Origin of the sequence: Burkholderia sp. AU33423, assembly GCF_002223135.1 — a bacterium.
In the GTDB taxonomy this organism is placed as follows: domain Bacteria; phylum Pseudomonadota; class Gammaproteobacteria; order Burkholderiales; family Burkholderiaceae; genus Burkholderia; species Burkholderia lata_D.
The window spans coordinates 1,370,878-1,427,570 of record NZ_NKFH01000004.1 but is presented as its reverse complement, the minus strand read 5'-3'; the positions used below and the strand labels follow the sequence as shown (position 1 = coordinate 1,427,570).

Sequence of the window (56,693 nt, the reverse complement as noted above, 5' to 3'; positions counted from 1 at the left end):
GCGCGTCCCAGCCGAGCCCCCAGCCCTCGAGCGTGCCGGGCCGGAAGTTCTCGATCAGCACGTCGGTCTCGGCCACGAGGCGGCGCACGACGTCCTGCCCTTCGGGCGTGCGCAGGTCGAGCGTGAGCGAGGTCTTGTTGCGCGACTGCGCGGCCCACCAGACCGACGTGCCTTCATGCAGCAGCCGCCATTTGCGCAGCGGATCGCCGAGCCCGGGCGGCTCGACCTTGAGCACGTCGGCGCCGAATTCGGCGAGCATCCGGCCCGCGAACGGCCCGGCGATCAGTTGGCCGAGTTCCAGCACGCGGATGCCGTCCAGGGGGCGTGTCATGGCTGTCTCCGATGAAATCGTGTTGTCGATGAAGGTGATCATGACGACCTTCGCGCCCGGCGAAAATCGATCGATGCTCAACCAGCCTTTCCGTTTTGGAAAGGCGCGCGTCACGCCCTTCGCGCGGGCGTTGCGTCAGCCTTTCCATCCGGGAAAGCGCGCTCGCGCAACGGTCAAACGACGCCACGCGCGCCGCCGGCAGAATCGAACCCGTTCCGCGCCCGCCGGGCGCCTGTCAGCGAGACTCGCCATGTTTTCTGTTTCCTCCCCCGCGACGATCGTGTTTCTCGATCGCGCCACGCTGTCGCCGCACACCGTGCTGAAGCCGTTTCCGTTCCCGCACGCGTTGCGCACGTTCGACCGGACGGCCGCGCACGAGATTGCCGCGCGCATCGGCGACGCGGACATCGTCGTGACCAACAAGGTGCGGCTCGACGCGGCAACGCTCGCCGATGCACGGCGCCTGCGGATGATCGCGATCGCCGCGACGGGCACCGACATCGTCGATCTCGACGCGTGCGCGGCGCGGGGCATCGTCGTGAGCAATATTCGTGGGTATGCGGTCCGCACGGTGCCCGAGCACACGTTCGCGCTGATCTTCGCGCTGCGCCGCAGCCTCGTCGCGTACCGCGACGCGGTGCGTGCGGGGCGCTGGCTCGACAGCGGGCAGTTCTGCTTTTTCGATCATCCGATTCGCGACCTGGCCGGCTCGACGATCGGGATCGTCGGCGACGGCGTGCTCGGGCGCGCGGTGGCCGGCATCGCCCGCGCGCTCGACATGCGGGTGCGGTTCGCGGCGCACGGCGATGCGGCAGGAGACGACTACGCGCCGCTCGACACGCTGCTGCGAGACAGCGACGTGATCACGCTGCACTGCCCGCTCACGCCGGCGACGTGGCACGTGATCGATGCGGCCGCGTTCGCGCGGATGACGCGCCGGCCGCTGCTGATCAATACCGCGCGCGGCGGGCTCGTGGATGAAAGCGCGCTCGTCGATGCGTTGCAGTCGGGGCAGATCGCAGGCGCGGGGTTCGACGTGGTCACGCAGGAGCCGCTGCCGGCCGCTCATCCGTTCCACGCGATCCTGTCGCATCCGGCATTCATCCTGACGCCGCACGTCGCGTGGGCGAGCGACGAAGCGATGCAGGCGCTCGCCGATCAGCTCGTGGAAAACGTCGCCGCGTTCGTGGGTGGCGCGCCGCGGCACGTGGTGTGACGCGCGTGGCGCATGGCGTAACGGAAGGTGATTTGAACCGCGCAAACAGAACGGCCCCGCTCGATGGCTCGAAGCGGGGCCGGCTGAATTCGGGGGCTGCTTACGCCAGCGACTCGGCACGTTACGGGTTCGTGCATCCGCCCTATCTTGCGGCCGGTTTCTGAATGCCTGAAGGGCTCTACTTTAAGGAATCCAGACGGCCAACGGTATAGGACGAGTCCGAAACTGAATGGGACGAATTCTGGAAACGTCCGTTTCGATAGCAGCGCACCGCTATCGACGCGAATTTCAGTAAGCAGACATCTCGACGCAAGGATCGACCTTGGACGGCGAGCAGATGACCGAGTACTTGGCGCTCTCGCGCATCAGCGCTTCGCCTTCGTGCAGTGCGATCTTGATCTCGGGGTGACGCTCGTACGCGAGGAATGCCGAGCACACGACCGCGGACATCACGACGAGGGAAAACACAAATTTTTCAAGGGTTTGGAAACGTTCAGGCATGGTTCGACCTATCTCTCAGGCCGTGATTATATCTCGAAATAAGGGTTTTCCCTATAACCCGGGCCGCATACCGTTTATCAGCCTGGTCGTACCCTTTATGACGGCCGTCCACCCCCGCCGTTTCGCGTGGCCCTTGCTCAGGCCCGGTCGCGCGGTTCCGGCGCGCCGACGGGCCGGAGCGGCGATCGGTGCGCGCCGAGGCGCCCCGCGCCGATGCCGAGCCCGTTGTGCAGCGAGTCGTGCTCGAATCGCTGGAACGACTCGACGATGTGCTTGCGCAGCAGCGCGACATCCCACGGCTTGATCAGGAGCTTCTGGACCGATCCGTCGCCGGATGCGCTGGCGATCGATTGCCCGTCGCCGTAACCCGACAGCAGGATACGCACGATGTCCGGGTACAACGCCTTGACGCGCTGCAGCAGGTCGATTCCCGACGCGCTCGGCAAGTGGAAGTCGGACACGATGACGCCGACGCGATGCCGGGCGAGCAGGCCGAGCGCCTCGTCGGGGTCGGTCGTATCGAGGATCTCGTAGCCGTCGCGGCCCAGCGCCTGCCTGAGCATCTGCAGGGTGGCGCGATCGTCGTCCACCAGCAGCAGCGTCCGGTGCAGCAGTTCGCGCTGCCGGCAGTGTTCGGGCAGTTCCGAGCCGGCCGACAGCATGCCGGCGATTTCATCGCCGGTCACCGGATGGCTGAAGTAGTAGCCCTGCATCGAGTGGCAGCGGTGCCGGTTCAGGAACGACAGCTGTGCTTCGGTTTCGACGCCTTCGGCCACCGTCTCCATGTGCAGCGACTCCGCCATCGCGATGATCGAGCGCGTCAGCGACGCGCCTTCCGCGCTGGTGGTGACGTCGCTGAGGAACGACCGATCGATCTTGACGACATCGATCGGCAAGTCTTTCAGGTACGACAGGCTCGAATAGCCGGTGCCGAAATCATCCAGCGACAGGACGACGCCGAGCGCCTTCAGTTCGCGCAGCGTGTGTGCGATCGTATTGCAGTCCTGCATCAGTACGCTTTCGGTCAGCTCGAGTTCGAGCGAGGCCGGCGCCAGTCCCGTTTCCCGGAGCGTCTTGCGTACCATGGCGGCCACGTCCTGTTGCCGGAACTGGCACGCCGACAGGTTGACGGCGATCCGGATCGGGGGATGCCCGTCCTGTTGCCAGGCGACGGCCTGTGCGCACGCGGTGCGCAGCACCCACTCTCCGATCGGCAGAATCAGTCCGGATTCCTCGGCGATCGGGATGAAGCGGTCCGGCGGAATGATGCCGATTCCCGGGCGTCGCCATCGAATCAGCGCCTCGACCCCGCTGATCTGGCCGGTCTTGAGATCGACCTTCGGCTGGTAGTACAGCTCGAGTTCGCCGTTTGCGACGGCCCGGTGCAGTGCGTTTTCCAGGATGGTCTGCTCTTCCACGCGCGCACCCAGTTCGCGGGTATAGAAGCTGTAGCAGTTGCGCCCGTGTTCCTTCGCGCAGTACAGCGCGGCATCGGCCGTTTTCAGCAGCGCCTCCGCGTTCGTGCCGTCGGTCGGACAGAGGCTCACGCCGACGCTGGTCGTCACGTGCAGATCGTGCCCTTCCAGCACGAACGGCGCGATGAAGGTGTCCAGGATCTTGCGGGCGATCACATCCGCATCCGATGGCGTCGACAGGTTGACCAGCATCACGACGAACTCGTCGCCGCCGAGCCGCGCGACCGTGTCGCCGTCGCGCACGGAACTCGTCAGGCGCGCGGCGACGACCCGCAGCAGCCCGTCGCCGACCGAGTGGCCGAAGCTGTCGTTGACGTGCTTGAAACGGTCCAGGTCGAGCACCATCACCGCGATCAGCTGCCCGGTGCGTCTCGCCTGCGACATCGCCTGCTCCATCCGGTCGCCGAGCAGGTTGCGGTTGGGCAGGCCGGTGAGCGCATCGTGGTTGGCCAGGTATTCGATACGCCCCTGCTGCATCTTGCGCTCGGTGATGTCCTGAACGATGCCGCGCAGGATGATCGCGTGGTTCGGATCGCGCCCGGACTCCGCCTGGTGCAGCACGTAGCGCTCGGTGCCGTCCTCGTGAATCAGTCGATGCTCGAGCGAGAATGCGACACCCTCGGTGCGCAGGCTCGTGTACGACTGCACGAGCAGCGGCTGCTCGTCGGCCGGAACGGCTTGCACCAGCCGCTCGAACGTCGGCGGCGCGCGCGTGGCGTCGAGCCCGAGAATCCGGTACAGCTCCGGCGACCAGTAGCCGTCCGTGCGCCCGGCCTGGTACTCCCAGTTGCCCAGGTGCGCGAGCGCCTGCGCGTGCGTGAGGCTGACCTCGGTCGTCGCCAGTTTTTCGACGGCAGCGGCGGCGCGCAGCAGATACCGGATCCGGTAGCCCAGCAGCTTCCACCGCATCGGCTTGGACACGAAGTCGGTCGCGCCGGCATCGAACGCGCTGGCGATCGATTCGTCGTCGTCGTTGCCCGTGAGCATCACGATCGGCACGCGGCGACCTTCCGGCAAGGCGCGCAGCGCGCGGCAACAGTCGAAGCCGTCGCCGCCGGGCATTTCGACATCGAGCAGCACGACGGCGGGGCGACAACGCAGGAACGCGTCGATGCCCTCCTGCGGCCCCGTCGCCTCCTCGACGCGGAAACCTTCGGGCTCGAGCGTTTCCACGACCAGCAGGCGCGTCATTGCATCGTCATCGATGATCAGAATCGCCGGCAAATCGGCATTGTCCTGGTTCACGACCGTCCTCCTGTTTGCGCCGACGCGCGATCGCCGCGGCGACCGGCCGGCGATCGTTCAAGCTTCAACCGTCCACGCGCTCGGCGATCAGCGCGGCGTGCGCGTGCCCGAATTCCGTATCCGTGCCGGCGACGAGCGTCTCTGCGGCGCTCACGTCGGCAGCGCGCGCCAGACGCTCGATCTCGCGGCAGCGGGCTGACAGCAGGTGCGCGCCGACGTTCGCGCTGCTCGATTTCAGCGTATGGGCGGCCAGCTTCAGCGCATCGGCGTCACCTGCTTCGACCGCTGCGTGCATGTCGCGGATCAGCCGCGGCGCGTCCGCCGTGAATTGATCGATGATCCGGGTCAGCACATCCGGGCGGCCGGGCCGCTGGAGCGCGCGCAATGCATCGAGCGCCTTGCGGTCGATCACGCCGGCGTCCTCGTCCGGACCGGCGGCCGCCGTCTCGCTCGCGCCGGGCGTCGCCTGCGTGCCCGTTTCGATGTCGACCGGCGCCCCTGCCTCATCGCTCTTGGCGGCCGGCACGCTTGCGTCGGCGCGAACATGGCGCGCGAGCATCCGCAGCAGCGCATCGCGGTGGAACGGCTTGCCGAGATAGTCGTCCATGCCGGCGGCCAGGCAGCGTTCGCGGTCGCCGCTGAGCGCATTGGCCGTCAACGCAATGACCGGCATGCGCGGCGCGCCGGCTTCGGCTTCGCGCCGTCGCAGCCGCCGCGTGGCCTCGAAGCCGTCCAGCAGCGGCATCTGGCAGTCCATCAGAACCACGTCGAAGGCGTCGTCGTCCAGCATTTTCAACGCCTGCTCGCCGTCGTCGGCCACGGCGACCCGATAGTCGGTGTCCTCCAGCATCGCGAGCGCGATCTGCTGGTTGACCGCGTTGTCCTCGACCAGCAGCACACGCGCGGGGATTGCGTCGAGTGGCCTGTCCGGGTCCGGCCCGGCTTCATCGGCCGCCGGCGGCATGCGGTGCGGCATCACCTGCATCGTCGATGCGATCGCCGAATAAAGGTCGGCGCCATGCAGCGGCTTCGTCAGTCGCGCGGCGATGTCGAGTTCGCGCGCGACCTGGACGCTGTCCATCATCTCGAACGCGGTCAGCGTGATGATCCTGAGCGCACGCAGCGACGGATCATGGCGGATGTGCTGCACGAGCGAGATGCCGTCCATGCCGGGCATCCGGACGTCGACGATCGCGAGGTCGAACGGCGAACCGTCGGCGACGGCCGCGCGCAACTGCGACAGCGCGTCGTCGCCGCCGATCGCCGTGGCCACGCACAGCTGCCATTCGATCGCGTGCTCGAGCAACACGCTGCGATCGGTCTCGCTGTCGTCCACGATCAGCACCTTCAGGCCCGCGAGCGACGATCTCGCATGCGCCGCGATGCCGCCCCCGCCGGATGCCGGCTCGAACCGCATCGTCACGGTAAATACCGAGCCCTTTCCCGGCGTCGAGTCGAGCGCGAGCGAGCCGCCCATCATCTCGGCCAACTGCCGGGCAATCACGAGCCCCAGGCCGGTCCCGCCGTATTTGCGTGCGATCGAGCTGTCGGCCTGCTGGAACGGCTGGAACAACTGCGCGGACACATCGGGCGCGATGCCGATGCCGCTGTCGGCGATCACGAACACGATGCGACCGTCTTCCGCATACGATGCGCTCAGCTCGACGTGCCCGTGCTCGGTGAACTTGATCGCATTGCCCATCAGGTTCGTCAGGACCTGCCGCAGGCGCACCGGGTCGCCGCGCATCCATTCCGGAACGTTGGCGGCGCGCCGGTACACGAGCGCGAGTGCCTTGCGTCCTGCGTTCGGCTCCAGCAGGGCGACGACATCGTCGAGCAATTGATGCAGGTTGAAATCGATGCGCTCCAGCGTCAGCTTGCCGGCCTCGATCTTCGAAAAATCGAGAATGTCGTCGATGATGACGAGCAGCGTCTGCCCGGATCGATACACGGTGTCGACAAACTTGCGTTGCCTCGACGTCAGCCGCGTGCGCTGCAGCAGTTCGGTCATGCCGAGCACGCCGTTCATCGGCGTGCGGATCTCGTGGCTCATCCTCGCGAGAAATTCCGATTTCGCCGAGTTCGCGGCTTCGGCCGTCGCGATCGCCGCCTGCAGATCGACATCGCGCCGCTCGATTTCGTCGAGCATCATGTTGAAGCCGGCGATCAGGGCCGCGACTTCGTCGCGGCCTTTGTGGGCCATGCGCAGCGACAGATCGTTGCCGTGGCGGATGCGCGCCATCGTGCGCGTCAGGTTCGACAGCGGGCGGGCGATCGACGTGCCGAGACGATGGCTGGTCACGAGGCCGCCGATCGCGAGCAGGAACGATACCGCCACGATCATCAGGAACGCGCTCGTCACGGCCCGGTAGACGTCGGATACGACGGCGCGCTGCTGCAGATCGACGCGTACGGCCTGCTGTTCCGAGTAGGCCGCGAGGCGATTCGCGGTCGTGTCGACGTCCGCGACGATGCGCTGCATGGCCAAGTCGTTGGACAGCACGTCCGACTTCACCGCGAGGATGCGACGGGCGGATCCGGCCAGTTCCGTCGCCAGCGCAGCCACTTCCCGTGCGCGGCTCGCGCTGCCGAGCCGGTCTGCGACGAGCGCATCGCGCAAGGCGGCGGCGGATGTGGCGAGCGCGCCGATATTCTTGCGCACGCCTTCGCCGCGCTCGATGCGGTCGGTGCCTTCGCTCTGCGCGACCGCACGCAGGTCGGCCGCGAGTTCCTTGATTCCGCCATTGACGACGGTCGACAGTGACGCGATCCGTACCGCCCGGCGCTGGAATGCGACGGCTTCGTCGAGTCGATGTCGTGCATCGACGATTCGCAGCGCGAACGGATCCGCGATCTCCGCCAGCGTCACGTCGAGTGCATCGAGCGACTGCAGGACCCGCTCCTCTTTCGCGCGGTAGCGTGCCGCGACGGGCGGCGCCGCGAACATGCCGCCGCGCAGCGCGAGCAGACCGTCGTTGCCGTCGAGGATGTCGGCCGCCAGGCGCCCGAGCGCGTTCGCCGCACCCTGCGCCGCGGTGCCGTCGAGGTTCGGCGCCGCGGTCGAGAGTGCATTGCTCGCGCCGTCGAGCGACGCCTGCATGCGTTCCCGCAGCGGCGCGAGCCGGTATCGGTTCGGTGCGACGTCGACGCGACCGGCAAGGGTGATGATGTCCTTGACGTTCAGGCGGACCTGGTCGAGCGCATGAATCGTCCGGTTGTAGGCGGAATTGGCCGCAAGCGCACTGCTCACCGCGGCATCGGCTTCGTGGTCGAGCTGCTCGGTCTCCTTGGCGACCTCGCTCAGCAGCCTGGCGCCGCGTGCCTGGACGCGTTCGATGAACTGGCGTTCGGCGACGAGCTGCGCGTCGCTCCGCAGGCGCTTCTCGACGCCTTCGTTCATCGACGCGAGCATCGTCCGGATATCGGCGGACGGCTCGTCGATCCCGTGCCCGTCGATCGCGCGCACGGCGGTCGTAATGTCGGCGATCCGCTGCAATTGCGTTTCGATCTCCGACGACGACTGCTCGCGCTCCGACGCGTCCCGGGCCCGTTCGAGCCGGCCGAAATCGACCGCCAGTTCCGCGTACGCACGCTCCAGTTCGTTGCTGCGCACCTGCTGCGGAATCGATTCCGTCGTCAGCATGCGCACACCGGATGCAATGCCGTGCACGGCGGTCAGGCTCGTCAGGGAAGTCGCCACCGCGCCGAGCAGCATCAGGCCGGTGCTGGTGACGAGTTTCGCCTTGATGTCCATGCAGCCCTCCAGGATCGGGATGGCCTGCCCGCGGCCATCCGGTCCGTTATCTGGCCGGCGCGTCCAGCGGTGTGACGCGACCGTGTGCGATTTCGGTGAGGAACACGTCGTCCAGTGCCTGGTGATCGTCGGCACCCAGGTTGACCACCAGGCCGCCCAGATCGAGATGATGAATCGATTCGAGCGCCTGCTTCAGGGTTGCCCGGGTCGGCTTCGGGCCCGCGCGTTCCAGCCCGATCAGCGCGATCTTCGCGTCGAGGCAGCCCTCGATGTGCACCACGCCCACCTGTTCGTCCGGAAAGCGCTGCGCGATCAGCCGTGCGCAATCCTGGATCACGGGGCGTTCATTCCGCGGCAGCGGCACGACCTGCGAGATCAGCGTGCCGTTGCCTTCGTCGCCGATCAGGCGCAACAGGTCGTCGGTGCCGACGAACGACACCGCCGCGAGCCGCGCATCGAGGCCTTCCCGATGCACCGCGCGAATGAATGCGGCCACCGGCGTATACGGCCCGACCATGATCACGACGTCGGGCCGGCCGCCGAGCACGGCCGCAAGGCCCGTGGCGACCGCGGTCGTGCCGCGGCGAAACGTGCCCGTGGCGACGACGTCGAGGCCATGGCGCTGCAAGGCGAGCCGCGTGCCCGCCAGTACCGCGAGCCCGAAGCCGTCGTCCTGGTAGAACACCGCGAAACGCTTTGCGCGATCGTGCGCGATCAAATGCTCGACCAGCACGCGCGTTTCGTCGTCATAGCTCGCCCGAATGTTGAATACCTCCGGAATGACGGGCTTGCGCAGTGCCGTCGCGCCGCTGAAGACGCCGATGAGCGGAATGCCCGCATCCCGGATCATCGGCAGCACCGCGGTGGTCGTCGGCGTGCCGACGTAGCCGAACAGGGCGAGGACGTTGCGCCGCTCGATCATCTCCAGCGTGTCGTCCACGGTCCGGTCGGGCTCGTAGCGATCGTCGGCGACCACGAGGTCGATCCTCCTGCCATGTACGCCGCCGTGCGCGTTCGCATCGTCGAATACGGCTTGCGCGCCGACCAGCAGCCCGTGTCCCAGGCCCGAGGAATTGCCCGACTGCGCGTTGACCATGCCAAGGCGGATCGCATCGTCAGTCACGCCGGGTTCCGCCGCGACGCTGGCGCCGGGGCCCGTCATCGCGAAGAAGCACGCAATGATCGCCAGCGCTCGCCCGAGTCCCGCGCAGCGCATAGGCCGACTGCCGGGACAGCCGCGCTCGAACTCGACGGAGCGGACCGTCGTTCCCTGCGCGAACGCGTTCGCGCGGCGAGCGACCGGCGAACCGCGCCTGCAGCCGCACCGGGTGAATGCGTGTAACCCATTCGAAGACCCGGTATCAGAACAAATCCGCGTGGCCGACACGCACTTGCCCATGTTGGGTCCCCCTTCGGCACCCGTTGGCTCGAACGGGTGATGGTCCCCCGTGACACGCCGCACCCTTGCCGTGGTATGGCGCCCGATTAGTCATATGTATAGGTGGCATCCCCTGGCACTGCAAGCCGCAGGACTGGGCAAGGTCGTCGATCGAGAACGTTGCGCCATGGCATCGCGTCAGCGGAATTTCGATCCGGTTTTCAATGCGCGATTTTGTTGCCGGAACTGGCTCATCCGTTCCGGATCGGGCATGGTGTGCGCAGCGCGGCACCCGCCTTCGCAGCGGGCAAACCGTGCGATGGCATTCGGCAAGTTCGGGGTTTCAACGCGGGAGAATGCGCCGCACGGGCCGGACATGCGGATTCGCGTCGCCTGGCGGCTTGTCGATGTGTCGGCGTGATCGGGCCAGGGAGAAAGCGTGAACGATGTCCCCGCCGACTTACTGCGGCGCCGACGCGCCGCTCGCCGCATTGCCGGGCCACGCCTTGCCGATCTCGTCGACCAGCGATTTCGCGGTGCCCGTCACGATCGCGGCGTCGACGCCGGACGTCTGCCACGAGCCGTCGGCGGCCTTCACGAAGGTCAGGTTCGCGCGCGAAGGCTTGTAGTCGGCATTGCGCCACGTGACCACGACGTCGCACGAGTACGTACGATCGCCGAGCTTCTTGCAGTCGCCGTCGGGCTTCGCCGACACGACATCGGCCGAGACGGGCAGCGGCTGGCCGAACAGCGCGTTCAGGCCGCCGTGGTTTTCCGCCTCGAGCGCGCGGCGCACGGCGGCGTCGACGTCGCTCGACCCGGGGCCGTCGTGGAGGAGATTGCAGGCGGCCAGCAGCGTCGATGCACCGGCGAGTGTCAGCAGCGTATGGAACTTCATGGGTATCCGTTATCGGGTGAACGCCGCGTAGTCTGCAACGTCCGCGCGCGGTGCGCGGTATCCATTTGTAACCAATTGCACGGAGGCGCAAGCGGCATCGCGTGCCCGTGCGTCGCCCTCGGCTACTGCCGCTCCTGCTTCACGCGGCTGACGAGCTGCGTTGGGCTCACGAACTGCAGCGCGATCACGACCCACACGAGCGTGATGGCCATGTAGATCATCGCCATCGCGTCGATCGACTGCGGCGCGCGCACGCCGGTCGAGAACACCGCGTAATACAGCGCGACGACGAGCGTCTGCGTGCTCGGCCCCGCGGTGAAGAAGGTCAGCTCGAACATCCCGATCGTGCGCACCAGCACGAGCAACCCGGCGGCGAGCATGCCGGGCACCAGCAGCGGCAGCAGCACGTAGCGGAAATAGCGCCACGTGTTCGCGCCGAAGATGCGTGCGGCGGACTCGAGATTCGGATCGATCTGCTCGATGAACGGCGTCATCACGAGGATCACGAACGGCAGCGCCGGGACGAGGTTCGCGAGGATCACGCCCGGCAGCGTGCCCGCGAGCCCGACCTTGTACATCACGGTGGCCATCGGGATCCCGTACGTGACGGGCGGCACCATCAGCGGCAGCAGGAACACCAGCAGCGCGAAGCGCTTGCCGCGAAACTGCACGCGCGCCAGCGCATACGCGGCCGGCACGCCGAGCGCGATCGACAGCAGCACGACCGCGCCGACGACCTCGACGGTCACCCACAGCACGCTCGCGAGCTGGAAGTCCTCCCACGCCTTCGCATACCAGTGCAGCGTGAAGCCCTGCGGCAGCGGCGTGCCGAACCAGCGGGTCGCGATCGAATTCACCGCGACGGTCGCGATCAGCAGCATCACGTTCAGCAGGAAGAACGCCATCAGCCCCCACACGAGCGCCTTCCATGCGCGGCCGGCGAGATTGCTTGTCATCTTCTGCGGTTTCCTCGCATCGACGGGGCGCGCATCGGGCGCATCGGGCGCGTCGGGCGCGTCGTGCTTCGGCGGCCAAGTGCGCGCGGCATGATTGTCGGTCGCCATCAGCCCTTGCCTCCCGTCACCGCACCCGTATAGAAGAAGCGGCGCGCGCCGAGCATCGACGCGACCACCAGCAACTGCACGAAGCCCATCACGATCGCGATCGCCGACGCCAGCGAATAGTCGTAGCTCTCGAACGCGGCTTCCGCCGCCGCGATGGAGATCACGCGCGTGGGCCCGGCCGGCGCGCCGAGCAGCACGGCCGACGGAAACACCGAAAACGCCTGCACGAACGACAGGCATGCGGCCATCGTGAGCCCCGGCACGAGCAGCGGCAGGTAGATCTGCCGGAACTGCTGCCACGGGTTCGCGCCGAGCGTTGCCGCTGCGCGCGCGAGCGTCGGGTCAATGCCGCTGATGTACGACAGCATCAGCAGGAACGCGAACGGAAAGCCCGACACGATCAGCGACAGCAGCACGCCCCAGTAGTTGTGCGTGAGGCGCACTTCGTCGGTGTACAGGTGCAGCCCCTGCAGCGCCTGTGGAAACCAGCCGTTCGGCCCGAAATACGTGAGCATCCCGTCGGCGACGAGCACCGTGCCGAGCGTGACGGGAATCACGAGCAGCGTCGTGACGAATTTCTGGTACGGCGAATGGCGGCGCAGCGCGAACGCGACGGGCACCGCGATGCCGACGTTGAGCAGTGTCGCCGGTACCGCGAGCTTCAGCGTGACGAGCACGGTCGGCCACATCGCCGTGTCGGTGAAGAACTGCACGTAGTTCGCGAGCGCGCCGCCGCCGTTCATCGGCTGGAACGACAGCACGAGGCCGTACGCGAACGGATAGATGAACAGTGCGACGATGAACGCGAGCGCGGGCGTGACGAGCCAGGCTTTCGCGTCGCGCGGCGTGCCGCCGGACGCGAACGTGCTCATGCGGCCTCCTGGTGTAACCGCGCCGCGGCCACGCCGCTCATGTCGGCGCTCCCGGGTAGACGAGCGTGCGCGACGGCGCAACGCGCAGCCGCAGCGACTCGCCTTCCGTGAATTCGCCGGCGACGCGCGCCCAGATCGGGCCGAACGGTGTGACCGCGCGGATCAGCGAATCGCGGCCGCCGTACTCGACCGTTTCGACCGTCGCGTCGAACGTGTTGTCGCCGCCTTCGTCCGCGCGCTCGATGTCGTCGGGGCGCAGCGCGACCACGACCTCTTTCGCGTCGAAGCCGGCCATCGGCACGCCCGTGACGCGAACGCCACCGGCAGCGACGCTCACGTAATCGCCGGCCATCCCTTCGAGTGTGAACGGCAGCACGTTGCGATAGCCCATGAAGCGCGCGACATGCAGGTTGTGCGGGCGCGTGTAGACGTCCTTCGGCGTCGCGACCTGCTGCACGACGCCCTCCTTCATCACGACGATGCGGTCGGCCATCGACAGCGCCTCGTCCTGGTCGTGCGTCACGTAGATCGTCGCGCGTTCGAGCTGCGTGTGGATGCGACGGATCTCGGCGCGCATCTCGATGCGCAACTTCGTGTCGAGGTTCGACAGCGGCTCGTCCATCAGCACGAGCGGCGGCTCGATCACGATCGCGCGCGCAATCGCGACGCGCTGCTGCTGCCCGCCCGACAGCTGCCCGGGCAGCTTGCCCTCGTGGCCGACGAGCTGCACGAGTTCGAGCGCCTGCTGCGCGCGCCGCCGCGTTTCCTGCTTCGGCACGCCGCGCATCTTGAGGCCGAAGCCGACGTTGTCGAGCACCGACATGTGCGGAAACAGCGCGTAGTTCTGGAACACCATCCCGAAGCCGCGCCGCTCGGGCGGCAGCACGTCGATGCGCGTGTCGTCCAGCCAGATGCCGCCGCGCGTGAGCGGCTGCAGCCCGGCGATGCAGTTGAGCGCGGTCGACTTGCCGCAGCCCGACGGGCCGAGCAGCGCGATGAATTCGCCACGCCGGATCTCGAGATCGAGCCCGTTCAGCGCGGCGACCTGTGCGCCTTCCGCATTGGTGAAGCTGCGGCACACGCCATCGAGCCGCAGTCGTTCGAAACTGTGCTTCATTGCGCGAACTCCATCGACGCGGGCGCCGCGGCGCCCGCCGGTCCATGCGTTACTTCGACTTCTGCGATCCGATCTCGCGATCCCACTTCTGGAACGCGGCGACCATCGCCTGCGCGCTGAGCGGCTGCACGTGCGGGCGATCCGCGAGCAGCTTCGCGTACTCGGGTCGGCCGAACTTGCGGACCACCTCCTGGCTGTGCGCGGGCGCCATCTCGAGCGTCACGCCCTTCACCGCCGGGCCCGGATAGAAGTAGCCGTCGTCGTAGGTCATCGACTGTTGCGCCGGTTCGAGCAGGAAGTTCATCAGCTTGAACAGCACGTCGAGCTTTTCCTTCGGCACGCCCTTCGGGATCACCATGTAGTGCGCGTCGTTGACCCACGTCATGTTGTCGAACGCCTGGATTTTGAACTCGGCCGGCACGATGCCGAGCGCGCGCGGGTTGAGGTCCCAGCCGGTGACGGTCACGGTCATGTCGCGCGTGCCCTCGCCGAGTTCCTTCATCACCGCCGAGGTGCCGCCCGGGTAGTACGGCACGCAGTCGTTCAACTGTTTCAGGAACGCCCAGGTCTTGTCCCAGCCGTTGATCGGATCCTGCGGATTCTTGTCGCCGAGCACGTACGGCAGCCCCATCAGGAACGTGCGGCCGGGGCCCGAGTTCGCCGGGCGCGCATAGATCAGCTTGTTCGGGTGCGCCTTGCACCAGGCGAGCAATTGATCGGGCGTCTTCGGCGGGTCGCTGACCTTCGCCGGGTTGTATTCGAGCAGCGGGCCGGCCGGCATGTAGGTGACCTCGAGGCCGTAGCCCTGCGCGAGATCCTGCATCTTGCGCGGGCCGGGCGCGTATTTATCGAGCACGCCGGGAAACGCGGCCGCGTCGTCGGGCAGCAGCTTCTGCCACAGGTTCTGCTCGATGCCGGCGGCCAGCGCGTCGGTGCCCGTCAGCACGAGGTCGATGTCGGCACGCCCCGCCGCCTGCATCGCCTTGATCTTGCCCGGCAACTGCGGCGCGGGCGCGTTCGTGAACGTGACGTTCGAGACGAGGTTCGGGTTCTTTTCCTTGAAGGCTTCGATGGCCTTCTGCGTGAGCTGCAGGTTGCCCGCGACATCGACGATGTTCAGCGAGACGGGGGCGGCAACGGCGGCCGCGGCAGACAGCGTGAAGCCCAGGGCGAGTGTGATCCGGCGGACACGGCGAGCGATCGTGGTGGCGTTCATGTCTCCTCACTTCGGTCGGTGGATGGGACCTTTCTTTTCAGGAAATCATGACGGCGTTATACGATGTCGGTCAACAAAAAACCACGGCGCGTGGGGCGGGACTTTCCCTGACAAACAGCTTCCGGTTGTTGACGATTTGTGTGTCAATCACTGGTGGGAAGCCGTGCCGTGTCGATTGTGCCGCGTGTTAAGACGTCGTATCTCGGCGGGAAGCGAAATGGAATCGGTTCGGGGCCGCGTCGCGACCCGACGGTGACGGGGCGCGCGCCGGGCACGCGGCGCGCGGAAGGCGGGAATATTCGGTCAGTCAGGCGGCGCCGAGTGCGGCCACTTCGCCGATCAGCCGTTCGGCATCCTGCCACTCGCCATATCCCGACGCCGGGTTCAGGTGCCCGACCTCCCCCAGGTCGACGAGCTGGCTGCCCCACCCGGCCGCCAGCGCCTCGACGCGTTCGAAACGCGCGAGCGGATCGTTGCGGCTCGCGGCGACGATGCTCGGAAATGGCAGACGTCCGGTCGGTACCGGCGTCCAGCCGTTCGCGGCGATCGCATCGGGCGCCGGATAACCGGCGGGCATCGGCGACTCGAGATCGGCCGGCGCCGCGAGCAGCGCGCCGTGGATCTTGCGCGTGGCCTGGCGCGCCCAGTGCACGGTAATCATCACGCCCGCGCTGTGCGCGACCAGGATCACAGGGCCGTCGATCGCGGCCAGCGCAGCATCGAGCGCCGCGACGCGCGCGGCGCGGCTCAGCTTGTCGGCTTCGAGCGGTGCGACGGCGCGCGCGTTCGGCAGGCGCCGTTCGAGGTGCGTCTGCCAGTGGTCTTCGACGTGATCGCGCAAGCCGGGCACGATCAGGATGGTGGGGGTGGTCGTCAGGGTCATGCAGTCTCCGAAGCGTTCAGGAAAGGTGGGACGCGCGCCGGTCGCGTTCGACGCGCGCGAGGTCGGCCACGTAGCTCGCGCGTCCGATCGCGAACAGCACGGCGGCCATGAGCGGCACGACGGGAATCCATTGCAGTGCGCCGACGAGCCCGGCACGATCGGCGACCCACCCCGTCAGCAGCGGGCCCGGCGCCATGCCGAGCAGGTTGTTGGCGAGCGTGAGCGTTGCGAACGCCGACGCGTGGATCGCGGCCGGCGTCAGGTTCGCGACCATCGCGCCCGACGCACCGGATGCGCCCGCGCCGACCAGCATCCCCGCGCAGATCAGCGCGAGCTGCAGCGGCCCGGGCGGCAGCCGGAACGCAATCGCGAGGCATACGCCCGTGAGTACGCAATACGCGATCGCGGTCAGCCACTTGCGCTTGCCGTCGGTCTTGCCGATGCGGTCGGTGACGATCCCGCAGCCGACCATCCCGACGCCCGCGAGCAGCACGAAGCCGGCCGCGAGCACGGCCGCGCGGTCGGGCGCCATCGCGTAGTAGCGGTTCAGGTAGCTCGGCAGCCACGCGAACAGCGCGCCCGGCACGAACAGGTGCAGCCCGCTGCCGAGATACGCGCAGATCACCGAGCGCGACGCGAACAGCCCGGACATCAGCGCGCGCACGTTGCCGCGCAGGTCGCGCGGTGCGCCGGCGTCGCGCCGGCACGGTTCGATGCGATACGCGGCGAGCCGCCGTTCGGTCACGACGCAGCGATACGCGACGAGCAGCACGATGCCGAGCGCGGCCATCACGCCGAACGACCAGCGCCAGCCGAGATGCGCGCCGACCAGCCCGCCGAGCGCCATCCCGAACACGGAGCCGAACGCGCCGCCGGCCATGAATGCGCCGGTCAGCGTCGCGCGCAGCCGTGCCGGAAAGATGCTGAGGATCAGCGCGACGCCGACGCTGCCGTACGCGGCCTCACCGAGCCCGACGAGGCCGCGTGCGACGAGCATCTCCGCGTAGTTCGTCGACAGCGCGCAGCCGAGCGTCGCGACGCTCCACAACGCGGCCATCAGCACGATGCTGCGCACGCGCCCGAAGCGGTCGGCGAGCACCGACAGCGGAAACGTCAGCAGCCCGACCAGCAGCGCGACGACGCCGGACAGCGAGCCGAGCTGCGTGTCCGACAGCGCCCACGCGTGCTTGAGCAGCGGGAACACGGCGTTGAGCACCTGCCGCGACATGTAGTCCGACAGCAGCAGGCCGACGGTCAGCCCGAACACGAGCCACGCATACGCGGGCGCGCGCCGGCCGGCGGCGGCGACGTCCTGCATCGACGGCTCGACATGATGGATCAGCATGCGTGTCTCCTCCGGCGCCGGAGGTCGTGCTCCGGCGCGGCTTGCGTGGCCCCGCTCCGTTGACCGGAGTCCGCTCCCGCGCGCTGCGCAGGGGTGGGTGCCACGCCACAACGATCGGCGGGCAGCGGCCGTCACGGCCGCATACCCGGATGCGCGGATGCGCGATGCGTCAGGCTGCCCGCAGCGGCACGTTCACCTCGCCCGGCCGGCGGTTCGGCGCCATCCCGAGGTGCGCCAGCGTCTCGTCGATGCCGTCGTACTGCACGCCGATCCGGTAGATCGCCTTCGCCTCCTTGCCGGTGGCGATGTCGCGGCCGAGTTCGCGCGCGATCCGTGCGCACTGTTCGACCTGCTGCACCGACGTCATCCGGTTGCCCTTCTGGTCGATGATCGTGTCCTCGATCCCGCAGCGCGGATGCAGCCCCAGCGCCATCGCGACCGTGTTGATCGGCAGCACGTTCTTCATCAGCGATTCGAACGTGATGCACGCGCCGTCCGGGCAGCGCCGCACGAATTCCATGAAGTTGTACGGATTCGGGCCGTCGAAGCCGCCGCCGATGCCGACCCACGTGACGTTCAGCGGGCCGCGATAGACGCCGCGGCGGATGATCCGTTCGAGCGTTTCCAGCGCGTGCATGCCGGTGAGCTGGAAATGCGGCTGGATGCCGGCCGCCTGCAGGCGGCGCAGGTGCTCGTCGACCCAGCCCGGGCCGGCCGGCACGGTCATCTCGCGGTACGCATCCCAGTACGCGGCCTCGTTCAACGACGTGCCGGCAATGTCCTGGCGGTTCATCAGCTCGGTGATGTTCATCTGCACGGTGTTGATCGCGACCGTCACCTGGTCGGGCTTCGGCGTCAGCTCGGCGAGCATGTGGCGCGTGTCGTCGGACAGCCATTTCGCGTCAGCCCCCTCGCCTTCCGGCGCGAACGAGATCGAGCCGCCCACCTGCAGGATCATGTCGGGCACCGCCTCGCGCAGCCGGCCGAGCAGTTCGTTGAACTTCGACAGCCGCTTGCTGCCCTTGCCGTCGAGCTCGCGCACATGCATGTGCAGCACAGTCGCGCCGGCGTTGTAGCAGTCGACGGCCTTCTGTACGTGTTCGTCCATCGTCACCGGAATGTCTTCCGGAAAGTCGGCCGGCATCCACTCGGGGCCGTACGGCGCGACCGTGATGACTACCTTGTCCTGGTTTTCCGGGTGCAGCGAATCGTCGAGAAATTGCATGTCGTCCTCCAGTGGAAATCGTTGTATTGCGGGCGTACGGGCGTGCGTATCCCGCCGCGCCGGGCGGCAGGCCCGGCGCGTGGTTCAGGGGTGCGGACCGGTTACGGGGCTGACGCGCTCAGAACGGCACGTCGCCGACGATGCCCGCGCGCTCCATCTTGCGCACGCACGGCGGGTAGTCCATCACTGCGTAGTGCTGGGTGCTGCGGTTGTCCCAGATCGCAACGCTGTTCTTCTTCCAGCGCCAGCGCACCTGGTATTCCGGGATCATGGCCTGGCTGATCAGGTATTGCAGCAACTGGCCGGCGCCGGGATTCGCGTCCTGCCCGACCCGCACGCGCGCCGGCGTGTGGAAGTTCGTGAAATGCGTGGTGAACGCATTCACGTACAGCACCTTCTCGCCGGTTTCGGGGTGCGTGCGCACGACCGGATGCTCCGCGTCCGGATATTGCGCCTTCAGCGCGAGGCGCTTGTCGATCGGCATCGCCGCGCCGAAGCTCGCCTCGATGCTGTGACGCGCGCGCAAGTCGTCGATCTGCTGCTTCACGTGTTCCGGCAGGCGCTCGTACGCGAGCACCATGTTCGCCCACATCGTGTCGCCGCCAACCGGCGGACCGTCGACGCAGCGCAGCACACAGCCGAACGGCGGCGCCACGCGCCAGCTCGCATCGCTGTGCCACGCATTCTCGTAGCGGTCGTTCGGCTGGTCGGGCGACTTGTAGATCCGCACGAGTCCTGGGTGCTCGGGATCGCTGCCGGCCACCGGATGATCCTCGAGCTCGCCGAAGCGGCGCGCGAACGCGACGTGCTCGGCGCGGGTGATGTCCTGGTCGCGCAGGAACAGCACGCGATGCCGGAGCAGCTGCGCGCGGATCTCGGCGAACAGGCCGTCGTCGTGCACGGCGTCGGCGAGGCTCACATCCAGCAGTTCCGCGCCGATCGCGCAGGTCAAGGGTTCGACTCGCATGCGCGTCTCCTCAGACGTTGAACACCGACGAACCGGTCGTCTTGCGCGATTCGAGATCGCGGTGCGCCTGCGCGGCGTCCTGCAGCGCGTAGCGCTGGTTGATCTCGATCCGGATCCGGCCGGCCGCGACGTGTGCGAACAGTTCGCCGGCCAGGTCGTTCTTCTCGGCCGGATCGGCGATGTAGTCGGCCAGCGCCGGGCGCGTCAGATACAGCGAGCCTTTCATCGCGAGGCGCTGCGGATCTAACGGCGGGATCGGGCCCGACGCCGTGCCGACGCACACCATCAGCCCGCGCCGCTTCAGCGAATCGAGCGAGCCCTCGAAGGTGTCCTTGCCGACGCTGTCGAACACGACGTCGACGCCCGCGCCGTCCGTCAGTTCGCGCACGCGCTTCGCGACATCCTCGCGGCTGTAGTCGATCGTATGGTCGCAACCGTGCGCGCGGGCGATCCCGGCCTTGTGCTCGCTGGAGACCGTGCCGATCACCGTGAGCCCGAGCAGCTTCGCCCATTGCGACACGATCAGCCCGACGCCGCCGGCGGCCGCGTGCAACAGGATCGTGTCGCCCGGTGCGAACGCATGGATGCGCCGCAGCAGGTAGGCCGACGTCAGGCCGCGCATCGTCATCGCCGCAGCCGTTTCGCACGAAATGCCGGCCGGCAGCCGCACGAGCGGCGCGGCGGGAATCAGCCGTTCGGTGCTGTACGCGCCGAGCGTGTTCAGGAAGCCCGTGTAGGTCACGCGGTCGCCGACGGCGACGTTCGTCACGCCGGGGCCGACCGCTTCGACCACGCCGGCCGCCTCGACGCCGAGGCCGGCAGGCAGCGGCACCGGATACAGGCCGCTGCGGAAGTACGTGTCGGCGAAATTCAGGCCGATCGCGTCGTGCCGCAGGCGCACCTGGCCGGGGCCCGGGTCGCCGACGTCGACCTCCTCCCAGCGCAGGACCTCGGGGCCGCCGGTTTCGTGGAATCGCACTGCATGTGCCATGGTGTTCTCCGTAAGGTGTCAGTCGGATGCGCGTCGCGCATCGTCGGGTTCGTTCGGTTCGTTCACGCGTGGCGGCGTCGCGGCTGCGCCGTCCGCCAGCGATTCATCCAGTCCGGCCCAGTCCGCGTCGCCGAGATAGCGCCGCGCGGCCGGGAAAATCACGCCTTCCATCCGTCCCATCTGCTCGAACGCGCCGTGCGCATAGCGGGCGAGCGCCATGTCGAACGCGGCCGACGGCAGCCCTTCCGCGGCGATCCGCAGGAGCGCATCGAGCGCTTGCGCATCGCGCTGCCGCTGGCGGTCGAGTTCGTCCAGTTCGGCCGCGACGCACTCCGCACGGACGCGCAATGCCGCGAAGAGGCGCGCTTCGGCGGCGGTGCCGATCCGGGCGCGCTGCAGCGCAGCGAGCGATGCCAGCGCATCCTGCGTGTCGGCCGCATGCCGCTGCGGCGCGTCCATGTCCGCGTGCATGCCCGAGGCCATCAGCGCTCGCAGCCATCCTTCGACCGCACGATGCGCATCGAGGCAACGCGCCATCACGCGCGCCTCGGCAGGCGTCCGCCGCGACGTGCACACGAGCACCGGCACGCCGCTCGTTGCGAGCAGGTGCTGCCGTTGCGCGCAGGCCGCCGCGTCGGCGTCGTGCGGCAGCGCCGCGACGCCGATCAGGTCGCAGCCGAGTTCGGCCGCCAGCGCACCAGGCGCTGCGTCGCCAGCCGCCGCCGGATGGCCGGCCCCCGGATGGCCGGCCCCCGCGATCGCATGGGACAACCCCTGCGCCCGCGCGGCGGCTTCCACTTTCGCACCGTGCTCCGGCAGCCGCGCTCCGGATAAACGCGAGTCCGGCGCGGCGCCGGTCAGCATGAACGTGACCCGGGCGCCGACCGCGCGCGCCAGTTCGAGCGCATGGCCGATCGCGTCGATGCCGCCGGGCGTGCCGTCGACCGTCACGAGCAGATGGCGGTACATCGTGCCGCTCCGCTTATCCGGCGAGCGGCGCGCTGCGCCGCGTGCCGGTCGATACGATCTTCATGGGTGGGCTCCTCGTGGTGTTCGTCATGCATCGGAACCCATGCTATCGATGCGGTGCCGGTGCGGCCCCACTCGTCGCGGGGGGGATTGACGGGTGAACGCGGTTCGACCGATCCTTCCCCCCACACCCACCCCGGACGCTGGCCCACACGGCACCGCCGGATTCCGACTGCTGCCCCGATGGCCCACCCACCCGATCGCGCCGACGCGCCTCCCACCGAACTGGTCCTGAAGACGACCGCGCCGCGCGTGCCGGCGCAGTTGCTGGCCCGCGCGCGGCTGAGCCTCGCCGCGCCCGCGTTCGACGGCCGGCCGGTCACGCTCGTGCAGGCGCCGGCCGGCTACGGCAAGACGTCGCTGCTCGCGCAATGGCGCCGCGAAACCCTCGCGCTCGGCCGCGCGGTCGTGTGGCTGTCGGCCGACGAGCGCGACGATGCGGCGCGGTTGCTGCAAGGGCTCGTGCAGGCGGTGCGGACCGGCTGCGCGCGGCCCGGCTTCGGGCGCCTGATCCCGGTCGGCGCGGCCGACGCGGCGCGCGCGCTGGAAGGCGTGACCGCGTGGCTGGCCGAGGTCGCGCAGTTGTCGATCGATGCGCTCCTGATCGTCGACGATGCGGAGCGGCTGCCGCCCGCCGGCCTCGATGCGCTGACCTACGTGTTGCACAACGCGCCGCAAAACCTGCATGTCGTGGTCGCGGCGCGGCGCGGGCTCGATCACGTGGCCGGCGATCTGCTCGCCGGCGGGCAATGCACGCTCGCGGGCCCTGACTGGCTGCGCTTCACGCTCGACGAGACGATTGCGCTGGTCGGCGCGCGCTTTGCGCAGCGGGTCGACGCCGACGCGTGCGCGCGGCTGTTCGAGCGCGTCGACGGCTGGCCGCTCGGCCTGCAGCTCGCGATGGCCGCGATGGCGCGCTCGGCCGACCCACGCCAGGCGGTCGACGCACTCGCTGCACGCGTGGACGGTACGCGCGACCGGCTCGTCGAACTGCTGCTCGCGAACCTGTCGGCCGACGACACCGCGTTCCTGACCCGCACGAGCGTCGCCGATCGCCTGCATCCGTCGCTGTGCGCCGCGCTGCTCGACGACGCAGACGCACCCGACCGTCTCGCACGGCTCGCGCGCGACACGCCGCTGTTCATTGCGTCGGACGATTCGGACTGGTGCCGGCTGCATCCACTCGTGCGTGACACGCTGCGTGACCGCCTGGCCGCGGGCCCGGAAGCCGAGCGCAGCGCGCTGCATGCGCGTGCGGCCGCGTGGCTCGACACGCACGGGATGACCGAGGAAGCCGCCCGCCACGCGTATGCGGCCGGCCAGTTCGAGGTGGCGTACGCGCTTGCGCAGCGCTGTCTCGAGGATGCGATCAAGCAGGGCCGCATCAACGACGTGCTCGACTGGCTCGCGCTGCTGCCCGATGCGGAACTCGACAAGCGCCCGACGCTGCGCGTCGCGGTGGCGTGGGCGCTGGCGCTCGGCGAGCGCCATGTCGAGGCGCAACGCCAGATCGCGGGCATCCTCGCGGATCCCGGCACGCCCGCGGCGATGCGCTACGAATGCGCGTTGATCCTCAGCGCGGCCGCGTATTACGCCGACGAAATCGACCGCTTCGTCGAGCTGTTCGAGCCGTGGGCCGACTTCACGCCGCCGGCGGCGACGTGGCTCGCGCAAATGCACGCGAACCGGCTGTCGGCACGTGCGATCATCGTCGGCGAACCGGCGCAGGCGCGCCGCTTCCAGCACGCCGCGCCGCGCGGCGAGACGGCGGCCGGGTTCGGCTACGTCGCACGCTGGGGCGAGCTCATCACGGGCCTGAGCTACCTGCGCGAAGGCCAGATCCGGCTGGCCGACGATGCGCTGTCGCCGGCACTGGCGCGTGCGGAGGCCGATCTCGGGCGCCGCCATCCGCTGACGTGCATGCTCGCGGCGATGTGCGCGGCGCTCGCGTACGAGGCCGATCGCGTCGACCAGGCCGCCGCGCTGCTCGCGAACCGGCTCGACGTGCTCGAGCATGCGGGCACGCCCGATACCGTGCTGCTCGGCTACTGCACCGCCGCGCGCATCGCGCTGCTGCGCGGCGTCGAGCACCGCGCGATCGACCTGCTGGAAGCGCTCGATGCGATGGGCGTCGCGCGGCGCCTGCCGCGCCTGTCGGTCGCGAGTCTCGCCGAACAGGTGCGCATTCATGCCGCGCGCTATCGCGAGGCGACCTGCCATGCGCTCGTCGAGCGGATCGATGCGATCGCCGCGGCCGAGTTTCCGTCGCACGGGCCGCTGTGGCGGCGCCCCGTCGTGCTGCTGCAGGCGACCGCGCACGCGGGCGCGGCGCTGGCCGCGCGCCGCTGGGACGACGCGCGCGCGGCGCTCGACGAAGCCGCCGTGCTGGCCCGCGAAATGAGCATGGGGCAGGCGCGCATCGAGATCATGGCGCTCAGCGCGTTCGCGCGCGAACAGTCGGGCGGCGGCGGCCGCGCGTTACTCGACGAAGCGATGAACCTCGCGGACCTGTTCGGGCTGACGCGCACGCTCGCCGATGCGCATCCGGCCATCGCCGACTGGGCGCGCCGCGCCGGCGACGAAGCGGCCGCCGGCGCCGGCCCCGCGCGGCACGCGCTGCCGCAACCGCGCATCGTGCCGCCCGCGCCGCGCACCGCGGCCAGCCCGCGCGCGGTACCGAGCGTCGTGCTGACGCCGAAGGAGCGCGCGATTCTCGAATTGCTCGCGCGCAACCTGTCGAACAAGGAGATCGCGGTGGCGCTCGCCGTCGGCGAGGAAACCGTGAAGTGGCACCTGAAGAACCTGTTCGGCAAGCTCGACGCCAGTTCGCGCAAGCATGCGGTGCGCCGCGCGCTGGTGCTGGGTCTCCTCGAAAGCGCGCCCTGACGTTGTAGCGCCGGTTCCGCCAATCGGGCCCATCGCCGCGCCCGTCTTCCTCCGATTCTCCGCAACCCTGCCCCCCGCGCATGGGGGGGAGCGGCCGCCCGCCGTTGCGTAGTCTTTCCGCACGGCTCGCACGGGCGATGCCTGTCACGCCTGCCCGCCAGCCTCGATGTTTCCCCGCTTCACCCGGACGGGCTCGACCCCGTCCGGTCACGACACAAGACCCTGGAGACTTGGATGAAGACGAAACTGGCCGCGCTCGCGGCGCTTGCCGGCTGTTCGGCGCTCGCGCACGCGCAATCCTCCGTCACGCTCTACGGCGTGATCGACTCGGGCCTGCTGTACCAGAGCACGTCGGCGGCGTCGTTCAGCCCGACCGCGCCGAATACGGGCAAGGTGTTCCGCATGAAGGACGGCGGTATCTACTCGAGCTTCTGGGGCATCAAGGGCAGCGAGGACATCGGCGGCGGCTACAAGGTCAACTTCAAGCTGCAGGGTTCGTTCGACAGCGGCACCGGCAAGCTGCAGCTGAGCGATACGCCGGGCGCCGTCGCGATCTTCAACCAGGTTGCGTCGCTCGGCGTGTCCGGCCCGTTCGGCACATTCACGGCCGGCCGCCAGATCGTGCCGATGATCTACGCGATGGCCGACACCGACGTGCGCAACGCGCAGTTCTTCGGCAGCGTGCTGATCGCGTGGCTCGGCCTGAACACGGCGGCCGGCTGGTCGGGGACGAGCACCAACGCAGCGATCGGCGCGCTGTACGACAGCAATGCGCTCGTCTACCAGTCGCCGACCTTCGCGGGTGCGTCGATCGCGCTCGAATACGCGCCGGGCGGCGTGGCCGGGCAGTTCCAGGGCGGCACGCGCGAGTCGGTCGTGCTCAGGTATGCGAACGATGGGCTGAACGCTTCGGCCGCCTACTACAGCGGCCACGACACGAGCCCGGCGCCGGGCGTCGCGCCGACCGGCGTCGACAATAACCGCTTCATCTACTTCGGCGCGAAATACACGATCCACGATTTCTCGGTGTCGGCGTCGTACGGCAACGGCAGGAATCCGTCGCATGCGGACAAGGTGAACCTCGACATGCTGTCGGCCGGCATCGGCTATCGCTTCACGCCCGCGCTGCAGGTGACGTCCGCGGTGTATTACCTGAAGGACCGCAACGTCTCGGCGAACAAGTCGACGGCGGTCGTGCTCGCGGCCGACTACAGCCTGTCGAAGCGGACGATGGTCTATGCGCAGATCGGCCACGTGAACAATCGCGGCACGATGGACCAGATGCTCGTATACGGGCAGCCGGTCGCGCCGGGCGTCGGCACGACGGCCGCGATGATCGGGCTGCGGCACAACTTCTGACGGTTGCCGGCGGCGCTTGGCGATGCCGCGGCGGTCGCGCGTGGCCACCGCCTGCATCGATCCGCGGGATCGGCTACAGTGGGCGTTTTTGGCGCGCTCCGCCCTGCCGTCTCGCCATCGACCGTGGCGCGTGCGGCAGCAGGAACGGGGCGCGGATCCTTCACTTCGACGAGCGACCCTCCATGTCCGACCTGTCCGCCTTCCCGATCACGCAAAAGTGGCCGGCCCAGCATCCCGACCGTCTCCAGCTCTACTCGCTGCCGACGCCGAACGGCGTCAAGGTGTCGATCATGCTCGAGGAAACCGGCCTGCCGTACGAGCCGCACCTCGTGCGCTTCGACACGAACGACCAGTTCTCGCCCGCGTTCCTGTCGCTGAACCCGAACAACAAGATCCCGGCGATCATCGATCCGAACGGCCCGGACGGCAAGCCGCTGCCGCTGTTCGAATCGGGCGCGATCCTGATCTATCTCGCGGACAAGACGGGCCAGCTGATCCCGAAGGATCTCGCGGGCCGCTACGAGACGATCCAGTGGGTGATGTTCCAGATGGGCGGCATCGGGCCGATGTTCGGCCAGGTCGGCTTCTTCCACAAGTTCGCCGGCCGCGACTACGAGGACAAGCGTCCGCGCGACCGTTACGTCGACGAGTCCAAGCGCCTGCTCGGCGTGCTCGACGCGCATCTCGCGAACCGCCAGTGGGTGATGGGCGATACCTACACGATCGCCGACATCGCGATCTTCCCGTGGGTGCGCAACCTCGTCGGGTTCTATGAAGCGGGTGATCTCGTGGGCTTCAGCGAATTCCGGAACGTCAAGCGGGTGCTCGACGCGTTCGTTGCGCGGCCGGCTGTCGAGCGTGGGCTGAATATTCCGGCACGCGGTTGAGGGGTTAAGCGGGCACACGTTGTGCCGGCTGTGACCTGAAAAGCCCGCCGCATTGCGCGGCAGGCTTTTTTGACGTTCATCGCGAATTATCTGGGGAACGCGGGGAAGACTGATAGTCCTCGGCCGCTAACCGCCGTTCCCATGCGTGCTTCGTCGGTCATCGGACTGTCGCTCGATATTGCATAGCGGACGGTCAGTGACCAATCGCTCAGTTCGCCTTCAGCTCGCTAGTGCTCGTTCATATAAGGGCAAGGACCAAGCGTAAAACTGATGCCAGTTCCGCGTGGCTGATTGGCCCGTCGACGCGAGCAACTTGCGTCGACGAAGTCCCTTCATATACCTTCCCATTTTCAACCTTCGCCATCTGATTCTGAGACGTTCCGCGAAACACTTTTCCGCCATCGATTCGCGCAATTTGCCTGGACGACGTGCCTTCAAAAATCCTTCCAGAGTCGACCTTAAGAATCTGCGTGGACGATGTGCCATGGAAGACCTTGCTTCCGTCAATCTTTGCCATTTGCGCCGACGATGTCCCTTCAAAGAGCTTTCCACCATTGAGGTGCGCTAGCTGTGTTGACGAAGTGCCTCGGAGTATTTTTGTTATTTGAGTTTATCTTTCCATGAGTATGTCGATGATCGTGGTGATTCTGGGGGGATCGCCGATGTGGTGCTACACGGACATCAATTGCCCACCCCCTCTCGCGGAATTTGTCCTGGCGGCTGTCGCAAAGTGGTTTCCGCCCCAACTAACGAATCGATTCGAGCTTGGATTGCAATTCAACGAACTGCGATACGGTCTCGTTGATGGCCCGAGTCTTATTGAGGTCGCGGAGCCTACGCAAGACCACGAACGATTGCTCGTCGCTCATTTGACGTCGTACGCCATTGGTTTTGCGGAGCGCCTCCGCCGCTTCAATTAACACATCACGCTTCTCAGCACGGACGTGATTGAGCTGGACAAAGGTTGTCACCTGAAACGTCTCACCAGTCTGGCGAACGTTAACCCCGGCTGGGTAATAGTTCCAATCGGGAAACTGGTCCAGATCGATTAACGAGTCCCATCGCAGAAGTGAAAATCCGGTGCGTACACGTTTGGGGTCGACGAGAACATCGTCGAATCGTTGCCGCAAGGCGGAAACGAATGGCGCAAATTGCGCCTGGCGAATGCAATGGTCCCAGACCGAAGCCCGGCGCCAGTAAAGCTGAAACAGGCGCAGCATTGACTTCCCTTCAAGCGTATTTGCTTCGGACATTAGTTCGACAAGCATATGTGCGCGCGCTCCCTTGGAGCCATGCCGTGCCCAAGGGGTCATGAGTTCGAGAACTTCTGGGTGGCCGCCAGCGACCTCCGTCACGAGACGCCCGAACGAACTCTTTCCCATTGAATCTTCCGTTTCATCTTCGATGACGTTACGAAACTGTGCAAGCGCCTGCTGAACGTGCCGCGCGGTGGCTTCGCGTTTCTCAACCTCACGAAGAAACTCAGCGAGCCAGTCGTAGCCTACTGGTATCCAGGCGGCATCTTCGGGTACCGCCTCACGAGAATCGAGGAAAACGTGCACGCCAAGGAAGTCTGGTAGAAGTTTTTCCAACTGCTTGCGGTAGTCCTTGAGTTGTGCACGTGATTGTTGCGCGCCAAATTTATTCTCAATTGCAATATACCGTCGACGGTTCGAGTCTACGACCAGCACGTCCAGGGAGCGGCCATTGAGATCCACCTCAGTGGTAACCACCGCCGAGGAGAAGCCTTCTGTTTGCACGTTGGAGGGCGACAGGAATCGTCGAGTCGTTAGTGGCACGTCCGCGTCGTCTGAATTCCACCAGGCGCGTGTGAGAAGCGACTGAATCGCCAAGTCCCCCAGTCCATGACCTTCGGATGGATCGAGCAACCATGCCAAGAACCGGGATACGTTAACTTCTTTAGGGTAGCAGATGCGTAGGGGTTGCCACGAGGCCGTCGACGTAACGAGTCGCTGAACGTTCGCATCTGCAAAGAAGTGGTCAATTAGGGATTCAGGTGAGTAGTCGGCCATCAAATTGCCTGTGTGATCGAAGTTTACTTGTCTGGTAGCCCGCCCGAATGGGCCAAAGTTAGGTTTTGGAACCCGCGCAATCGATTGCCTTGCACACGATTTGCAAAATATTCATTGCTTGCAAACACAGCCCCTCGTTGACTGACCAGCGTCTCGACTAAATTATCGGTTTCTTATCCGAAAGCTTGAGCCTGAAAGCTAAAAGTCGACTTTTGACGATGCCAATATCTGGCGTAAGCTGGGCATTCGTCGTGACGCTAAGCGGGCTTCTGTCGATGTAATTGAGAGAGGGGCTTGCTGAGTCAGCCCCCGCAAAGCCGACCTCGGCAGAGTTCGCGTCACGCTTTCGCAGCGCTACCTTCCCTCCGCCCCTTCCGACGCCTCTCCCAACCCCGCCAGCAACTTCCCCAGCAGTTTCGACAACTGCGCCTGTTCCGCATCCGACAGCACCGCCAGCACCGCGCGCTGATTGTCGATGTGCGCGACGACTGCCTCATCGATCAGCGCGCGGCCGGCATCCGTCAGCGCGACGAGCGTCCCGCGCCCGTCGGCCGGGTTCGGCCGGCGCTCCACCCACCCTGCCTTCTGCAGCCGGTCGATGCGCGCGGTCATCCCGCCCGACGACATCATCAGCGCGTCGTACAGCGCCGTCGGCGTCAGCGCGAACGGCGCCCCGCCGCGCCGCAGCGTGGCCAGCACGTCGAATTCGCCCGGCTGCATCCCGTAGCGCGCGAACAGCGGATTGAGACGGTCGCGCGCGATCACGAGCGCGGCTTCCTGCAGCCGCCCCATCACCACCATCGACGACGCGTCGAGATCCGGACGCTCGGCGCGCCATTGTGCGAGCGCATGCGCGGCTCGATCCATTAACCCTCCTCGGCTCACCAGTTATCTTGACGTCGAGATAAATCAGCATTTATCTTGATGTCGAGATACTTTACCTAAAAAACACGCGGCGTCTCACCGGGGCTGCGCACCAATATCGAGGGCCTTGCAATGAATCGCTTCACTTCCCCCGGATGGCGGCTTGCCGCCGTCGTCCTTGTCGGGCTGAACCTGCGGCCGGCGCTTGCCGCGGTCGGCCCGCTGCTCGACATGATCCAGCGCGCGACCGGCATCAGCGACGGCGCGGCCAGCCTGCTGACGACGATCCCGATCCTGTTGATGGGCCTCGGCGCGCTGAGTGCGCGGCGCCTGCAGCGCCTGACCGGCATCGCGGGCGGCGTCTGGCTCGGCGTCGCGCTGATCGGGTTCGCCTGCGTGGCGCGCATCGGCGCGCAGCACGCGTGGCTGCTGCTCGCGAGCGCCTGCTGCGCGGGCGTCGGGATCGCGATGGTGCAGGCGCTGCTGCCCGGCTTCGTGAAGGCGCATTTCGCGACGCGGATCGGCGGTGCGATGGGCGTCTATTCGACGTCGATCATGGGCGGCGCCGTGCTCGCGAGCGTCGTCGCGCCGTTCGCCGCGGCGCGCTGGGGCTGGCTCCCCGCGCTCGCGGGCTGGGCGCTGCCGGCGTTGGTGGCCGCGCTGGCGTGGCCGCTGGCCAGTCGCGGCGGCGACGCGCTCGCCGCCGGGCCGACGTCGGCGTCGAACGCGCAGCCGTCGCGCTCGCCGCGCGCGTGGCGGCTCGCGCTGTTCTTCGGCATCGCGACGGGCGCGTATACGCTCGTGCTCGCATGGCTGCCGCCGTACTACATGCGGCTCGGCTGGTCGCCGACGGCGGCCGGCAGCCTGCTCGGCGGCGTGACGCTCGCGGAAGTCGTCGCGGGGCTGACGATCTCGGCGACGATCGACCGCCTGCCCGATCGCCGGCCCGCGCTGCATGCGGCGATCGCGTCGCTGTTCGTCGGCTTGCTGGTGATGCTGGCCGCGCCGGAAGCGCTCGCGCTGCCGGCCGCGCTGTTGATGGGCGCGGGGATCGGCGCGCTGTTTCCGCTGTCGCTGATCGTCACCGTTGACCATGCCGCGACGCCGGCCGATGCCGCGTCGCTGACGGGGTTCGTGCAGGGCATTGGCTACCTGATCGCCGGGATGTTTCCGTTCGCGGCGGGCATCGTGCGCCAGCACCTCGCGGACCTGACGCCCGCATGGATCGCGATGGCCTGCCTGTGTGTCGCGCTGTTCGCGCTGGCGGCGGGGTTTGCGCCGAAGCGGGTGCTGCACGCCGCGCGAGCGTAGCGCGTGTCCCGCGCCTGTTGACCCGCAGCGATCGGATAGGACGGTGGTCGTGCTCAACCTGATCCCTGTCGTCGGCATCGCCGCGTCGATCCTGATCCTCGGCGAATCGGCGTCGCCGATCCACTTCGTCGGCGGCGCAATCATGATCGGCGCGGCGCGCTACACGCACCGGCGCGAGCGCCGCACCGAACCCGGGCCGGCCCGCGCGTGATCAGCCCGCGCTCGCGTACAGCGTCGAATCCGCGAACCCTTCGGCGTCCAGCACGCGCCCGATCAGGATCAGCGCGGTACGCTCGATCTGCGTGCCCTGCACCTTGCCGACGATGTCGGCGAGCGTGCCGGTCACGCGCGCTTCATCCGGCCAGCTCGCGCGATAGATCACCGCGACCGGGCAATCGGCGCCGTAGTGCGGCAGCACTTCGTCGACGATACGGGCGAGATGGCGCACGCCGAGATGGATCGCGAGCGTCGCGCGGTGCGCGGCGAGCGAGCCGAGCGCTTCGCCTTCCGGCATCGTCGTCTTGCCCGCGAAGCGCGTGAGGATCACCGTCTGCGCGACACCGGGCAGCGTCAGCTCGACGCCGAGAGTTGCCGCGCACGCGGCCGTGGCCGTTACACCGGGCACGATTTCATACGGAATCCCGAGTGCTTTCAATCGGCGAATCTGCTCGCCGATCGCACCGTACAACGACGGGTCACCCGAATGCACGCGTGCGACATCCTGCCCTTTCGCGTGCGCGCCGGCGAGCAGCGCGACGATTGCATCGAGGTCGAGTTCGGCCGTATTGACGACCTGCTCCGCGCGATGGCCGTCGAGCACGGCCGCCGGCACCAGCGAACCCGCATACAGGATCACCGGGCACGTGCGCACGAGGCGCTGGCCCTTCACCGTGATCAGCTCCGGGTCGCCGGGGCCCGCGCCGATGAAATACACCGTCATCGAAAAATCTCCGTCAATTCATGGGATGACCGGCCGCGCGGTGTCATGCGCGCGCGGCCGGATCGAGCGCGTCGATGAGCGCCGCGGTCGAATCGAACGCGCGGTCGGCGTCGGGCAGCGGCGGCCGGCGCAGCATCACGACCGGCAGCCTGCGTTCGCGCGCGACATCGAGCTTGGCTTCCGTGGCCGCACCGCCGCTGTTCTTGCTGACGACGACGTCGATGCCCATCAGCGCGAACAGCGCGCGCTCGCCGTCGAGCGTGAACGGCCCGCGCGCGGCGACGATCTGCGCATGCGCATTGCCGGGATGCGCGTCGAGGCAGCGCACGAGCCAGAACTGGTGCGGCGGGATCGCGTCGAGATGCGCGAGCGGTTCGCGGCCGAGCGTGAACAGCGGCCGCCTGAACGGCGCGAGCGCGGCCTCGATGCCGGCCCAGTCGTCGACCATGCGCCAGTCGTCGCCGGGTTGCGGTTCCCACGGCGCGCGGCGCAGCGCCCACAGCGGCACGCCTGCTTCACGCGCCGCGGCGGCGGCATTCGCGCTGATCCGCGCGGCATACGGATGCGTCGCGTCGATCACGAGGCCGATGCCGGCGCTGCGCAGATACGCGGCTAGCCCGGCCGCGCCACCGAAGCCGCCGACGCGCACGTCGCAGCGCAGGTCGTCGGGCACCTTGCCGAGGCCGGCCAGGCTGTAGACATGGTAAGGACCGAGCGCGCGCGCGATCTTCAGCGCATCGCCGGTGCCGCCGAGCAGCAGGATGCGCGTGCTCATCGCGCCTCCCCGACGAAGCGGCCCTGCCGGTCGATCGCGAACATCTCGACGGCTACCGACGGCGGCACGATGTCGCGCGCGACGCGCAGCGCCTGCGCACAGACGAGATCGCCGAGCGGCACGCCGTCGGCGTGCGCGAGCTTCAGCGCTTCCTGGCTCGTGTTCGCGGCGCGCATCTCGGCCTGCAGTGTGTCGCTTGCGCCCGCCTCGGCCGCCCACTGCGCGAGCAGCGGCAGGTCGATGCTCGAATGGCGGCTGTGCAGGTCGAGGTGGCCGGCCGCGAGCTTGCTGAGCTTGCCGAAGCCGCCGCACATCGACAGCCGCGCGACTGGCGCGCGCCGCAGGTGCTTGAGCACCGCGCCCGCGAAATCGCCCATTTCGATCAGCGCCATGTCGGGCAGTTGATAGTGCGCGCGCATCGCGTCCTCGCTCGCGTTGCCGGTGCACGCGGCAATGTGCGCGATGCCGTTCGCGCGGGCGACGTCGATGCCCTGGTGGATCGACGCGATATAGGCCGAGCACGAGAACGGCCGCACGATGCCGGTCGTGCCGAGGATCGACAGCCCGCCGACGATGCCGAGGCGCGGGTTCATCGTCTTCAGTGCGAGCGCTTCGCCGCCTTCGACGCCGATCGTCACGTCGAAGCCGCCCGCATAGCCGTGCTCGGCCGCCAGCGCTTCCAGGTGCGTCGTCATCATCTGGCGCGGCACCGGGTTGATCGCCGGTTCGCCGACCGGCAGCGTCAGCCCCGCGCGCGTGACCGTGCCGACGCCCGGCCCCGCATGAAACCGCACGCCGGGCGCCGCCGCGAGCGCGACGCGCGCGAAGATCAGCGCGCCGTGCGTGACGTCCGGATCGTCGCCGGCATCCTTGATCGTGCCGGCTTCCGCACCGTCGGCGGTGGTACGGCAGAACTCGAGCCGCATCATCACGCGCTGCCCCTTCGGCAACACGATCTCGACCGCGTCGTCCGCCCGGCCCGCGAGCAGCAGCCGCGCGGCGGCGAGCGACGTCGCGGTCGCGCAGCTGCCGGTCGTATAGCCGAAGCGTAGCGGCGCGGGCTGTTCGGGGGTCTCGTCGCGCATCACGCGTCCGTTGCGTTCGTCGTGGCCGACGATGCGGGCGTGTCGGCCACGTCGGGCTTGCGCACGTCGTACAGCGTGACCGGCAACGGTTGTCGCCACGTATCGAAGCGGCCGAGCGGCTCGGCGTGGGCGAGCGACACGCGCGTGAGCGTGCCGCCGTGCGCATCGCGCCATGCGGCGAGCGTCATCTCGCCCTGCAGCGTGACCGCGTTCGCAACCAGCCGGCCGCCGGGCTTCAGCGTTGCCCAGCACGCGTCGAGCACACCCGGCGCGGTCGCCCCGCCGCCGATGAAGATCGCGTCGGGCGCGGCGAGCCCCGCGAGCGCATCGGGGGCGCGGCCCGCGACGAGCTGCAGGCCCGGCACGCCGAGCGCGTCGCGGTTGTGCTCGATGAAGCGCTGCCGCTCCGCATGCGCTTCGATCGCGATCGCCTGGCAGGACGGATGCGCGCGCATCCATTCGATGCCGATCGAGCCGCTGCCGGCGCCGACGTCCCACAGCAGCTCGCCGGGCGCGGGTGCGAGACGCCCGAGCGTCATCGCGCGCAGGTCGCGCTTGGTGAGCTGGCCGTCGTGACGGTACGCATCGTCGGGCAGGCCGGGCGTGAGCGCGCGGCGCGGCGCGTCGGGGCCGGCCAGGCAGTCGAGCGCGACCAGGTTGAGCGCGGCGGTTTCGTCGATGCGCCAGTCCTGCGCGAGCCCGTCGAGACGCCGCTCGAGCGGGCCGCCGAGATGTTCGAACACGCTGATGCGCGTCGGCCCGAAGCCGCGTGCGACGAGTTCGGCCGCAACGGCGGCCGGTGTGCGGCCGTCCGCGCTCAGCACGAACAGGCGGCGCCCGGGCAGCAGGTGACGCGCGAGCGTCGCCAGCGGGCGGCCGACGAGCGAAACCGCGCCGACATCCTGCAGCGCCCAGCCGAGGCGCGCGGCCGCGAGCGACAGCGACGACGGCGCGGGCAGGACGCGCCATTCGTCGGGGGAAAGCTGGCGCGCGAGCGTGGCGCCGACGCCGAACAGCATCGGGTCGCCGCTGGCGAGCACGCAGACGGGCGACGCGCGTCGAGCCAGCACGCCCGCCAGATCGAACGGCGACGGCCACGCTTCGCGCGCGGCCGGCAGCCGCGCGGGCAGCATGTCGAGATGCCGCTTCGCGCCGACGACGAGCGTCGCGTCGAGCAGTGCGCGCCGCGCGCTGCGTCCGAGCCCCGCGTAACCGTCGTCGCCGATGCCCACTACCGTCAGCCACGCCGTCATGCACCCTTCCCCATCGTTCGATTCCCTACCGTGTGTTGCGATGCGCGGCGGCCGGGCCGCCGCGCGTTGATTCGTTGATGATTCTGATCCGCTCCCGCGCCGTGCGTGTCGCCCGCCCGCCGGGGCGATACGGCGACGACGTCAGCCGCGTGGCACCGGGCCAATCAACACCAGCAAGCCAAGGACCATGCCGCCGATCGACGCGATCAGCAGCCAGCCGAGCAGCAGCCACATCAGCGGCCGCGGCCCGCTTGTCCTGTACAGGAACGTGCCGCCCGCCACGATCGGCACGCCGAGGCCGGCGAGCCCGACATTCTTCGGCCACTCGGCCAACGGCGCAAGCGGGATCAGCATGCACGCGAGCAGCATCCAGGCCGGGATGGCCAGCAGGCCCAGCGCGATGCCCATGCCGAACAGCTCCGTCCTGCCGAGTTTCATCGCGGATTCCGGCGGTCGCCGGTCTGGTGTCGAGCCGCCAATCGTACCATTTGCGAGATAGCGAAAAACCGGTTGCAGCCGTGCTGCGACGCGGTTGTGCAACGTATCTCCGATGCCGGATCGTCGCGAAAATCGGGTATCCTACGGCCGTTCGTTCGCCGGTGCCCTTCGGGGCCGAAGAGGGAACACAGGGCGCGCCACGCGCCGCTGTGGCTGCCCCCGCAACTGTAGACAGCGAGCCGATCTCCCCCTCATGCCACTGGTTCCACCGGGAAGGCCGGGAGCCGGCGCCGACCTGTCAGCCAGGAGACCTGCCGGCCAGAAAGTGCGTGCGTGCCAGTCGGCGTCGGGCGGGGTGTACCGATGCGTTGGCCGCGGCGCGACACTGTCCCGGTACCCCGTTGAGTTCCGCCCCCGTTTCGATTCCTGCGTCGCCCATCGTGCGCCCGTCGGCCTGCCCGGGGCTCGTGCGCGTGGTCGCGGCCGCCGACGGCGGACTGTGCCGGATCAAGCTGCCGGGCGGCCGGCTCGATGCGCGCCAGGCACGGGCGATCGCCGCCGCCGCGCGTGCGTTAGGCTCCGGCGCGATCGACGCGACCAATCGCGCGAATCTCCAGCTGCGCGGCATTCGCGACGGCGCGGCCGACGCGCTGACGCGTGCGTTGCTCGAAGCGGGTCTCGGGCCGTCCGTCGACGCCACCTCGAAAGCAGCCGCCGATACGGCGGCGCTCGCCGCGAGCGACGACGTCCGCAACGTGATGCTCAGCCCGCTCGCCGGCCACGACCCTGCCGCGCTCGTCGACAGCCGCGCGCTCGCCGCGCCGCTCTTCGACATGCTGGCGCGCGAGCCGCGTCGCGGCGAGCTATCGCCGAAATTCTCGATCCAGCTCGACGGCGGCGAATCGGTTGCGGCGCTCGATCATCCGCACGACATCTGGCTGGCCGCATGGCGTCGCGGCGACGGCGCGGTGCGCCTCGCGGCCGGGCTGGCGGGTTGCCCGCCGGTCACGCATGGCGACCAACCCGCTTTGGTCGACGTAGCGCCCGATCAAGGTATCGCGCTGGTGCGCGCGCTGCTGCTCGCGTTCCTCGATCTTGCGCCGGCCGACGTCACGCGGATGCGCACCCTGCTTTCAACATGCGGTGAACACGCGCTGCTCGAACGCGCGCAGCACTATGCTCCCTTCCCGCTCGCGGCCGATCCCGCGCTCACCGGCTGGCGCCGCACGCGCACCGACCCGACGCTGCGTTTCGGCGTGCGCCCGTCGCGCGAGGCGACGCGTTGCAACGTCGGCGCCCAATTCGTGCTCGGCCGGCTCGATGCCGCCCAACTGGAACGGCTCGCCGCGCTGGCCGAAAGCGACGGCGACGGCACGCTGTCGATGACGCCATGGCAAGGCGTATTCCTGCATCGCGTATCGCGCGAACGCGCACCGGCCGCGCTCGATGCGCTCGCGTCGCTCGGCCTCGTCTGCGTGTCGTCCGATCCGCTGGCGACGCTCGTCGCGTGCGCCGGCAGCGCGGGCTGCGCGAAGGCGCGCGCCGACACGAAGCACGACGCACTCGCGCTCGCCGCCCGCATCGGCCATGCAGTCGACGTGCACCTGACCGGCTGCGAGCGCCACTGCGCGCTGCCGCATCCCGCGACGCACACGCTCGTCGCGGTTGCGCCCGCGCACTACGACCTTTACCGGCGCGACGCCGCTGCGGGCCTTGGCGCCCCGCTCGCGCGCCATCTGACGATTGACCAGGCCGCGGCCCGACTGACGGACGCGCGGCACAGCCAGGACACCACCGATGCTTGACTACATTCGCGACGGGCAGGAAATCTACCGCCAGTCGTTCGCGACGATCCGCGCCGAGGCCGACCTGTCGCAGGTTCCGCCCGACCTCGAGAAACTCGCGGTGCGCGTGATCCATGCGTGCGGGATGGTCGACGTCGTCTACGACCTGCGCTTCTCGGCCGGCGCCGGCACGGCGGGCCGCACGGCGCTCGCAGCCGGCGCGCCGATCCTGTGCGACGCCAGGATGGTCGCCGAAGGCATTACGCGTGCGCGGCTGCCTGCCGACAACCGCGTGATCTGCACGCTCGGCGAGGCGGAGGTGCCCGATCTCGCGCGGCATCTCGGCAACACGCGTTCGGCCGCCGCGCTCGAGCTGTGGCGTCCGCATCTCGCGGGCAGCGTCGTCGTGATCGGCAATGCGCCGACCGCGCTGTTCCACCTGCTCGACATGATCGACGCCGGCGCGCCGCGCCCCGCGCTGATCCTCGGTTTCCCGGTCGGCTTCATCGGCGCGGCCGAATCGAAGGCGCTCCTCGATGCCGACAGCCGCGGCGTGCCGTACGTCGCCCTGCTCGGCCGGCGCGGCGGCAGCGCGATGGCCGCTGCGGCGGTCAACGCACTCGCGACGGAGGTCGAATGACGACCGCGCGCGGACGCCTGTTCGGGGTCGGTGTCGGCCCCGGCGATCCTGAACTGATGACGATCAAGGCGCTGCGTGTGCTGCAGGCCGCGCCCGTGGTCGCGTATTTCGTCGCGAAGGGCAAGAAAGGCAATGCGTACGGCATCGTCGAAGCGCACCTGCAGGACCGGCAGACGCAACTGCCGCTGGTCTATCCGGTGACGACCGAGGCGCTGCCGCCGCCGCTGTGCTACGAGACGGTGATCGCCGACTTCTACGATACGGCCGCCGAGGTCGTTGCCGCGCATCTCGACGCAGGGCGCGACGTCGCGGTGATCTGCGAAGGCGACCCGTTCTTCTACGGCTCGTACATGTACCTGCACGACCGCCTCGCGCCGCGCTACGACACCGAGGTGATCCCCGGCGTGTGCGCGATGCTCGGCGGCACCGCGGTGCTCGGCCAGCCGCTCGTCTATCGCAACCAGAGCCTGTCGGTGCTGTCGGGCGTGCTGCCCGAGCACGAACTGCGCGAGCGGCTCGCGCGGGCCGACGCGGCCGTCGTGATGAAGCTCGGCCGCAATTTCGACAAGGTGCGGCGGGTGCTCGACGAGCTTGGGCTCGCGAAGCGCGCGCTGTATGTCGAGCGCGCGACGATGGCGAGCCAGCGCATCGTGCCGCTCGACGAAGTCGATCCGATGGCGTCGCCGTATTTCTCGCTGCTCGTCGTGCCGGGGGAAAAATGGCAAGGATGACCACGCCGCCCGCGATCGTGATTCTCGGCGCGGGCGCGCTCGATACCGCGCGGCGCATTCAGGCGCGTTATCCGGGGGCGCTCGTGCACGGCCTCGCGTCGCGCGTCGCGGCCGATGTGCCGTTCGACGATCTCGGCGCGCACCTGCGCGAACTCTATGCGCGCGGCCTGCCGATCGTCGCGCTGTGCGCGGCCGGCATCGTGATCCGCTGCATCGCCCCCGCGCTCGCCGACAAGGGCGTCGAGCCGCCCGTGCTCGCCGTGGCGGAAGACGGCTCGGCGGTCGTGCCGCTGCTGGGCGGGCTGACGGGCGTCAACGTGATCGCGCGGGAAATCGCCGCATGCGTCGGTGTCGCACCGGCGATCACGACGAGCGGCGAACTGCGCTTCGGCGCGTGCGTGCTCAATCCGCCGGAAGGCTATGCGCTCGCCGATCTCGCGCAGGGCAAGCGCTTCGTATCCGATCTGCTCGCGGGCGCGTCGACGCGCATCGACGGCGCGGCGCCGTGGCTCGACGATGTCGCGCTGCCGCGCGACGACGCGGCCGCGCACGCGATCCGCGTGACCCCCGATGCATGGCGCGGTACGCGCGACGAACTCGTGATTCATCCGCGCAGCGTGGTGGTCGGCGTCGATGCGCAGGCTATCCACGGCGATGAAGCGCTCGCTGCGCGGATCGACGTCGCTCTCGATTCGCAAGGTCTCGCGCGGCTGGCGCTCGCGGCCATCGTTGCGCCCGCATCGGCAATCGGTGATGCCGTGCTGGAAGACGCGGCGAAAACGCTCGACGTGCCGCTGCGCTTCGTCGATGCCGATACCGACGCTGACGCTGACGCTGACGCTGACGCTGACGCGACAGATGATGCGGCCACCCTGCTCGGCCGCGCGTTGCGTGTCGCGCACACGCTGCGTGCCACGACGAACGGCATCGCATGCGCGGTCGCGTCGCATCCGGTCGATCCCGCCACGCTCGGCCTTGTGCGCGGCCGCCTGACGGTGCTCGGGCTCGGCCCGGGCGGTGCCGACTGGCTCACTCCGGCCGCGCGCACCGCGCTTTCGGACGCGACCGACATCCTCGGCTACACGACCTACGTGAACATGGCCGGCCCGTTCCGCGACGACCAGCGCGTGCACGGCACCGACAATCGCGAGGAAATGCAGCGCGCGCGCCATGCGTTCGAGCTTGCCGCCGAGGGCCGGCGCGTCGCGGTCGTGTCGTCGGGCGACCCGGGCGTGTTCGCGATGGCCGCGGCCGTGCTCGAAGCGCTCGACGAAGCGCGCAATCCGCACTGGGCTGCGGTCGACCTGCGCATTGAACCCGGCATCTCGGCATCGCTCGCGACGGCCGCGCAGGCCGGGGCGCCGCTTGGCCACGACTTCTGCGCGATCTCGCTGTCGGACAACCTGAAGCCGTGGGACGTGATCGAGACGCGCCTGCGGCACGCGGCGCAGGCCGATCTGGTGATGGCGTTCTACAACCCGATCTCGCGCGCACGTCCGTGGCAGCTCGATCGCGCGCTCGATCTCGTGCGCGCACACCGCACGGCCGATACGGTGGTCGTGCTCGGCCGTGACATCGGCCGGCCGGGCGCGACGCTCACGACGACGACGCTCGGCGCGCTACGCAGCGACCAGGTCGACATGCGCACGATGGTGATCGTCGGCTCGTCGACGACGCGGCGCTTCGCGATCGGCAATACACGCGAGTGGGTCTATACGCCGCGCTGGTATCGCTGAACCCGGTCAGCGTGTCGGCGTGACGCCGCTTGCGTCGGCACGCGCGGCACCGGCTGCGCCGTCGGCATGCCAGAACCGGTACACGAGCACGCCGACGATCGCTTGCGCCGCGACCACGAACGCGACGCAGCCGGTCCATCCCCACCGATGCCAGCCGGGCACCGGCAGGATCGAGCCGAGGCTGCCGCCGAAGTAATAGCAGGACAGGTAGATGCCGATCGCCGTCGAGCGCGCGCTGGACGCCGCCTGCGAGATGAACGTGTTGGCCGACGCCTGTTCGACGAACACGGCGGTCGAGCTGAGCGCGAGGCCGGCCAGGATCACCGGCACGTTGTCGGACAGCGTCAGCAGCGCCCCGCCGATCGCGAGCGCGGCCGCGGCAAGCCCCGGCGCGCGCGGGCCGCGGTGCCGCGCGATGCGTCCTGCCAGCGGGGTCACGACCACCGCCACCAGAAACACCGCATAGATCGCGCCGATCCCGACCGTGCCGAAGCCGAACGGCGCGCGGGCCAGGCGCAGGCCGACGAACGTGAACGCCGCGACCTGCGACGCGAGCACGCATGCGCCGATCGCGAACGACGCGAGCAGCGGGCCGCGCGTGACGATGCGCCAGGACGGCCCCGCACCGCTGTCCGCATGTTGCTCGACGCGCCGCGCGATCGCGCCGGACGCCGGCAGGCTCGCGTAGATCGCGACGCCCGTGACGAGACACAGCGCCGCGACGACGTCGAGCGCATGCCGCCAGCCCCAGATCGACGTCATCAGGTTGGTCGCGAAGCGGCCGGCGAAACCGCCGAGCGTCGTGCCGGCGACGAACAGCGCGCTGATCTCGGCGGACCTGCCGCGATCGAAGCGCTCGGCGACATAGGCGATCGACAGCGCGAAGACGAACGGCATGACGAGACCGGCGGCAAAGCGCGCGCCGAGGAACGACGCGAAACTGCCCGCATGCGCGGACCACACGACCGGCAGCGCGACGGCCACCGCCGCGAGCGAGATCGCGACGCGCCGCTCGATGCGCGCGGCCAGCACGCCGACGAACGGCGCGATAATGGCGACGGCCGTCGTGGTGGCGCTCACGCCCTGCCCCGCACGCTCCGCGCTGACGCCGAAGGTGGCCGCGAGTTCGTGCAGAATGCCCTGCGTCGAATACAGATTGAGAAACGCGGCGAAGCCGCAGAGAAAGAACGCGATGCGCGTGGTCCTGTCGTTCATCGGAGCAGCCTGGTCGTCGATGCCGACAGTCTGACGAGTGCGCCGCGGGCACGCCAATACCGTTTTCAAACGCCATTGATACCGGAACGACAACAATGCTCGACCTGCGCCGCCTCCGCTATTTCGTGGTCGTCGCCGACGAACTGCACTTCGGCCGCGCCGCGTTGCGCCTGCGGGTCGCGCAGCCGCCGCTGACGCGCCATATCGCCGCACTCGAGAGCGAGCTCGGCGTCCGGCTGTTCGAGCGTTCGACGCGTGCGGTGCGGCTGACGCCGGAAGGCGCCGCGTTCCTCGACCATGCGCGCCACGTCGTCAGCGCGGCCGCCGAGGCCGAAGCGAGCGCGCGCAAGATCGCGCAAGGCATCGCCGGGCGAATCGTGATCGGCTATGCGAGTTCGATTCCGATGTCCGACACGTTCCCTGACGTCATTCGCGTCGCGAGCCGGACGATGCCCGACGTCCAGCTGACGTTCCGCGAGGCGGCGACCGCGAGCCAGCGCCAGCAGATCGCGGACGGCACGATGGACATCGGTTTCGGCTGGGCGTGGCGCGGTGCGCCCGGCGTGCCGGTGGCATCGCTCGTCGCATCGCGCGAACCGCTCGTCGCGGCCGTGCCGGCCGGCGATCCGCTCGCGGGCCATGCGAACGTGGACGTCGCGGCGCTTGCGAACGCAACCTTCGTCACCTTTCCGCCCGGTTACGGCTCGGCGTTGACCGCTGCACTGCACGACCTGTGCGCGCAAGCCGGATTCACGCCGCGGATCGGCGCGACCGCGGCACAGATCACGACGCTCGTGTCGCTGGTGGCCGCCGAACGCGGCATCGCGATCGTGCCGGGCTTCACGGCGACGCTGCAGCGTCCGGGCGTCGTCTACGTGCCGCTTGCCGGCACGCGCGCGGTCGAGCAGATCGTGTCATGGAACGAGCCGTTCACGTCGGTGTGCGTCGAGCGCTTCGTCGCACTGGCACGCTCGCTCGTGCAGTCGCCATCGGCTTGAAGCGCGACGAACGACACGCGTCGGGCCTCACCCGATCGAATCGGAAAAATCACCCGCGTCACGCATTCAGGAACTGTGTCGAATCGGCAAGATCGTTACGTATCGGGAATCAAATAACAAAAAGAACTCCTGACTATTCACTATTCGACGCGAATCCTCCAAGATGAGCACGCCGTCGGCCGGGCATCCCCGGTCGCCCGACCGGCGGCGATACGCGGGCCAGCGTATCCCTCTTCCACTTGGAGAACACAATGCACAACAATGTGTTGCCGCGTTTCATCCCGCGCGCATTTGCAGCGGGTTGCCTGCTTGCAGTGGCGAGCGTGTCCGAGGGCGCCGGCGTCTATGCGCCCTATGTCGACGTGACGCTCTATCCGACGCCGCTCGTCGACCAGATCGGCGTCCGGCAAGGCATCCAGCAGTTCACGCTCGCGTTCGTGGTCGCGGGCAACGGCTGTGTGCCGTCGTGGGGCGGCGTGCAGCCGATCGGCAACGGCGCGAGCGGCGGCCTGCTGACCGCGCTGTCGACGTCGATCGCGAGCTATCGCGCGAAAGGCGGTGCAGTCGCCGTGTCGTTCGGCGGTGCGAACGGCACGCCGCTGATGCAGGCATGCACGACGGTCCCCGCGCTGGCGAGCGCGTACCAGACCGTGATCGACACGTACGGCCTCACGCACGTCGACTTCGACATCGAAGGTGCGTCGCAAACGGACACGGCCGCGGTCGCGCGCAACTTCCAGGCGGTCACGCAGCTGCAGGCAAGCTATGCGGCGAAAGGCAAGCCGCTGCACGTCACGCTGACGCTGCCGACGATGCCGACCGGGCTCACGCAGGACGGCCTGAACGTCGTCAATGCGGCGATCTCGAACAAGACCGTGTTCGATGCGGTGAACGTGATGGCGATGGACTACGGCCCCGCGAACCTCGACATGGGCGCGGCCGCGATCAGTGCCGCGCAGGCGCTGTACTCGCAACTCGATACGGCCTTCAAGTCGGCCGGCCAGCCGAAGACCAACGCGCAGCTCTGGCAGATGGTCGGCGTCACGCCGATGATCGGCGTGAACGACGTGCAGGGCGAAACCTTCACGCTAGCGAATGCGCAAAGCGTGCTGAACGCGGCCGTCAGCAACGGCTACGGCTTCTTCGGCAACTGGTCGGTCGGCCGCGATCAGGCGTGCCCGTCGGGCGGCACGTATGCGTCGCCGACCTGCTCGGGCGTCGCGCAGCAGCCGTACGCATTTGCGACGATCTTCAAGCGGCTCGACGGCAAATGGGGTGCGGGCGTCACGCAGGATCCGAACTACGGCGGCGGCTCGGACGGCGGCACGCCGCAGCCGGGTGCGCCCTGGGCGGCCGGCCAGGTCTATACGGCCGGCGCGACGGTCACCTACCAGGGCACGACGTACCAGGCGCAATGGTGGACGCAGGGCGACGTGCCCGGCCAGGCCGCCGTGTGGAAAGTGGTCGGCGGCGGCACGCCCACGTGGTCGGCAACCACCGCGTATTCAGGCGGCACCTGCGTGATGTACCAGGGCGCGAAATACTGCGCGAAATGGTGGACGCAAGGCGACAACCCGAGTGCGGGCGGTGTGTGGGTGAAGTCGTGATGCGGCGTAGCGGCCGTCGCTAGGCTTCAGGCCTGTGCATCGGGGGCCGTTCACGGCGATCGCTCGCTACCGGATCGCCAGCGGACGGCCCGCTGATCGGCGCACCCTGCCCGCTTTCAGTCGCGCGCGTGCTCGGCCAGCAGCCTGGCCTTCGCGTCGACGAGCAGCGCCGCATGCGTGTCGCGATGCTGGCGAATCCGCTCGGTCGGCCCGACCACCGACAGCCCGTACCAGTCGCCGTCGAGCGTCAACGCAACCGCGATCGCCGACAGCTCGGGCGCGCTCTCGCCGAAGTTCTCGGCCCAGCCGAGTTCGCGAAACCGGGCGGTTTGCGCGACGAGCGCGGGTAGATCCGCCACCGTCGCATCGGTGAAGCGCTCGAACGGCAACTGCGCGCCGAGCGCCTGCTGCGCGTCGCCGGCCAGTTCCGCGAAGATCGCCTTGCCGATCGAGTTCGCATGCAGCGGGCGCAGTTCGCCCGGCGCGCGCGTATAGCGGATCGCCTGCTCCGATTCGACGACGTCGAGATACGTGACGGACACCCCCTGGATCTTGCCGAGCACGGCCGTCTCGCGGCTCGCGTCGCGCAGCGCGACGAGATGCGGATGGACGATGTCGACGACCGGGTCGGTCGCGTCGATCGTGGCGGCGAGCGTCTGCAGGCGGCGCGTCGGGTAGTAGCCGCCGCGCTTGCGCACTTCGTACAGGTAGCCGCGGCTCACGAGCGTGCGCGCCATCGCGAGGCAGCTCGACGCCGGCACATTGAGCAGGCGCGCGAGTTCGGTGAGCGGCAGCGGCCGCCGTTCGGCGGCGAACAGCTCGAACAGGTCGAGCGTGCGGGCAACGAGTTTGACGTCCATGACGAGGGCTTGAATCGGAACGGGAAACCGCGCACCGGGCCGGCCGCCGGGTCGGACCGGTCAGTACGACTTCGGCAGCCCGAGCACCTTCTCCGCGATGTAGCACAGGATCAGTTGCGGGCTCACGGGCGCGAGCCTCGGAATCATACACTCGCGCAGGTAGCGCTCGACATGGTATTCCTTCGCATAGCCCATTCCGCCGTGCGTCGCGACCGCCGTCTGGCATGCCTGGAACGCGGCTTCCGCACCGAGGTATTTCGCGGCGTTCGCCTCCGCGCCGCACGACTGCCCCGCGTCGTAGCGCGTCGCGGCCTTCATCACCATCAGCCACGCGGCCTCGAGCTGCATCCACGCCTGCGCGAGCGGATGCTGGATCGACTGGTTCTGCCCGATCGGCCGGCCGAACACGACGCGCTCGCACGCGTACTGCGTCGCGCGGCGCAGCGCGGCCTGGCCGAGCCCGATCGCCTCCGCGGCGATCAGGATCCGTTCGGGATTCAGCCCGTGCAGCAGGTAGCGGAAGCCGTCGCCCTCGTTGCCGATCAGGTCGCCTTCCGGCACGCGCAGGTTGTCGATGAACAGCATGTTCGAATCGACCGCCTTGCGGCCCATCTTCTCGATCTCGCGCACCTCGACGCGCGAGCGGTCGAGGTCGGTATAGAACAGGCTCAGCCCGTCGGTCGGCTTCGCGACCTGGTCGAGCGGTGTCGTGCGCGCGATGATCAGCATCTTGTTCGCGACCTGCGCGGTCGAGATCCAGATCTTGCGCCCGCTCAGCACGTAATGATCGCCGTCGCGGCGCGCCTGCGTGGTCAGGTGCGTGGTGTCGAGGCCCGCATCGGGTTCCGTCACCGCGAAGCACGCCTTGTCGCGCCCGGCGATCAGCGGCGGCAGGAAGCGCGCCTTCTGCGCGTCGTTGCCGAACACCTGCACCGGATTCAGCCCGAAGATGTTCATGTGGACGGCCGACGCGCCGGACAGGCCCGCGCCCGATGCGCTGATCGTGCGCATCATCAGCGCGGCCTCGGTCATGCCGAGCCCGGCGCCGCCATGGGCCGGGTCCATCGCGATGCCGAGCCAGCCGGCCTCGGCGAGCGCCGCGTGGAAATCGGCCGGAAACCCGCCCGCGCGATCGCGTTCGAGCCAGTAGTCGTCGCCGAAGCGCGCGCAGATTTTCTCGATCGCGCTTTCAATCGCGCGTTGGTCATCGGTCAGGTCGAACTGCATGGAATGGACTCCCGGAGAAAGGTGAGCGGTCGCGCCGCTCTCAAGAAAGCGACAGGCTGCGCCGAAGTTTCCGCTCCGAACGACGCCCCTTTGCCGGGCGCGCCGGCACGAAGCGGCAAGTCCCGGGCGCTCACAACGGAAACACGCCCACGATCACGGCGGCGAACACCATCAGCACGGTGGCGGCGAACAGGAACGGAATCGTGAATTTCTGGTGCTCGGCCAGCTCGACGCCGGTCAGGCCGACGATCAGGAACGTCGCGGGCGTGAGCGGGCTCACCGGAAAGCCCGTCGTCATCTGGCCGAGCAGCGCGGCCTGCGCCATCTGGATCGGCGGCACGCCGAGCAGCTTCGCGCTTTCGGCGAGCACCGGCAGTACGCCGAAGTAGAACGAATCGGGGTCGAACAGCAGGCTGAGCGGCATCGACAGCAGCCCGAGCACGAACGGCATGTGGCGCGCATGCTCGACCGGCACGTGTGCGACGACCACGTCCGCCATCGCCTTCAGCATCCCGGTGCCGGACATGATGCCGGTGAACGCGCCGGCCGCGAGCAGCACGCTCGCCATCATCAGCGCGGCCTTGGCATGCGCGTCGATCCGTTCGCGCTGGGCCTGCACGTCCGGGTAATTGATCACGAGCGCGGCGACCGTGCCGAGCATGAACATCACCATCGGGTCGACGATGCCCGACACGAGCGTGACGAGCACGACGAGCGTCAGCACGAGATTGATCCGGAAGCGCTCCGGCCGGCGCAACGCGCGCTCGGCATCGGTCAGCGCCCGCGGCGCAATCGCGAGCGACGCCGCGCCGGCACGATCGAGCCCGAGCCGCTTCGCCTCGCGCACGCCGAGCACGTAGGCGGTGCCGAACACGAACACCAGCCCGACGATCTGCACCGGAATCATCGGCATGAAGATCGCGGAGCCGGGAATGTGCAGCGCCGCCGATGCGCGCAGCATCGGCCCGACCCACGGCAGGAAATTGACGCCGGCCGCCATCGACGCGACGCACGCGAGGATGCGGCGATCCATCCCGAGCCGCGTATAGAGCGGCATCATCGCGGGCAGCGTGACGAGAAACGTGACGGCGCCCGAGCCGTCGAGATGGATCAGCAGCGCGAGCAGCGCCGAGCCCATCACGATACGCGGCGGATGGCAGCCGATCACGCGCAGCACGCCCGCGATGATCGGATCGAGCATCCCGGCGTCGGTGAGGATTCCGAAAAAAAGAATCGCAAAAACGAACATCCCGGCGATCGGGCCGATGTTCTGTACGCCGTGCACGATGAACTTGCCGGTCGCGAGTCCGAACCCGGCCGCGAGCGACGCGGCTACCGGCACGACGATCAGCGCGACGAGCGGCGACAGCCGCTTCGTGATGATCAGGCCGAACAGCGCGACGATGGCGATCGCGCCGATCCATGCAAGCATGATGCGTCTCCTCTTCAGCCGGTGCGCCTGTGCAGGCGCCCGGCATGGTGTTCGAAGGGTCGTGCGGCACGCGTGATCGTGCGGCGCCGTCGGGCGCGCGACACGGCCGGCGGCCGCGATGCCGGTCAGTCCCGGCGTGTGTCGTGGTCGCAGGCGTCCGCGTCGGCGAACACCTGCGCCGCGTGTTCGTTCAGCGCGGGCGGCGGCCGCCGGTACGTGGCCGGCGTGCGGCCGAGCTTGATCGGCGACGCGATGCCGCGATGCCGGCCCAGCTCGACCTTCATCTGCCGATGCGCGACATGCGGATGGTCGAGCGCCGCATCGAGACCGAGCACCGGCGCGCACGGCACGCCGCGGCGCATCAACTGCTCGGCGAGCACCGCGCCGTCGTGTCCGGCCAGCACCGTTTCGAGCAGCGTGCGCAGTGCGGCGCGATTCGCGCTGCGCGCGCGGTTGTCCGCGAAACGCGGATCGTCGAGCCAGTCGCGCGTGCCAAGCACGTCGCACAAGCCCGCGAACTGCCCGTTGTTGCCGACAGCCAGAAAGATGTCGACGCTCGCCGTCGGAAAGCTGTCGTACGGCGTGATGTTCGGATGCGCGTTGCCGGTGCGCACCGGTGCATTCCCCGAATGGAAGAAGTTCGGCGTATGCGGATGCAGGATCGACAGCGCGCAGTCGAACAGCGTCGATTCGACGAACTGGCCGCGGCCGCTCGCGTCGCGCTCGCGCAGCGCCATCAGCACGCCGAGCGCCGCGTTCAGCCCGGTGACGAGATCGACGATCGGCACGCCGACCCGCAGCGGCGCGCCACCGGCTTCGCCATTGACGCTCATCAGCCCCGCGAGCGCCTGCACGGCCGCGTCGTAGCCGGGCAGCCCGCCGAGCGGGCCGTCCGCGCCGAAGCCCGACACGCGGCAATGGACGAGGCGCGGAAACCGCGCATGCAGCGCGTCGAAGCCGAGCCCCCAGCGCTCCATCGTGCCGATCTTGAAGTTCTCGACGATCGCGTCCGCATGTTCGAGCAGGCCGAGCAGCCGCTCGCGGTCGGCGGGCTGCGTCAGGTCGAGCGCGATACCGAGCTTGTTGCGGTTCACGCCGAGGAAGTACGACGCGGTATCGCCGTCGAACGGCGGGCCCCAGGTGCGCGTCTCGTCGCCGGACGGCGGTTCGACCTTGATCACCTCCGCGCCGTGGTCGGCCAGGATCTGCGTGGCATACGGGCCACCCAGCACCCGCGACAGATCGATGATGCGCAATCCCGCCAGCGCGCCCTGCTGCTCGTGTTCCGCCATGCGTCCCGCTCCTGGTTCCGGTTGATCGGACTGCCGGCTCCGGCGGCCCAGCGCCTGGGCGCGACCTTCCGGATTTGGCGAATAATTCTTGTGCGTGAATTTATATTCACACCCGGGAATTATGTTGTCAACCCCGGCGGCACCCTGAGGCGCAGCGGACGGCCCCGCTACGCGCACGTGGGGGCCACACCGAACACGGGCCGGTTGCAGGGGCGTCCCGCCTTTCGCTAAGCTGGCGGGCAATCTTCATCTCAAAAAATCGGACGGATCATTCATGAAACGGATGCTGCTGGCGGCCTTCATGCTGGCGTCGACGCTGGGCGTCGGACACGCGCAAACCCAGACGTTCCATTTCGGCGAAGGACAGACCGGGATGCCGGGTGGATCGCCGCAGTCGGCTTCACCGACCGCACGGCCCGCGCCCACGCGCCGGCACGTCACGCCGCCGCCGTCCCACCACCGGCGTGCCGTTCACACGCGCCGCCAGCCGCGCCACGCGAAGCCCGCGCGCAGCGGCATCTATACGCACGCGTGACCCGGGGTGGGTCCCGCGAAGGCGTGCATGGAACTGTCATGAACGGCCGCTAAGATCGGTGCGGGTGCCTGTACGCCGTTGCGGCCTGCTGCCGGGAACGCGCCGCCGACACGCATTTTCTCCACGATTCAGCACCTGTTTTACCGAACATGAGTACCGGGCTGGACACTCTCGCCGTCATCAAGGAACGCGCCACGATCGTGTGCCGTCAGCGCAGCAGCGTGCTGCTGGTCGCCCGCACCGCGTCGCGCTGGTCGCTGCCGGGCGGCACGATCCGGCGTGGTGAAACGCCGCTCGATGCTGCATTGCGGGAGCTTGCCGAGGAAACACGGCTGGAGGGGCTCTCGCTCGACTACGCGGTGCAGTTCGGCGGGCTGACGAAGCTCCATCACGTGTTCGTGGCCGACGTGCCGGCGCACCTGACGCCGCGCGCGAGCAACGAGATCGCCCGTTGCAAGTGGTTCACCGTCGACCGGCTCGACACGCTGCGTGCGAGCGTGCCGACGCGCAAGATCATCGAGCTGCTGCGTCTCGACTGTTTCTCGGCGATCGCGAGCGGCCGGCTGCGCTGACGTCCCTATCACCCGCACCGGTCACGCGCGCAGCAACGGGCCGGCCTTGCGTTCGAGCAACGTGACCAGTTCCGGCTGCATGTAAGCGTAACGGTCTGGAATGTCGAGGCACACGATCTTCTTGTGCCGCAGATGCGCGCCGAATTGCGCCGCCAACCTCGCCTTGTGCGCACGCTCCATCACGAATACGACGTCGGCCCAGTCGAGCTGCTCGGCGGACACGCGCGTGTCCGCATCGGGCGCGAGGCCCGCGGAATCGGTTTCGACGTCCGGCCACGCGGCGAATACCGCCTCGGCCGTCGGGCTGCGCAGCCGGTTGCGGCTGCAGATGAAGAGTGCCCGCGTCATGTCGCCTCGTGGTTGCCCGGCGCCTGCCGGCTCACCCTTGCGGAATCGTGCCCGGCCGGACGTACGCGAGCATGTGCGGCACGTAGTCGGCCTTGCCGAGTTCGACGCCGTGGTGGCGCAGGATCGCGTAAGCGGCGATCGCGTGGAAGTAGAACTGCGGCAGCGCCCAGTCGCGCGCGTACTGTTCGCCCGTCATGTCGAACGCGATCCCGTTCGGCATGTCGAGCGCGATCGGCCGCGCGGCACCGCCATCGAGCGCATCCGGCGCGAGGTCGCCGAGAAAGGTCAGCGTGCCGGCGATGATCGCCTGCGCGTCGGCGAGCGTGCCGGGCTGCGCATCCGCATGCCATCCCGCCTCGCGCAATGCGAGCAGCGCGGCCGGCAGCGATTCGCCGCGCAGCCGGTGGATGGGCTCCATCGCCTGGAAGCACGAGAAGCGCACCTGTGCCGCGAGCGGATACATGTCGGGCGCCAGCTTCAGCGACATCGCCGCGTCGGGCGCGTCGCCCGCGGCCTCGCGGTGTGCGGCAGCCTTGTCGAGCCACGCGGACTGCGCGCGCAGCATCTGGGTGAAGGTCGGAACGAGAAGTTGAGTCGGTGACACGCGTGCGCTCCTATGCTGTGTTGTGGTTTCCACCACGATAACAGCGCCGGCACGAACCTGCATCCGCGCATGGGCGATGCGTGCGATTCAACGCGGATTCGGTGATGCAGCGCATGGCGCGCAGGGGCAGCCCCACGCAGGGCGATCACGACACGCGGCCGCCGCGACGCAACCTCAAGGCTTGCCCTGTCGCGCCAGGAACCGGTCGAACTGCGAGGCAAACGCCTTGCCGTCGCGTGCGCTGAACGGCGCCGGCCCGCCCGTGTCGATGCCCGCGCTGCGCAACTGATCCATCATCGCGCGCGTCGACAGGCGTTCCTCGATGTTCTCGCGGCTGAACCAGTTACCGCGCGGGTCGAGCGCATGCGCGCCCTTGTCGAGCACGGCGGCGGCCAGCGGAATGTCGGCGGTGATCACGAGGTCGCCCGCTTCCACCAGCTCGACGATGCGCGCATCGGCCACGTCGAAGCCGGCCGGTACCTGCACCGCCTTGATGAACGGCGACGGCGGTGTGCGCAGAAACTGGTTCGCGACCAGCGTCACGCAGATTTCGGCACGACGCGCGGCGCGAAACAGCATGTCCTTGATGACGGCGGGACACGCGTCGGCATCGACCAGTACTTGCATGGCGGGTTGTTCCAATGGGTTGAAGCAGAAACGGCGATCATAGCGCACCGCCGGCCGGCCATCAGCCGGCGCGACCCGTGCACAGCGCGTCGGCCGTCACCCACTGCGCGCCCCAGGCCGCGGCCAGCCGCGCGCCCTGCCCGATCCGTACCGCCGCGTCGTCGAAGTCGACGAACACGACGTGATCGGCCGCCGCGGGTTTCGCGGGCATCTCGCGCGTGCGTCCGTCGGACAACACCCACAGCCAGCGCTGCTTGGCCGGCGCGCGCCGCGCCGCGCGCGCGAGCAACTGCGCGGCGGCTGCGATGCCGTCCGCGAGCGGCGTGCCGCCGCCGCCTTCGACCGGTTCGAGCCAGCGCGCATTCCACCAGCGCGGCACGGCCGGGCCGAAGCGGCGCGCGGCGCCATTGCCGCCGAAACAGATCAGCGCGGTTTCGACACGGTCGCGCGCGGCTTGATCGAAATACGCGACGATCAGCCCCTTCGCCAACGCGAGCCGCTCGTGCGGCAGCATCGACGCCGAGCAGTCGAGCACGAAGCAATGCAGTGCATCCGGCGTGCCGGCGCGTTTGCGGAAGCGCAGATGGTCGCGCTGCAGCGGGCCGCCGCGCTTCGCGGCGAGCGTCGCCGGCCACGCCACGGCCGTGCCGGCGCGCACCGTGCCCGGCACGCGCGCGGCTGCGCCTGATTGCCATCGAGGACCGCGAACGGTGTCCGCGGCGGCGCCGGCTCGATGGCTCAGCGTTTTTTTAGCGGCAGCGGCACCACGCCTTTCACGTCGCGCAGCCCGGCCGGCTCGGGTGGCAGGTAGCCCCAGTCGCCCTGGGATGCCGTGGCATCGTTCTTCGCCACATCCGACGCATCATCGGGGCGCTTGCGTGCATCGGGCGCAGAGCGACCGTCGCCTTCGTCGCCGGGTTGCGGCGCGCCGGACGAGGACGGCGTCCCCGCGTGGCGCCGATGCCGCAGCACCGCGTCGGCCACCCGCTCCACATGCGACACCGTCACCGCGTCGGCCTGCTCCAGCGCGGCGAGCGCACGCGCCGCGCGCAGCATCACGAGATCGGCACGCAGCCCGTCGACAGCCGCGTCGATGCACAGCGCGCTGACGCGTGCATGGACCGCATCGTCGAAATCAAGCGCCGCGAGCCGCGCGCGTGCCGCGTGAATCCGGTCGCCGAGTTCGCGTTGCGCGGAAGCATGACGTGCGCGAAACGCATCCGGATCGAGATCGAATGCAAGCCGCGCCTTCACGATCCGCTCGCGCTGCGCGGCGTCGAAGCAGTTCTCCAGCTCGACCATCAGACCGAAGCGGTCGAGCAATTGCGGACGCAGCTCGCCCTCCTCCGGATTCATCGTACCGATGAGCACGAAGCGCGCATCGTGCGCGTGCGACACGCCATCGCGCTCGACGATGTTCACGCCGCTCGCGGCGACGTCGAGCAACGTATCGACGAGCCCGTCGGCGAGCAGGTTCACTTCGTCGACGTAAAGCACACCGAGGTGCGCCCGCGCAAGCAGGCCCGGGCGGAAGCGCACGCCGTTTTCGGCGAGTGCATGCGCGAGATCGAGCGTACCCGTCACCTGCTCGTCGCTCGCCGACAGCGGCAGCGTGACGAACTGCCCTTCGGGCAACAGCTCCGCGAGGCCGCGCGCTGCGGTCGATTTCGCGGTGCCGCGCGGCCCGCTCACGAGCACGCCGCCGAGCGACGGGTCGATCGCAGCGAGCAGCAGCGCCTGCTGCAGCGCATCCTGCGCGACGAGCGCCGCAAACGGAAAAACCGCGCGGGCGCGGTGCGTCGTCGGATCGGTCATCGCCGTCCCCCCTCCTGGAGTTGTTCGCTCGCGAGCCAGACCGCTTCGATCCGTTCGCGATAGTCGCCCGGCTGCTGCCACAGGCCGCGCTGCATCGCCTCGACGAAGCGTTCGCAGATGCCGTGCAGCGCCTTCGGATTGTGCCGTTCGAGGAACGCGCGGGTGGCGTCGTCGAACAGGTACGCGTCGGCGACGAGCGCGTACTGGTGGTCGGACAGCACGCGCGCGGTCGCGTCATAGCCGTACAGGTAGTCGACCGTCGCGGCCAGCTCGGCCGCGCCCTTGTAACCGTGGCGCTTCACGCCGTCGAGCCATTTCGGGTTGACGACGCGCGAGCGGATCACGCGCGCGATTTCCTCGCGCAGCGTGCGCATCTTCGGCGCGACCGGGTTCGCGTGGTCGCCGTGATAGATGCTCGGCTGCTGCCCGGACAGGTGCCGCACGGCCGCCGTCATCCCGCCCTGGAACTGGTAGTAGTCGTTCGAATCGAGGATGTCGTGCTCGCGGCTGTCCTGGTTCTGCACGACGACGTCGATCGTCGCGAGCCGCTCGCCGAACACGTCGGCCGCGGCGTCGCCCGCGCTGTTCTGCGCATACGCATGGCCGCCCCACTGGCGGTAGGCATCGGCGAGATCCGCGTCGGTCTGCCAGCGGCGCTGGTCGATCAGGTCCTGCAGGCCGGCGCCGTAGCTGCCCGGCCGCGCGCCGAACACGCGCCAGCCGGCGCGGCGCCGCGCTTCGTCCGGCGCCACGCCCTGCGCGACCCATTTCTCGCGTTCGCGCTCGATGCGCGCACGGATCGGGTTCAGCGCCTCGGGCTCGTCGAGCGCGGCCACCGCCTGCACGGCCGCGTCGAACAGGTGCATCAGGTTCGGGAACGCGTCGCGGAAGAAGCCCGACACGCGCAGCGTCACGTCGATGCGCGGCCGGTCGAAGATCTCGATCGGCAGGATCTCGAAGTCGGTCACGCGATGGCTGCCGTGCGCCCATTTCGGCCGCACGCCGAGCAGCGCGAACGCCTGCGCGATGTCGTCGCCGCCCGTGCGCATCGTCGCCGTGCCCCAGACGGACAGGCCGATCGCGCGCGGATAGTCGCCATGATCCTGCAGATGGCGCTCGATCAGTTGCTGCGCGGATTTCAGGCCGAGCGACCACGCGGCCTGCGTCGGCACCGCGCGCGTGTCGACCGAATAGAAATTGCGGCCGGTCGGCAGCACGTCGGGGCGGCCGCGCGACGGCGATCCGCTCGGCCCCGGCGGCACGAAGCGGCCGTCGAGCCCGCGCAGCAGCTGACGCATTTCCTCGCCGCCGCACGCGTCGAGCGCGGGCAGCAGCGTCGCGCGGACGCGTTCGATCACGGCGAGCGTGTGTGGCCAATCGCCGGGCGGTGTCGAGTCGGTGCCGGTGTTGCCGCCGTCCGCCGCACACAGCCGGTCGAGCCATTGCTGCGCGAGCCGTTCGAGCCGCTCGCGCGTATCGCCCGCATGGCGCCACGGCGATGCGTCGAGCGCAAGCAGGATCGCCGGACGCGGGCCAACCCATGGCGCGGCCCAGTCGGCCGCGAGCGGATCGAAGTCATCGCCGAGCGCGAGATCGCGTGCGAGCGCACCGATCAGCCCGGCGCGCGCACCCTTGCCGTCGCCCACCGGAAAGCGCGCAAGCGCGAGCAGCGTGTCGCGCCGCTGACGATCGATCGGCGACTCGCCGAACACGTGCAGCCCGTCGCGGATCTGCGCTTCCTTCAGTTCGCACAGCCACGCGTCGACACGTGTGAGCAGCGCATCCTCGTCGCCCGCATCGCGCGGCGGCGACACGCTCAGTTCGTCGTGCAGCCGGTGCTCGGCGATCGTCGCGAGGATCGTCTTGCGCAGCAGCTTCGCGCGCCGCGCATCGACCATCAGCGCTTCGTAGTATTCGTCGACCTGTCGTTCGAGATCCTGCAGCGGGCCGTAGTTTTCCGCGCGCGTGAGCGGCGGCATCAGGTGATCGATGATCACGGCCTGCGCGCGGCGCTTCGCCTGGCTGCCCTCGCCCGGATCGTTGACGATGAACGGATACAGGTGCGGCAGCGGCCCGAGCGTCAGGTCGGGCCAGCACGCGTCGGACAGCGCGACGCTCTTGCCCGGCAACCATTCGAGATTGCCGTGCTTGCCGAGGTGGATGACCGCGTCGATGCGATACGCATCGCGCAGCCAGAAATAGAACGCGAGATACGCGTGCGGCGGCACAAGATCCGCGTCGTGGTAGCTCGCGTAGTCGTTCTCGCCGCGCGAGCGCGACGGCTGGATGCCGACGAACACGTTGCCCGCGCGCCAGCCGGCGATCGTGAAGCGGCCTTGCCGCAGCGTCGGGTCGGCTTCGGGCGGGCCCCAGCGTTCGTTCAGCGCATCGCGCACGGCCGCCGGCAGCCGCGCGAAACGCGCGACGTAGTCGGCCACCGGGAAGCTCTGGAATGCGGGCCGCAACGCATGCACGGCCGCGTCGTTGGTCACGCCTTCGGTGAGCCGCGCGATCAGCGCGTCGCCGTCGGGCGGCAAGTCGGCCACAGCGTAGCCCGCGTCGCGCAGCGCCGCGAGCACGCGCAGCGCGGACGCCGGCGTGTCGAGCCCGACCCCGTTGCCGATCCGGCCTTCGCTTTGCGGATAGTTCGCGAGAATCAGCGCGACGCGCTTGTCGGCGTGGTCGAGCGTGCGCAGCCGGCACCAGCCGCGCGCGAGCGCCGCGACGAACGCGATACGCTCGGCATCCGGCTGGTAGCGCACGACGTCGACCTCGGTGTGCGGGCAGCGGTACGCGAGCCCCTTGAAGCTCACCGCGCGCGTGACGATGCGCCCGTCGACCTCGGGCAGCGCGATGTGCATCGCGATATCGCGCGCATGCAGGCCCTGGTTGTCGGCCACCCACGCGTCGCGATTGCCGCCGGACAGGATCACCTGCAGTACCGGCGCGTCGCCGGCGAGCACGTCGTGCTCGGGGCTGTCGATCGCGCCCGCCGCGAATGCGGTCGTGTTCAGCACGAGTGAAACATCGTGCGTGTCGCAGAGCTGCGTGATGACTTCGCGGCTCACCGCATCCTTCAGCGACGTAACCGCGATCGGCAGCGGATTCAGCCCTTCCTCGATGAGCGCCTCGGCGAGCGCGTCGAACACGGCCGTGTTCGCGGCCTGCCAGTGCGCGCGATAGAACAGGATCGCGACGACGGGCGCGCCGGGCGTCCAGCGCGGCCGCCAGTCGTCAGCGCTCGCACGGTCGCGCGCCGGGTGATACAGCGCGGCGGCCGGCAGCGGGCGCGGCAGTTCGGGTTCTTCGCCGAACCCGAGTGTGTGGAAGGC

The 56,693-nt window shown here is 68.8% G+C and carries 50 protein-coding genes and 1 riboswitch (2 of these 51 only partly in view); of the genes, 15 read left to right on the top strand and 35 right to left on the bottom strand.

The window, feature by feature from the left end; genetic code table 11:
* A protein-coding gene (locus CFB50_RS09295) for a CaiB/BaiF CoA transferase family protein (protein ID WP_089446077.1) crosses the window boundary here: on the bottom strand, window positions 1-331 show its 5' portion. Its footprint begins 860 nt before the window's first position; the window shows 331 of its 1,191 coding nt (coding positions 1-331); its start codon is at window positions 329-331; its stop codon lies off the left edge, out of view.
* A gap of 250 nt (window positions 332-581) precedes the next feature.
* Here CFB50_RS09295 and CFB50_RS09290 point away from each other — a divergent pair, with 250 nt between their 5' ends.
* Window positions 582-1,547: a D-2-hydroxyacid dehydrogenase gene (locus CFB50_RS09290; RefSeq protein ID WP_089445655.1), complete on the top strand. Its 966-nt coding sequence runs from the start codon at window positions 582-584 to the stop codon at window positions 1,545-1,547.
* Between the two features lie 288 nt (window positions 1,548-1,835).
* Here the strand turns inward: CFB50_RS09290 and CFB50_RS09285 are convergent, their stop codons facing one another.
* The 4 genes from CFB50_RS09285 to CFB50_RS09270 form a co-directional block, all read right to left on the bottom strand.
* Entirely contained in the window at window positions 1,836-2,048 is a 213-nt protein-coding gene (locus tag CFB50_RS09285; RefSeq protein WP_006497261.1) for a hypothetical protein, read from the bottom strand.
* Between the two features lie 137 nt (window positions 2,049-2,185).
* On the bottom strand, window positions 2,186-4,768 hold the full coding sequence (locus CFB50_RS09280) for an EAL domain-containing protein (RefSeq protein ID WP_089445654.1): 2,583 nt from the start codon (window positions 4,766-4,768) through the stop codon (window positions 2,186-2,188).
* A gap of 64 nt (window positions 4,769-4,832) precedes the next feature.
* Window positions 4,833-8,522, bottom strand: a complete 3,690-nt coding sequence (locus CFB50_RS09275; RefSeq protein WP_089445653.1) for a response regulator — start codon at window positions 8,520-8,522, stop codon at window positions 4,833-4,835.
* A gap of 46 nt (window positions 8,523-8,568) precedes the next feature.
* Complete coding sequence (locus tag CFB50_RS09270; protein WP_256978853.1) at window positions 8,569-9,645, bottom strand: ABC transporter substrate-binding protein; 1,077 nt, start codon at window positions 9,643-9,645, stop codon at window positions 8,569-8,571.
* Window positions 9,646-10,087: 442 nt separating this feature from the next.
* Between CFB50_RS09270 and CFB50_RS38640 the strand changes: the two genes are divergently transcribed.
* On the top strand, window positions 10,088-10,321 hold the full coding sequence (locus CFB50_RS38640; RefSeq protein ID WP_144020643.1) for a hypothetical protein: 234 nt from the start codon (window positions 10,088-10,090) through the stop codon (window positions 10,319-10,321).
* A 39-nt stretch (window positions 10,322-10,360) separates the two neighbouring features.
* On the opposite strand, the gene CFB50_RS09265 is transcribed toward CFB50_RS38640, so the two are convergent.
* From CFB50_RS09265 to CFB50_RS09215, 11 genes are all read right to left on the bottom strand, one after another.
* Window positions 10,361-10,798: a hypothetical protein gene (locus CFB50_RS09265; protein ID WP_043182875.1), complete on the bottom strand. Its 438-nt coding sequence runs from the start codon at window positions 10,796-10,798 to the stop codon at window positions 10,361-10,363.
* A 122-nt stretch (window positions 10,799-10,920) separates the two neighbouring features.
* Entirely contained in the window at window positions 10,921-11,862 is a 942-nt protein-coding gene (locus CFB50_RS09260; RefSeq protein WP_089445652.1) for an ABC transporter permease, read from the bottom strand.
* Complete coding sequence (locus tag CFB50_RS09255) at window positions 11,862-12,734, bottom strand: ABC transporter permease (protein ID WP_089445651.1); 873 nt, start codon at window positions 12,732-12,734, stop codon at window positions 11,862-11,864. Before CFB50_RS09255 ends, CFB50_RS09260 begins: the two co-directional genes overlap by 1 nt.
* Before the next feature lie 37 nt (window positions 12,735-12,771).
* Window positions 12,772-13,851 carry an ABC transporter ATP-binding protein gene (locus CFB50_RS09250; protein WP_089445650.1) on the bottom strand — a complete coding sequence of 360 codons (1,080 nt, stop codon included), beginning with the start codon at window positions 13,849-13,851 and terminating at the stop codon, window positions 12,772-12,774.
* 49 nt (window positions 13,852-13,900) lie between these two features.
* Entirely contained in the window at window positions 13,901-15,067 is a 1,167-nt protein-coding gene (locus CFB50_RS09245; protein ID WP_089445649.1) for an ABC transporter substrate-binding protein, read from the bottom strand.
* A 307-nt stretch (window positions 15,068-15,374) separates the two neighbouring features.
* Complete coding sequence (locus CFB50_RS09240) at window positions 15,375-15,950, bottom strand: RBBP9/YdeN family alpha/beta hydrolase (protein ID WP_089445648.1); 576 nt, start codon at window positions 15,948-15,950, stop codon at window positions 15,375-15,377.
* 16 nt (window positions 15,951-15,966) lie between these two features.
* Window positions 15,967-17,295: an MFS transporter gene (locus CFB50_RS09235; RefSeq protein ID WP_089445647.1), complete on the bottom strand. Its 1,329-nt coding sequence runs from the start codon at window positions 17,293-17,295 to the stop codon at window positions 15,967-15,969.
* A gap of 169 nt (window positions 17,296-17,464) precedes the next feature.
* Window positions 17,465-18,520: a 3-keto-5-aminohexanoate cleavage protein gene (locus tag CFB50_RS09230; protein WP_089445646.1), complete on the bottom strand. Its 1,056-nt coding sequence runs from the start codon at window positions 18,518-18,520 to the stop codon at window positions 17,465-17,467.
* 118 nt (window positions 18,521-18,638) lie between these two features.
* Entirely contained in the window at window positions 18,639-19,487 is an 849-nt protein-coding gene (locus CFB50_RS09225) for a TauD/TfdA dioxygenase family protein (protein WP_089445645.1), read from the bottom strand.
* A 10-nt stretch (window positions 19,488-19,497) separates the two neighbouring features.
* Window positions 19,498-20,478 (bottom strand): quinone oxidoreductase family protein, encoded by a 981-nt coding sequence (locus CFB50_RS09220; RefSeq protein ID WP_089445644.1) that lies wholly within the window; start codon window positions 20,476-20,478, stop codon window positions 19,498-19,500.
* An 18-nt stretch (window positions 20,479-20,496) separates the two neighbouring features.
* Entirely contained in the window at window positions 20,497-21,447 is a 951-nt protein-coding gene (locus CFB50_RS09215) for a universal stress protein (RefSeq protein WP_089445643.1), read from the bottom strand.
* A gap of 243 nt (window positions 21,448-21,690) precedes the next feature.
* Between CFB50_RS09215 and CFB50_RS09210 the strand changes: the two genes are divergently transcribed.
* The 3 genes from CFB50_RS09210 (at window position 21,691) to CFB50_RS09200 (ending at window position 26,639) form a co-directional block, all read left to right on the top strand.
* Window positions 21,691-24,393, top strand: coding sequence for a LuxR C-terminal-related transcriptional regulator (locus CFB50_RS09210; RefSeq protein ID WP_089445642.1), 2,703 nt, complete (start codon window positions 21,691-21,693; stop codon window positions 24,391-24,393).
* 234 nt (window positions 24,394-24,627) lie between these two features.
* Window positions 24,628-25,752 carry a porin gene (locus CFB50_RS09205; RefSeq protein WP_089445641.1) on the top strand — a complete coding sequence of 375 codons (1,125 nt, stop codon included), beginning with the start codon at window positions 24,628-24,630 and terminating at the stop codon, window positions 25,750-25,752.
* A gap of 182 nt (window positions 25,753-25,934) precedes the next feature.
* Entirely contained in the window at window positions 25,935-26,639 is a 705-nt protein-coding gene (locus CFB50_RS09200; RefSeq protein ID WP_069247971.1) for a glutathione binding-like protein, read from the top strand.
* A gap of 238 nt (window positions 26,640-26,877) precedes the next feature.
* Here CFB50_RS09200 and CFB50_RS40510 read toward each other — a convergent pair whose 3' ends face one another.
* The 3 genes from CFB50_RS40510 to CFB50_RS09190 form a co-directional block, all read right to left on the bottom strand.
* Window positions 26,878-27,234, bottom strand: a complete 357-nt coding sequence (locus tag CFB50_RS40510) for a hypothetical protein (RefSeq protein ID WP_369413485.1) — start codon at window positions 27,232-27,234, stop codon at window positions 26,878-26,880.
* A gap of 151 nt (window positions 27,235-27,385) precedes the next feature.
* Window positions 27,386-28,672, bottom strand: a complete 1,287-nt coding sequence (locus tag CFB50_RS09195; protein WP_089445640.1) for a PDDEXK-like family protein — start codon at window positions 28,670-28,672, stop codon at window positions 27,386-27,388.
* Between the two features lie 354 nt (window positions 28,673-29,026).
* On the bottom strand, window positions 29,027-29,539 hold the full coding sequence (locus CFB50_RS09190) for a MarR family winged helix-turn-helix transcriptional regulator (protein WP_089445639.1): 513 nt from the start codon (window positions 29,537-29,539) through the stop codon (window positions 29,027-29,029).
* 129 nt (window positions 29,540-29,668) lie between these two features.
* Here CFB50_RS09190 and CFB50_RS09185 point away from each other — a divergent pair, with 129 nt between their 5' ends.
* Together CFB50_RS09185 and CFB50_RS39475 are read left to right on the top strand one after the other, a co-directional pair.
* Entirely contained in the window at window positions 29,669-30,847 is a 1,179-nt protein-coding gene (locus tag CFB50_RS09185) for an MFS transporter (protein WP_089445638.1), read from the top strand.
* 49 nt (window positions 30,848-30,896) lie between these two features.
* Entirely contained in the window at window positions 30,897-31,058 is a 162-nt protein-coding gene (locus CFB50_RS39475; protein WP_179254164.1) for a hypothetical protein, read from the top strand.
* On the opposite strand, the gene cobM is transcribed toward CFB50_RS39475, so the two are convergent.
* The 5 genes from cobM to CFB50_RS09160 all read right to left on the bottom strand — a co-directional run bounded on the left by cobM (window position 31,059) and on the right by CFB50_RS09160 (window position 35,338).
* Window positions 31,059-31,787, bottom strand: a complete 729-nt coding sequence (gene cobM / locus CFB50_RS09180) for a precorrin-4 C(11)-methyltransferase (RefSeq protein ID WP_011351983.1) — start codon at window positions 31,785-31,787, stop codon at window positions 31,059-31,061. It abuts the gene before it with no gap.
* A 43-nt stretch (window positions 31,788-31,830) separates the two neighbouring features.
* The gene (locus tag CFB50_RS09175) at window positions 31,831-32,562 is read right to left on the bottom strand and encodes a cobalt-precorrin-6A reductase (protein ID WP_089445637.1); all 732 of its coding nucleotides are present in this window, start codon (window positions 32,560-32,562) and stop codon (window positions 31,831-31,833) included.
* Entirely contained in the window at window positions 32,559-33,647 is a 1,089-nt protein-coding gene (locus tag CFB50_RS09170; RefSeq protein WP_089445636.1) for a cobalt-precorrin-5B (C(1))-methyltransferase, read from the bottom strand. Before CFB50_RS09170 ends, CFB50_RS09175 begins: the two co-directional genes overlap by 4 nt.
* On the bottom strand, window positions 33,647-34,900 hold the full coding sequence (gene cbiE, locus CFB50_RS09165) for a precorrin-6y C5,15-methyltransferase (decarboxylating) subunit CbiE (protein ID WP_089445635.1): 1,254 nt from the start codon (window positions 34,898-34,900) through the stop codon (window positions 33,647-33,649). Before cbiE ends, CFB50_RS09170 begins: the two co-directional genes overlap by 1 nt.
* A 141-nt stretch (window positions 34,901-35,041) precedes the next feature.
* Entirely contained in the window at window positions 35,042-35,338 is a 297-nt protein-coding gene (locus CFB50_RS09160; protein WP_089445634.1) for a hypothetical protein, read from the bottom strand.
* A 142-nt stretch (window positions 35,339-35,480) separates the two neighbouring features.
* Window positions 35,481-35,671: riboswitch (cobalamin riboswitch) on the top strand.
* A gap of 107 nt (window positions 35,672-35,778) precedes the next feature.
* Between CFB50_RS09160 and cobG the strand changes: the two genes are divergently transcribed.
* Genes cobG through cobJ form a run of 4 tightly spaced genes read left to right on the top strand, consistent with a single transcriptional unit; the run spans window position 35,779 to window position 40,229 of the window.
* On the top strand, window positions 35,779-37,143 hold the full coding sequence (gene cobG, locus CFB50_RS09155; protein ID WP_306427271.1) for a precorrin-3B synthase: 1,365 nt from the start codon (window positions 35,779-35,781) through the stop codon (window positions 37,141-37,143).
* Entirely contained in the window at window positions 37,136-37,762 is a 627-nt protein-coding gene (locus CFB50_RS09150; protein ID WP_089445632.1) for a precorrin-8X methylmutase, read from the top strand. The genes cobG and CFB50_RS09150 overlap by 8 nt, the downstream gene beginning before the upstream one ends.
* Window positions 37,759-38,493, top strand: a complete 735-nt coding sequence (locus CFB50_RS09145; RefSeq protein ID WP_089445631.1) for a precorrin-2 C(20)-methyltransferase — start codon at window positions 37,759-37,761, stop codon at window positions 38,491-38,493. The genes CFB50_RS09150 and CFB50_RS09145 overlap by 4 nt, the downstream gene beginning before the upstream one ends.
* Entirely contained in the window at window positions 38,490-40,229 is a 1,740-nt protein-coding gene (gene cobJ, locus CFB50_RS09140; protein WP_089445630.1) for a precorrin-3B C(17)-methyltransferase, read from the top strand. Before CFB50_RS09145 ends, cobJ begins: the two co-directional genes overlap by 4 nt.
* Window positions 40,230-40,235: 6 nt before the next feature.
* Here the strand turns inward: cobJ and CFB50_RS09135 are convergent, their stop codons facing one another.
* Window positions 40,236-41,444 (bottom strand): MFS transporter, encoded by a 1,209-nt coding sequence (locus CFB50_RS09135; protein ID WP_089445629.1) that lies wholly within the window; start codon window positions 41,442-41,444, stop codon window positions 40,236-40,238.
* A 95-nt stretch (window positions 41,445-41,539) separates the two neighbouring features.
* Here CFB50_RS09135 and CFB50_RS09130 point away from each other — a divergent pair, with 95 nt between their 5' ends.
* Window positions 41,540-42,442 (top strand): LysR substrate-binding domain-containing protein, encoded by a 903-nt coding sequence (locus CFB50_RS09130; RefSeq protein ID WP_089445628.1) that lies wholly within the window; start codon window positions 41,540-41,542, stop codon window positions 42,440-42,442.
* 251 nt (window positions 42,443-42,693) lie between these two features.
* Window positions 42,694-44,049, top strand: coding sequence for a chitinase (locus CFB50_RS09125; RefSeq protein ID WP_089445627.1), 1,356 nt, complete (start codon window positions 42,694-42,696; stop codon window positions 44,047-44,049).
* Window positions 44,050-44,165: 116 nt separating this feature from the next.
* Here the strand turns inward: CFB50_RS09125 and CFB50_RS09120 are convergent, their stop codons facing one another.
* The 4 genes from CFB50_RS09120 to CFB50_RS09105 form a co-directional block, all read right to left on the bottom strand.
* The gene (locus tag CFB50_RS09120) at window positions 44,166-44,909 is read right to left on the bottom strand and encodes an IclR family transcriptional regulator (protein ID WP_089445626.1); all 744 of its coding nucleotides are present in this window, start codon (window positions 44,907-44,909) and stop codon (window positions 44,166-44,168) included.
* A 60-nt stretch (window positions 44,910-44,969) separates the two neighbouring features.
* Window positions 44,970-46,136, bottom strand: a complete 1,167-nt coding sequence (locus CFB50_RS09115) for an acyl-CoA dehydrogenase family protein (protein WP_089445625.1) — start codon at window positions 46,134-46,136, stop codon at window positions 44,970-44,972.
* Between the two features lie 130 nt (window positions 46,137-46,266).
* Entirely contained in the window at window positions 46,267-47,568 is a 1,302-nt protein-coding gene (locus tag CFB50_RS09110; RefSeq protein ID WP_069247950.1) for a CitMHS family transporter, read from the bottom strand.
* Window positions 47,569-47,693: 125 nt separating this feature from the next.
* Window positions 47,694-48,860 (bottom strand): CaiB/BaiF CoA transferase family protein, encoded by a 1,167-nt coding sequence (locus CFB50_RS09105; protein ID WP_089445624.1) that lies wholly within the window; start codon window positions 48,858-48,860, stop codon window positions 47,694-47,696.
* 274 nt (window positions 48,861-49,134) lie between these two features.
* Between CFB50_RS09105 and CFB50_RS09100 the strand changes: the two genes are divergently transcribed.
* Together CFB50_RS09100 and CFB50_RS09095 are read left to right on the top strand one after the other, a co-directional pair.
* Window positions 49,135-49,395, top strand: a complete 261-nt coding sequence (locus tag CFB50_RS09100) for a hypothetical protein (RefSeq protein WP_089445623.1) — start codon at window positions 49,135-49,137, stop codon at window positions 49,393-49,395.
* A 149-nt stretch (window positions 49,396-49,544) separates the two neighbouring features.
* Window positions 49,545-49,967: an NUDIX hydrolase gene (locus tag CFB50_RS09095; RefSeq protein WP_089445622.1), complete on the top strand. Its 423-nt coding sequence runs from the start codon at window positions 49,545-49,547 to the stop codon at window positions 49,965-49,967.
* 21 nt (window positions 49,968-49,988) lie between these two features.
* On the opposite strand, the gene CFB50_RS09090 is transcribed toward CFB50_RS09095, so the two are convergent.
* From CFB50_RS09090 to cobN, 6 genes are all read right to left on the bottom strand, one after another.
* Window positions 49,989-50,315 carry a low molecular weight protein tyrosine phosphatase family protein gene (locus tag CFB50_RS09090; RefSeq protein ID WP_089445621.1) on the bottom strand — a complete coding sequence of 109 codons (327 nt, stop codon included), beginning with the start codon at window positions 50,313-50,315 and terminating at the stop codon, window positions 49,989-49,991.
* 31 nt (window positions 50,316-50,346) lie between these two features.
* Window positions 50,347-50,919 (bottom strand): DUF1993 domain-containing protein, encoded by a 573-nt coding sequence (locus CFB50_RS09085; RefSeq protein ID WP_089445620.1) that lies wholly within the window; start codon window positions 50,917-50,919, stop codon window positions 50,347-50,349.
* Between the two features lie 174 nt (window positions 50,920-51,093).
* A complete protein-coding gene (locus CFB50_RS09080; protein ID WP_089445619.1) occupies window positions 51,094-51,546 on the bottom strand; it encodes a YaiI/YqxD family protein in 453 nt (150 codons plus the stop codon).
* Window positions 51,547-51,607: 61 nt separating this feature from the next.
* The gene (locus CFB50_RS09075; protein WP_089445618.1) at window positions 51,608-52,216 is read right to left on the bottom strand and encodes a vWA domain-containing protein; all 609 of its coding nucleotides are present in this window, start codon (window positions 52,214-52,216) and stop codon (window positions 51,608-51,610) included.
* Window positions 52,217-52,284: 68 nt separating this feature from the next.
* Entirely contained in the window at window positions 52,285-53,361 is a 1,077-nt protein-coding gene (locus CFB50_RS09070) for an ATP-binding protein (RefSeq protein WP_089445617.1), read from the bottom strand.
* Window positions 53,358-56,693 carry the 3' portion of a cobaltochelatase subunit CobN gene (gene cobN / locus CFB50_RS09065; RefSeq protein WP_089445616.1) on the bottom strand. 474 nt of this gene lie beyond the right edge of the window, so 3,336 of the gene's 3,810 nt are visible here — the last part of the coding sequence; its start codon lies off the right edge, out of view; it ends in the stop codon at window positions 53,358-53,360. Before cobN ends, CFB50_RS09070 begins: the two co-directional genes overlap by 4 nt.

What these genes read in the sequence shown, in the direction of transcription:
- CFB50_RS09130 (WP_089445628.1), top strand. Translation starts at nt 41,540, where the DNA reads ATGCTCGACCTGCGCCGCCTCCGCTATTTCGTGGTCGTCGCCGACGAA.
- CFB50_RS09120 (WP_089445626.1), bottom strand. Translation starts at nt 44,909, where the DNA reads ATGGACGTCAAACTCGTTGCCCGCACGCTCGACCTGTTCGAGCTGTTC.
- CFB50_RS09220 (WP_089445644.1), bottom strand. Translation starts at nt 20,478, where the DNA reads ATGGCACATGCAGTGCGATTCCACGAAACCGGCGGCCCCGAGGTCCTG.
- CFB50_RS09080 (WP_089445619.1), bottom strand. Translation starts at nt 51,546, where the DNA reads ATGCAAGTACTGGTCGATGCCGACGCGTGTCCCGCCGTCATCAAGGAC.
- CFB50_RS09185 (WP_089445638.1), top strand. Translation starts at nt 29,669, where the DNA reads ATGAATCGCTTCACTTCCCCCGGATGGCGGCTTGCCGCCGTCGTCCTT.
- CFB50_RS09115 (WP_089445625.1), bottom strand. Translation starts at nt 46,136, where the DNA reads ATGCAGTTCGACCTGACCGATGACCAACGCGCGATTGAAAGCGCGATC.
- CFB50_RS09090 (WP_089445621.1), bottom strand. Translation starts at nt 50,315, where the DNA reads ATGACGCGGGCACTCTTCATCTGCAGCCGCAACCGGCTGCGCAGCCCG.
- cbiE (WP_089445635.1), bottom strand. Translation starts at nt 34,900, where the DNA reads ATGACGGCGTGGCTGACGGTAGTGGGCATCGGCGACGACGGTTACGCG.
- CFB50_RS09225 (WP_089445645.1), bottom strand. Translation starts at nt 19,487, where the DNA reads ATGCGAGTCGAACCCTTGACCTGCGCGATCGGCGCGGAACTGCTGGAT.
- CFB50_RS09205 (WP_089445641.1), top strand. Translation starts at nt 24,628, where the DNA reads ATGAAGACGAAACTGGCCGCGCTCGCGGCGCTTGCCGGCTGTTCGGCG.
- CFB50_RS09255 (WP_089445651.1), bottom strand. Translation starts at nt 12,734, where the DNA reads ATGAGCACGTTCGCGTCCGGCGGCACGCCGCGCGACGCGAAAGCCTGG.
- CFB50_RS09195 (WP_089445640.1), bottom strand. Translation starts at nt 28,672, where the DNA reads ATGGCCGACTACTCACCTGAATCCCTAATTGACCACTTCTTTGCAGAT.
- CFB50_RS09240 (WP_089445648.1), bottom strand. Translation starts at nt 15,950, where the DNA reads ATGACCCTGACGACCACCCCCACCATCCTGATCGTGCCCGGCTTGCGC.
- CFB50_RS09125 (WP_089445627.1), top strand. Translation starts at nt 42,694, where the DNA reads ATGCACAACAATGTGTTGCCGCGTTTCATCCCGCGCGCATTTGCAGCG.
- CFB50_RS09260 (WP_089445652.1), bottom strand. Translation starts at nt 11,862, where the DNA reads ATGGCGACCGACAATCATGCCGCGCGCACTTGGCCGCCGAAGCACGAC.
- CFB50_RS09070 (WP_089445617.1), bottom strand. Translation starts at nt 53,361, where the DNA reads ATGACCGATCCGACGACGCACCGCGCCCGCGCGGTTTTTCCGTTTGCG.
- CFB50_RS09175 (WP_089445637.1), bottom strand. Translation starts at nt 32,562, where the DNA reads ATGAGCACGCGCATCCTGCTGCTCGGCGGCACCGGCGATGCGCTGAAG.
- CFB50_RS09265 (WP_043182875.1), bottom strand. Translation starts at nt 10,798, where the DNA reads ATGAAGTTCCATACGCTGCTGACACTCGCCGGTGCATCGACGCTGCTG.
- CFB50_RS09215 (WP_089445643.1), bottom strand. Translation starts at nt 21,447, where the DNA reads ATGTACCGCCATCTGCTCGTGACGGTCGACGGCACGCCCGGCGGCATC.
- CFB50_RS09275 (WP_089445653.1), bottom strand. Translation starts at nt 8,522, where the DNA reads ATGGACATCAAGGCGAAACTCGTCACCAGCACCGGCCTGATGCTGCTC.
- CFB50_RS09210 (WP_089445642.1), top strand. Translation starts at nt 21,691, where the DNA reads ATGGCCCACCCACCCGATCGCGCCGACGCGCCTCCCACCGAACTGGTC.
- CFB50_RS09290 (WP_089445655.1), top strand. Translation starts at nt 582, where the DNA reads ATGTTTTCTGTTTCCTCCCCCGCGACGATCGTGTTTCTCGATCGCGCC.
- CFB50_RS09150 (WP_089445632.1), top strand. Translation starts at nt 37,136, where the DNA reads ATGCTTGACTACATTCGCGACGGGCAGGAAATCTACCGCCAGTCGTTC.
- CFB50_RS09160 (WP_089445634.1), bottom strand. Translation starts at nt 35,338, where the DNA reads ATGAAACTCGGCAGGACGGAGCTGTTCGGCATGGGCATCGCGCTGGGC.
- cobM (WP_011351983.1), bottom strand. Translation starts at nt 31,787, where the DNA reads ATGACGGTGTATTTCATCGGCGCGGGCCCCGGCGACCCGGAGCTGATC.
- CFB50_RS09145 (WP_089445631.1), top strand. Translation starts at nt 37,759, where the DNA reads ATGACGACCGCGCGCGGACGCCTGTTCGGGGTCGGTGTCGGCCCCGGC.
- CFB50_RS09200 (WP_069247971.1), top strand. Translation starts at nt 25,935, where the DNA reads ATGTCCGACCTGTCCGCCTTCCCGATCACGCAAAAGTGGCCGGCCCAG.
- CFB50_RS09135 (WP_089445629.1), bottom strand. Translation starts at nt 41,444, where the DNA reads ATGAACGACAGGACCACGCGCATCGCGTTCTTTCTCTGCGGCTTCGCC.
- CFB50_RS09170 (WP_089445636.1), bottom strand. Translation starts at nt 33,647, where the DNA reads ATGCGCGACGAGACCCCCGAACAGCCCGCGCCGCTACGCTTCGGCTAT.
- CFB50_RS09095 (WP_089445622.1), top strand. Translation starts at nt 49,545, where the DNA reads ATGAGTACCGGGCTGGACACTCTCGCCGTCATCAAGGAACGCGCCACG.
- CFB50_RS09285 (WP_006497261.1), bottom strand. Translation starts at nt 2,048, where the DNA reads ATGCCTGAACGTTTCCAAACCCTTGAAAAATTTGTGTTTTCCCTCGTC.
- CFB50_RS09105 (WP_089445624.1), bottom strand. Translation starts at nt 48,860, where the DNA reads ATGGCGGAACACGAGCAGCAGGGCGCGCTGGCGGGATTGCGCATCATC.
- CFB50_RS09100 (WP_089445623.1), top strand. Translation starts at nt 49,135, where the DNA reads ATGAAACGGATGCTGCTGGCGGCCTTCATGCTGGCGTCGACGCTGGGC.
- CFB50_RS09235 (WP_089445647.1), bottom strand. Translation starts at nt 17,295, where the DNA reads ATGCTGATCCATCATGTCGAGCCGTCGATGCAGGACGTCGCCGCCGCC.
- CFB50_RS09230 (WP_089445646.1), bottom strand. Translation starts at nt 18,520, where the DNA reads ATGCAATTTCTCGACGATTCGCTGCACCCGGAAAACCAGGACAAGGTA.
- CFB50_RS09245 (WP_089445649.1), bottom strand. Translation starts at nt 15,067, where the DNA reads ATGAACGCCACCACGATCGCTCGCCGTGTCCGCCGGATCACACTCGCC.
- cobJ (WP_089445630.1), top strand. Translation starts at nt 38,490, where the DNA reads ATGACCACGCCGCCCGCGATCGTGATTCTCGGCGCGGGCGCGCTCGAT.
- CFB50_RS38640 (WP_144020643.1), top strand. Translation starts at nt 10,088, where the DNA reads ATGGCATCGCGTCAGCGGAATTTCGATCCGGTTTTCAATGCGCGATTT.
- CFB50_RS09190 (WP_089445639.1), bottom strand. Translation starts at nt 29,539, where the DNA reads ATGGATCGAGCCGCGCATGCGCTCGCACAATGGCGCGCCGAGCGTCCG.
- CFB50_RS09110 (WP_069247950.1), bottom strand. Translation starts at nt 47,568, where the DNA reads ATGCTTGCATGGATCGGCGCGATCGCCATCGTCGCGCTGTTCGGCCTG.
- CFB50_RS09250 (WP_089445650.1), bottom strand. Translation starts at nt 13,851, where the DNA reads ATGAAGCACAGTTTCGAACGACTGCGGCTCGATGGCGTGTGCCGCAGC.